The organism is Rhodoferax sp. MLSD5-FHT05B10 (genome assembly GCF_058793415.1).
Window position 1 is genome coordinate 1 of sequence record NZ_JBXAFT010000010.1, and the last position, 56,211, is coordinate 56,211.

The following is a 56,211-nucleotide window of genomic DNA, read 5'->3' on the forward strand; positions in this document are numbered from 1 at the left end:
CCGCCGACGACGACAACGTCGTATTCCATCGCTTCACGGGGGCCGTACTGGGCCAGAATTTCCTCGTTGGTCATGGTGTGTCTCGCTTGATAATGGGAGCCGGGTGAATGGGACCGGTTGTATTTGCACTGGCCGGATTTGATGCAGATTTTATGCGCTGAAAAAGCTTAAATAGCACGATCGTTCTATTTTTTCGTGGAGGCCCTCTAAATGGCGTACACCATTGATCTTTCTGGCCGTGTGGCCTTCATCACCGGGGCTTCCAGTGGCCTGGGTGCGCAGTTTGCCCGAACTCTAGCATCCGCCGGCGCGGCGGTGGTGCTGGCGAGTCGCCGAATCGACAGGCTCAAGGAGCTGCGAGCCACCATCGAAGGGGCGGGCGGGAACGCCCATGTGATCCGGCTGGACGTGAATGACTACGACTCGATCAAGTCCGCCGTGGCCCACGCCGAAACCGAAGTGGGCTCCATCGACATCCTGGTCAACAACTCCGGGGTGAGCACCACGCAGCGCCTGCAGGACGTATCGCCCGATGACTACGACTACCTGTTCGACACCAACGTCAAAGGGGCGTTCTTTGTGGCGCAGGAGGTCGGCAAACGCATGCTGGCGCGTGCCCAGGGGGCAGCGCCGGGCAGTTACACCGGGGGGCGCATTGTCAACGTGGCGTCGATGGCGGGGCTGCGGGTGTTGCCCCAGATCGGGGTGTATGCCATGAGCAAGGCGGCCGTCATCCAGATGACCAAGGCCATGGCACTGGAGTGGGGCCGGTTCGGTATCAACGTGAACGCCATCTGCCCGGGCTATATCGACACTGAAATCAACCACCACCATTGGCAGACCGAGGGTGGGCAAAAGCTGGTGCAAATGCTGCCGCGCAAGCGGGTGGGGCATCCGCAGGATCTGGATGCCCTGCTGGTGACCCTGTGCTCGGACCAGAGCCACTTCATCAACGGGGCTGTGATTGCAGCGGACGATGGCTTTGGCGTGTAGGCCGAACCTTGCCGCATATCACTCTCTAAGGGTCTGTCCTGATACCGCGTCGGCCACTGCATGGCTAAGCTGACCTCAAATACTTCACCGGGATTGAAATCCAGTCCCTACTTTGTTGGAGAGTCATTTGTCAGTGGAGTTCATTCTCGAAACCCAGGGGTTGACCAAGGAATTCAAGGGATTCGTTGCCGTCAATGCCGTTGATCTCAAGGTCCAGCGTGGACACATTCATGCACTGATCGGACCCAATGGCGCAGGCAAGACCACTTTTTTCAACCTGCTGACGAAGTTCCTGACGCCCACCCGCGGCACCATTCTCTACAACGGCAACAACATCACGTATGAAAAGCCCGCGCAAACTGCGCGCAGCGGCATCGTGCGGTCGTTCCAGATCTCGGCCGTTTTCCCGCACATGACCGTGCTGGAAAACGTGCGCGCGGCGCTGCAGCGCAATCTGGGTACGTCCTTTCACTTCTGGAAGGCAGAAAGCACGCTGTACCCGCTGCATGAACGCGCCCATGCGTTGCTGGATGCGGTGGACCTGGCGCAATTTGCCGATGAGCTGACTGTCAATCTGCCTTATGGCCGCAAGCGTGCACTCGAGCTGGCCACCACGCTGGCGCTGGAGCCCGAGCTGATGCTGTTGGACGAACCCACCCAGGGCATGGGGCACGAGGACGTGGACCGCGTGACACAGCTCATCAAGAAAGTCTCGGCGGGCCGCACCATCCTGATGGTGGAGCACAACATGAACGTGGTGTCGTCCATTGCCGACCGCATCACCGTGTTGCAGCGCGGCGCCATCATTGCCGATGGTCCGTATGCCGAGGTATCGAAAAACCCGCAGGTGATTGAAGCCTACATGGGTACGGCTGACGCCGCATTGCAAGGAGCGCACTGAATGACGCGAGAGTTGCTCCGCATTGAAGACCTGCACGCCTGGTACGGTGAGTCGCACATCCTGCATGGCGTGAACCTCACGGTGAACGAAGGCGAGGTAGTGACCCTGCTGGGCCGCAATGGCGCCGGGCGAACCACCACGCTGCGCGCCATTGTGGGCATGACGGGGGCCCGCAAAGGCTCCATCCGAATCAACGGCGAGGAAGTCCTCAGGCTGGCACCGCACAAGGTTGCCCGGCTGGGCGTGGGCTATTGCCCGGAAGAGCGCGGCATATTTGCCACGCTGTCCGCCGAGGAAAACCTGATGCTGCCCCCCACCATTGGCCCGGGGGGCATGAGTGTGGCCGAGATCTACACCATGTTTCCCAACCTGCAGGAGCGCGCCAAGAGTCCGGGCACCCGCCTGTCGGGAGGGGAGCAGCAGATGCTGGCCGTGGCGCGCATCCTGCGCACGGGCGCGCGGCTTTTGCTGCTGGACGAAATTTCCGAAGGACTGGCTCCGGTCATCGTGCAGAAACTGGCGGAAATGATCCAAACCCTCAAGGCCAAGGGCTACACCATTGTGCTGGTGGAGCAGAACTTCCGCTTTGCGGCACCGCTGGCCGACCGTTTCTACGTGATGGAGCACGGACAGATCGTCAAACAGTTCGCACAGTCTGAGCTTGCCCAGAACATGGGCATGCTGCAGGAGTACCTGGGGGTCTAAACCGTTGACGCGGCCAGCCCTCTTTTGTTTTTTTGCGCTTACCACTTCAACGAGGAGACCACCATGAAACTGAAAACACTTGTCGCACTGATGTCCATCGGCTTCGGCGCCACGGCTTTTGCCCAGGGCACTGGCCCGGTCAAGATCGGCATGATCACCGACATGTCGAGCCTGTACGCCGACATTGATGGCCCTGCGGGCGCTGAAATGGTCCGCTGGGCGGTGCAGGACTTCGGTGGCAAGGTGCTGAATCGCCCCATTGAAGTGGTGTCGGCCGACCACCAGAACAAGCCGGACATTGCCAGCTCCAAGGCCCGTGAATGGATAGACAAGGATGGTTTGTCCATGCTGATTGGCGGCACCAACTCGGGCACTTCGCTGGCCATGGCCAAGGTTGCTGCCGAGAAGAAGCGGCCCTTCATTTCCATCGGCGCGGGCTCGGCCCGTCTGACCAACGAAGACTGCACGCCGTACACCGTGCACTATGCCTACGACACAGTGGCACTGGCCAAGGTGGCGGGGGCAGCCCTGGTCAAGGCGGGCAACAAGAGCTGGTATTTCCTGACGGCCGATTACGCCTTTGGCCATTCCCTGGAGAACGATGCGGCCAACGTGGTGAAGGCCAATGGCGGAACGGTGGCTGGTACCGTGCGCCATCCGCTCAATGCCTCTGACTTCTCTTCCTTCCTGCTGCAGGCACAGTCTTCCAAGGCACAGATTCTGGCGCTGGCCAATGCAGGGGGCGATTTCACCAACGCCATGAAGGCTGCCAAGGAGTTTGGCATCACCAAGACCATGAAAGTGGCGGGCTTGCTGGTGTTCATCAATGACGTACACAGCCTGGGTCTGTCCAATACGGAAGGCCTGCAACTGGCTGACAGCTGGTACTGGAACCAGGACGATGCGTCGCGCAAATTTGCCAAGCGTTTCTTTGAGAAATACAAGCGCATGCCATCCAGCCTGCAGGCAGCCGATTACTCGGCTACCACCAATTACCTGAAGGCCGTGCAAACGGCCGGTACCACCGATGCCGACAAGGTGATGAGTACGCTGAAGTCCATGAAGTTTGACGACTTCTACAGCAAGGGCCAGATCCGTGCCGATGGCCGCATGATCCACGACATGTATCTCTTCCAGGTCAAGAGCGCAAAAGAGTCGACGACACCCTGGGACTACTACAAGACGGTTGCCAAGGTTCCAGGTGAGCAGGCATTCACCACCGTGGCCGAGTCCAAGTGCGCGTTGAACAAGAAATAGGCGGACATCGGGAGTGGCCGTCCGCAGGGGCGGGCGGCCACTTTGTGTACTTTCAAGGCGTGAACTGACGGGGTTTCATGGAAATTTTTGGCATTCCTCTGCAGGCTTTTCTGGGCCAGTTGTTGCTCGGGCTGGTCAATGGCGCCTTCTACGCGCTGTTGAGTCTCGGGCTGGCGGTGATTTTTGGCCTGCTGGGCATCGTGAACTTCGCGCACGGCGCGTTGTACATGCTGGGTGCGTTCGCTGGCTGGATCATGCTGGACAAGTTTGGCCTCAATTACTGGTACGCGCTGGTGCTGGCACCGCTCATGGTGGGGGTGCTGGGCATGGTGATCGAGCGCCTGTTCCTCAAGCACCTGTACAAGCTGGACCCTTTGTATGGCCTGTTGCTGACCTTCGGGTTGGCACTGATTGCGGAAGGTGTCTTCCGCGAGCTGTATGGCGTATCTGGCCAGAACTACGACGTGCCCGAATTGTTGTCAGGCGCCACCAACCTGGGCTTCATGGTGTTGCCCAATTACCGGGCCTGGGTGGTGCTGGTTTCGCTGGTGATTTGTCTGGGGACTTGGTTCCTGATTGAACGCACCCGCCTGGGCGCCTATCTGCGTGCAGGAACGGAGAACGCGCAGCTGGTGCAGACCTTTGGCGTCAACGTGCCCATGATGGTGATGTGCACCTATGGTGCCGGGGCGGCCTTGGCGGCGCTGGCGGGGGTGCTGGCGGCACCCATCATCCAGGTCAACCCCCTGATGGGTTCGAACCTCATCATTGTGGTCTTCGCGGTGGTGGTGATCGGTGGCATGGGTTCCATTCTGGGGTCCGTGATCAGCGGTCTGGGGTTGGGCCTGGTCGAGGGGCTGACCCGCGTCTTTTATCCGGAGGCGTCCAACATTGTGGTGTTTGTCATCATGGTTCTGGTGCTGATGGTTCGTCCGGCCGGCCTGTTTGGCAAGGAGGCCTGAGCCATGAATAAAGTGATTTCTCAACCAACGATGACATCTGCCGCCAAATTGACCCGCATGACGTATTGGGCCCTGCTGGCTCTGGTGCTGCTGGCACCCGCGCTGGGGCTGTACCCGGTGTTTGTCATGAAGCTGCTGTGCTTTGCACTGTTTGCCTGCGCCTTCAATCTGCTGCTGGGTTTTACCGGCTTGCTGTCGTTTGGCCACGCGGCTTTTTTTGGCTCGGCGGCTTACATCACCGGCTGGTTCATCAAGGCACAAGGCTGGACCCCGGAGCTGGGCATTCTGGCGGGCACGGTGGGCGCGGGCCTGATTGGTCTGGTGGTGGGTGTGGTGGCCATCCGGCGCCAGGGTATTTACTTTGCCATGATCACGCTGGCCATTGCACAGATGGTGTTCTTTGTCTGCCTGCAAGCGCCCTTTACGGGCGGCGAAGACGGCCTGCAAGGCGTTCCGCGTGGCAACTTGCTGGGGGTCTTGTCGCTGGAGTCCGACACCGCGCTGTATTACTTCGTCGTTGCGGTATTTGTGCTGTGCTTCCTGTTTATTTCGCGCATCGTGCATTCGCCGTTTGGGCAGGTGCTCAAGATGATTCGTGAAAACGAGCCGCGCGCCATATCACTGGGCTACCAAGTGGATCGCTACAAGTTGCTGGCCTTTGTCTTGTCGGCCTCTCTGGCAGGTCTGGCGGGTGCGCTGAAGACGCTGGTCATGGGTTTTGCCACGTTGTCGGACGTGCACTGGTCCATGTCGGGGGAAGTCATCCTGATGACGCTCCTGGGCGGCGTTGGAACGTTCTTTGGTCCGGTTTTGGGTTCGGGCGTCGTAATTGCGTTGCAAAACCTGCTGGCCGACAAGGTGGGTTCCTGGGTCACCGTCATCATCGGAGCAATTTTTGTGGTGTGCGTGCTGGCCTTCCGCAAGGGAATTGTGGGCGAACTGCAAGCCTTTCGGGAGCGTCGCCGCGTGGCCGTCACCAAGGCGGCCGCCCCGCGCACCTGAGTAACGCTACAGGTCGCAGGTTTTTTTCTGCTTTTTTGACAGCAGGCTGCGCTCCTTCGTAGGGAGCGCAGCCTGTTTTTGCTTAGCGTGGGGCCAGACGGATGGCGCCATCCAGGCGAATCACTTCGCCATTGAGCATGTCGTTTTCAAAAATGTGCTGCGCCAGCTTGGCATAGTCCTGTGGCGTACCCAGGCGGGAAGGGAAGGGCACGGCCGCTGCCAGCGAATCCTGCACTTCCTTGGGCATGCCAAACATCATGGGGGTGCCAAAGATGCCCGGTGCAATGGTCATGTTGCGGATGCCGTTGCGTGCCAGGTCGCGTGCGATGGGCAAGGTCATGCCCACAATGCCGCCCTTGGATGCGCTGTAGGCCGCTTGGCCAATTTGCCCGTCGTACGCAGCGACTGAGGCGGTGGAGATCATCACGCCGCGCTCACCCGTGGACTCGGGTTCGTTCTTGCACATGGCATCGGCTGCCAAGCGAATCATGTTGAAGCTGCCCACCAGGTTGACGGTGATGCACTTTGTGAAGGTGGCCAGGGCGTGCGCGCCGGTCTTGCCAACGGTCTTCTCGCCGGGAGCAATGCCGGCACAGTTCACCAAGCCCATGAGCTTGCCCATGGACACGGCCTTGGCGACCACGGCCTGGCCATCGGCCTCATTGCTCACATCGCATTTGACGAAAGCACCGCCGATTTCCTTGGCGATGGCTTCGCCTTTTTCGGCCTGCATGTCGGCAATGACAACCTTGCCGCCCTTGGCAGCCAGCATGCGTGCGGTGCCTTCGCCCAAGCCGGATGCGCCACCGGTCACGATAAATACCTTGCCTGCAATTTCCATGGATAACTCCTCTTGATGAATGGGATTGTTGACGTTTACGTTAACGTCAATTATGACCCAAGCGGAGGGAATCTTTTGAATCGGCGGTGCGGGGGCAGATTGCTGTTATACTCTGCTCTCTCGAATACTGTAGGCGCGTAGCTCAGCTGGTTAGAGCACCACCTTGACATGGTGGGGGTCGTTGGTTCGAGTCCAATCGCGCCTACCAAATTGCAAGCCCTGGTTTCCATTGCGGATGCCGGGGCTTTTTGGTTTTTGGTCACGCCTAGGGTAATCCCAGGGCAACACGGCTGGAGCACTCCCTAGAATGTGTTGCGCTGCAATACATTTTTGGCCTACAGGGGGCCGTCGCCAATCGCCATGGAAAACAAATCAACTAAAAGCCCAAAGCCCCGCCAGCGCGTCATCAAAAAGTATCCCAATCGCCGCTTGTACGATACGGATACGTCGAGCTACATCACATTGGCCGAGATCAAGCAGTTGGTAATGGACAACGAGCCCTGCACGGTAGTAGATGCCAAGACCGGGGAAGACCTGACGCGCAGCATCCTGCTGCAGATCATCCTGGAGGAAGAGGCCAACGGGACCCCCATGTTTACGGCGCCGGTGCTGGCCCATATCATCCGTTTTTACGGCCACGCCATGCAGGGTCTGATGGGCGGGTATCTGGAAAAGAACATGCAGGCGCTGATGGAGATGCAAGCTCCGCTGGTCCAGGGAGCAATGGGCAACAACCTGTTTCAGCAAATGCAGGAGCAGATGCAGAAACAGACGGAGCAGTTTCTGGGTTCCTTTGGCCTGAAACGGTAGTGCGCGCAGGAGCGCTGCATTGGTGGGACAATTGGCGCCTATGAGCGACGCAATTTTCCCGAATAAAACCACCCCCACCATTGGCTTTGTCAGCTTGGGCTGTCCCAAGGCGCTGACTGATTCCGAGTTGATCCTGACCCAGCTCAGCGCCGAGGGTTACCAGACTTCGAAGACCTTCCAGGGGGCCGACCTGGTGATTGTCAACACCTGTGGTTTCATCGACGACGCCATCAAGGAGAGTCTGGACACCATCGGGGAGGCGCTGACAGAAAACGGTCGTGTGATTGTGACGGGCTGTCTGGGTGCCAAGGCATCGGATGATGGCGGCAACCTGGTGCGCCAGATGCATCCCAAAGTGCTGGCGGTGACCGGGCCGCACGCCACGCAGGAGGTCATGGATGCCGTGCACACCAATTTGCCGAAGCCGCATGATCCTTTCGTGGATCTTGTGCCCAATGCCTTTGGCGTGGCCGGTATCAAGCTCACACCGCGGCACTATGCCTATTTGAAGATCAGCGAGGGGTGCAACCATCGCTGCACGTTCTGCATCATTCCGTCCATGCGGGGCGACCTGGTTTCGCGCCCCATCGGGGATGTACTGGGTGAAGCCCGGGCCCTGTTTGAGGGGGGCGTGAAAGAGTTGCTGGTGATCAGCCAGGACACCTCTGCCTACGGTGTGGATGTGAAATACCGCACCGGATTCTGGGACGGCAAGCCGGTGAAGACCCGTATGCTGGAGTTGGTGCAGACACTGGGCGAAATTGCCGAGCCTTATGGCGCCTGGGTCCGTTTGCATTACGTGTACCCGTACCCGAGTGTGGACGACATCATTCCGTTGATGGCTGCCGGCAAGGTCTTGCCGTACCTGGATGTGCCCTTGCAGCACAGCCATCCCGATGTGCTGCGCCGCATGAAGCGGCCGGCCAGCGGAGAGCGCAATCTGGAACGCCTGCAGCAGTGGCGGCAGGCCTGTCCGGAAATCGTGATCCGCAGCACGTTCATTGCCGGATTCCCGGGGGAGACGGAAGAGGAGTTTGCGCATTTGCTGGACTTTGTCCGTGAGGCGCAGATTGACCGGGCGGGTTGTTTTGCCTACAGCCCGGTGAAAGGCGCGGCAGCCAACGACTTGCCTGGCATGTTGCCGCTTGAAGTTCGGGAGGAGCGCCGGGCGCGTTTCATGGAGGTGGCCGAAGCCGTTTCGGCGGCGAAACTGCAGCGCCGTGTCGGCTCGACCATGCAGGTGTTGGTGGATTCGGCTCCCGGTATGGGGAAGAAAGGCGGCCTGGGCCGAAGCTACGCCGATGCGCCGGAGATTGATGGTGTCGTGCGCTTGCTGCCACCCGAGAAAATCAGCAAGACACTGAAGGTGGGGGAGTTCACCAAGGCTCGCATCGTGAGCGCGCAGGGGCACGATCTCGTGGCCCTGCCCATCTAGTTTTTGAGCGACTGACCGATGCATGGCAAGGTCAGTGGCTTGAATCAAACAGGCGAAAAAAAAGCCGCTGAATTCACAGCGGCTTTTCATTATCTACATTACCATTGTTGGTGCCCAGAAGAGGACTCGAACCTCCACGATGTTACTCGCTAGTACCTGAAACTAGTGCGTCTACCAATTCCGCCATCTGGGCATCTCAGGAAAGAGAGAAGTATATCAAAGTTTTTAGCCAAACCAACGGAATGTTGGATGAAATTGAAGGAATTGTTCAGGGCCATCGTGATGGCCATGGATTTGTGTCGCGCGACGATGGTGCGCCCGACGTTTATTTGCCACCTAATGAAATGCGGGCGGTGTTGCACAAGGACCGCGTCAAGGTGCGTATCGTGCGCAGCGACCGCAAGGGTCGCCCGGAGGGGCGGGTTGTAGAAATTATTGAGCGATCCAGCCAGCCCATCATCGGTCGCCTGCTCCAGGAGAGCGGAGTCTGGCTTGTGGCGCCGGAAGACAAGCGGTATGGCCAAGACGTGCTGATCCCCAAGGGAGCTACCAGCGTGGCCAAGGTGGGCCAGGTGGTGGTGGTTGAACTGGTCGAGCCGCCGGCGCTCTTTGGGCAGCCGGTGGGGCGCATCAAGGAAGTGCTGGGGGAGGTGGACGACGCGGGCATGGAGATTGAGATCGCCGTCCGCAAGTACAGCGTGCCCCATGAGTTTTCCGAGGCCTGCGTTGCCTTGGCCCGCACGCTGCCGGACAAGGTGCGGCCCCAGGATTGTGAAAATCGCATCGATCTGACGGATGTGCCTCTGGTCACGATTGACGGGGAAGACGCGCGCGACTTTGACGACGCGGTGTATTGCGAGCCGGCTTCCAAAGGCCGGGGCAAGTCAGCAGTCAAGGGGTGGCGCTTGTTGGTGGCCATTGCCGATGTCAGCCACTATGTGCAAACCGGGTCAGCCATTGACGTGGACGCGTATGACCGCGCAACCAGTGTCTATTTCCCGCGCCGGGTGATTCCCATGCTGCCCGAGAAGCTGTCCAACGGCTTGTGCTCGCTGAACCCGGAGGTGGAGCGCCTGTGCATGGTGTGCGACATGTTCGTCACCTCGGAAGGTGAAGTGGATGCCTACCAGTTTTATCCGGCTGTGATGTGGAGCCATGCACGCTTCACGTACACGGAAGTGGCGGCGATTCTGGGCAATACCCGGGGGCCGGAAGCCGCCAAGCGCAAGGACCGTGTCGACGATTTGCTCAATTTGCATGGGGTTTACCAGGCGTTGCTCAAATCGCGGCTGAAACGGGGGGCAGTGGATTTTGACACCACGGAAACGCAAATCGTCTGTGACGAGAATGGGCGTATCGAAAAAATCGTGCCGCGCACCCGCAATGTGGCGCACCGTTTGATTGAGGAAGCCATGCTGGCGGCCAACGTCTGCAGCGCCGATTTCATTGCCCAGAGCAAGCATCCTGGACTGTTCCGCGTGCATGAGGGACCCACGCCGGAGAAGCAGGAGATCTTGCGCAATTACCTCAAGGCGACCGGCATTGGCATGACCATCAGCGACGATCCGTCTCCAGGAGAGTTTCAGGCAATTGCCGAGGCGACCAAAGATCGGCCCGATGCCCAGCAGATCCATTCCATGTTGCTGCGTTCCATGCAGCAGGCGATCTATACCCCCGCCAACAGTGGACATTTTGGGTTGGCCTATGGGGCCTACACCCATTTCACCAGTCCCATTCGGCGTTACCCGGATTTGCTGGTTCACCGGGTCATCAAATCCATACTCGGCAAAACCCGGTACCAGCTGCCTGCGTTGCCCACTCCTGGCGAAGCGCATGCCAAATTGTCGCGCAGGCTCGAGAAGGGACTGGCAGCTCGGGTGGGAGAACCCGGGCAGAAACCGAAAAAGGTCAGCGCAGAAGGCATGGCGTGGCAGGCTGCCGGATTGCATTGCAGCGCCAACGAACGTCGGGCTGATGAAGCCAGCAGGGATGTTGAGGCCTGGCTGAAATGCAAATACATGAAGGAACATTTGGGCGAGGAATACAGCGGTGTGGTGACGGCTGCGACCAGTTTTGGTGTGTTTGTTACGCTGGATGCCCTGTATGTGGAAGGGTTGGTGCACATCACCGAGCTGGGGGGTGAGTATTTCCGCTTTGACGAAGCCCGGCAGGAGTTGCGGGGCGAAAGAACGGGCGCGCGCTACGCCATCGGGACCCGCGTGCGCATTCAGGTGAGCCGGGTTGATCTGGATGGTCGCAGGATCGACTTCCGGCTGGTACAGGAGGGGGAAGGACTGATCAGCCGGGTCATGGTGGAAAAAGGCGCGCAGCGGGAATCGAAAGCCCGTGCCGCGCCGGGCGTGCGGGGCGACGCCCCCATCGATGCCCGGTCGGCGTCTTTCAAGGCCGAATCCCGCAAGCGTGTCGCCAACAAGCCGGGTCGAACGTCCAAGGCACAAGACAAATCGTCGGCTTCACCGAAGAAGGCCGCGCGAAAACGGCGCTGAGAAACCGGTTCAAGCGGGCGCATGGATGCTGCCCGCCGCCACCGGCCGCTTAGCGTCGGTTCACAGAGCCTGTGCCAGGCGTTGTGCGGTGAGGGTGGTGGCGGCGTTCCAGCGGTTAGCAACCTGGCCGTGCCGGAAAACGGCTGTGCAGGCGGCCTGAAAGGCGCCGCCGTCAGCGGCGAGACCGGCGCCAATGAGTCCGGCCAGCACGTCGCCGGTGCCCGCGGTTGCCAGACGGGCGTTGCCGGTTGGGTTGATGCGAGGGCATGTGTTGGGAGCGGCGATTACTGTGCCCGAGCCCTTGAGCACGACCGTGCAGGCAAATTGATCCGCCAGAGACTGTGCCGCCTTGAGGCGGTTGGCTTGCACGTCTGCACTCGACAACCCCATCAGGCGAGCGGCCTCCAGCGGGTGGGGGGTTAATATCGTGGGTCTTTCTTTGCGCAACACGAGTCGGTTCTGGAGTGACGCGTCTTCGGCAATGATGTTGAGTGCATCGGCATCCAGTACCAATCGGGCCGAGCGATCCAGGATATCGGGCAGATATGCGCGGATGGATTGACCACCACCACACCCCGCAACGACCGACATGGATTCGTAAGCCAACGCGGTTGGCGCGCGGAACATGAGTTCAGGTTGACAGGGATCCAGTTGAAGGTGCTCAGGATCCAACAACCCGACGTAGATGCGGCCCGCTCCGCCATGCAGCGCAGCCTTGGCTGCCAGCAGTGCGGCGCCGGGCATGCCGCAGGCGCCGCCGACAATGCCGACATCGCCGTAGCTTCCCTTGTGCGTGTTGTGCGCGCGTGTCGCGGGAATGGGGAGCGTGTTCAATTGTGCGCATGCAGTGGCAGGCTCCGGGATGTCCAGGGAGTTGAACCAGATTTCGCCGCAAGCATCGCGCCCGGCTGCCGTGAACAGGCCTGGTTTCAGCGTCAGCAAGCTCAGGGTGAAGTCGGCCTTGACGTGCAAGGCACTTGCTGTGCCGGTCTCGGCATCCAGTCCAGAGGGGACATCGACCGCGATGACCGGTGCTTGCTTGGAATTGATGCGGTCAATCCAGGTTGCGTAGGGTTCCTCGAAGTTACGGAGGGAGCATATGCCAAACAGGGCGTCAATGCACAGATCGTAGGCGTCGGGCACACGATCCGCAAAAGCAACGCCCGCATTCACCGCCCCCTGACGGGCTGCAGCGGCATCTGCGGGGAGTGGTGTCGTACTGACAAGACTGGTCACGATGGGGTGCTTGCCCCATTGTTTCAGGTGTTTTGCAGCCTCGTATCCATCGCCACCGTTGTTTCCGGGGCCACAGGGAATCCAGATGATCTGGGCGTGGGGGGTCGTCGCCAGTGCAAAGCGGGCCAGTGCCAGTCCAGCCCGTTGCATCAGTGCATGCGGAGGAAGACTTTCGGCCGCGGAACCCTCCAGCACCCGTGTCTCACGGTTGCTGAGGAGCAGTTTAGCGGTGACCGGGACGATGCCGTCAGCACCAAGAATACGCTCAGAATTCGTAGACGTCTCCTTCGCGCGCCAGGCGGATGTCCATCCCGTTGGCAAGTGGTGCGTTGCTTTCTAGCGCCGCATGAAAGGCATCTTCCAGGGCGTCGTCGCTGCGGGTGGGTTCATGGTGCGTGCAAAACAGGACCTTGGCATCCGCTGCGCGGGCGAGCGCAATGCTGGAGCTGAAGGTGCCGTGCCCCCAACCTTTTTTCGAAGGGTATTCCGTGTCAGTATAGGAACTGTCAGCGATGAATACATCCACGCCACGCACGGCATCCTGGATGGCTTTGATTTTGTCGTCGACAAATACCTGGTATTCGTCGTAACCCTCATCTCCGGGTTCGTAGATGTTGTACGGCGGCTCATGGTCGCCGGTAAAAAACACCGATTTCCCGTTGCATTCAATGCGATAGCCCAAGTCGATCACCGGGTGGTTCAGGAGGTAAGGGGTGACGGTTGCCGACCCGATCTGAATGGTCTGCTCAGGTGTCAATGTGACGTATTCAATGCGCGCTTTCATTTCCGCTTCACGGACTGGAAAGTAGCTGTATTGCAGTTGAACGGACATAACTTGTTCAATGCCTTTTCCCGAAACAGGATCAAATCCCCCGTGCAGCCGTAACGTGTTGCCCGGGATGAAATTGGGAATGAAGAACGGCAGGCCCTGGATGTGATCCCAATGGGAGTGGGTGATCAGCACGTTGGCGGAAACGGGTAGTTCAGCCAGCAGGGTTTGGGAGAGGGGGAAAATCCCGGTTCCTGCATCCAGAATGATGAGTTCGTTATTGTCGGTGCGGATTTCTATGCAGGTCGTGTTGCCACCGTACCGCACCGTATTGGGTCCCGGAGAAGGTATGGAACCGCGTACTCCCCAAAACCTGACCTTCATGGTGTTTCTTTCCGTCGCGTACAAAAAATGCCACAAAGCTGCAATCTAGCATTTCTGGGGCAGGGTTTGGGGAACTTGGACGAATAAGTTCGTCGCAGGCGTATTGTGTCAATACATACGCCAATAGAAAAGTCCTGCGTCAGCCCGGGCGGCGGTCTGCGCGCAAGTGCGCTGTGTCGACGGTAGGGGTTTTTTTTATGATCAGATCGGCTAAAACCCGGGCGGCTCCGCTAGACAGGCCCCAGCCATGTGAGCCGTGTCCCAAATTCAGCCATACACCGGGGATTTCGCTGGCGCCAATCACGGGCAGACCGTCAAAGGTAATGTTTCTGGAGCCTTTCCAGATCTGCGTTCCAGAAGGGTAATGCGCTGCACCGGGGAAATGGTTCTGCAAGGCCTTGTACAGGCTCTGCACCGCTTTGGGGTCCTGGATTGCCGGATTGCCACCCAGCTCAGCACCGCCGGAAACCCGAATTCGGTTACCCAGACGGGTGATCACGATTCCGGAGTTCATATCCGTTACAGCGCTTCTCGGGGCATTCAGGGGTTCGCGAATAGCCGCACTCAGGGTGTAACCGGATACAGAAGCGATTGGAAGCCGAATTTTGAGTGGCGCCAGTGCAGGATGCGATGGTCCACCCGTGCAAATTACAACGTTGTCATAGGTGCGTGCTACCGGATCCCCGTGGATTGCGACGGCCAGATTGGGTGTGACTTCAATATGGGAAACGGTTGTGTTGAACGCGAACCGGACCCCCATTTTCTGAGCTGCGTTCTTGAGCAGCAGTGCGTATTGACGGCAGTTGCCTACCTCGTCGTTTGGAAAGTGGATTGCGGAATGCAGCGTTTCCGTTCCCTGCAGGGCGGGTTCAATTTTTTTGGCATCTGCCGGCTGAATTTCCAGGAACGCAACACCCGCCTCCTTGAGTGCCGCCAGGCGGGGCTGGAGGGTTTTGTGCGCTGCCTCGGAGTGAATCAGATGCAGCTGCCCCATGCTGCGTTCATATTCCAGTTGTGCCGCGGCAGCAATTTGGTGCATCCGGTCCTGGCTGTACGCATACAAATGCTGAAGGCAGTCGCGGCTGGCCAAAAAGGTATCGGACTGGCCCGCGTGACTCCATTGCCAGAGCCAGCGCAATTCCGGGCTTGAGATTTTGCGCTTCCAGGCCACCTGGCCCAATGAACGGAAGAAATGCAGTGCAGAAGTGGCGGGCCATGCGGGCATGGACAGGGGAAGCATCCCGCTTGGGGCCACCAACCCCGCGTTGGCGAAGCTTGCGCTTTCGGCGGCGGCGCCTGTTTTTTCAAGCACGGTCACTTCGTGTCCGTCGCAAGCCAGTTCATAGGCCGTAGTAATGCCGATAATCCCGGCGCCAATGACGGCGATCTTCATGGAAACCTTAAATTCTGGGGAGCTGTAGCCGAAGCGGGCATTATAGGGAGCAAGAGCGGTGTTTTCCCCCGTCGTGCTATACTCTCAAGGCTTTGCATGGAGTGCTTTTGGCGCCTGCAATTCAATCGCAAACCGATCCCGCCAAGGTGTTGTCCGGTCGAGAAGAAAGTTCTTTTTCGACTGGGCAAAAAGCGGACCGGATTTTAGACCTAACCTTTGGAGTAATTTATGGCAGTAACAATGCGCGAAATGCTGGAAGCTGGCGTCCATTTCGGACACCAAACCCGCTTCTGGAACCCCAAGATGGCCCCGTTCATTTTTGGCCATCGCAACAAAATTCACATCATCAACCTGGAAAAATCGCTCCCGATGTTCCAGGAAGCGGCCAAGTTTGTCCGCCAGTTGTCTGCCAAGCGTGGAACCATCCTGATGGTGGGGACCAAGCGCCAAGCGCGCGAAACGGTAGCGGCTGAGGCGCAACGCGCCGGCGTGCCTTTTGTGGACCAGCGTTGGTTGGGCGGTATGCTGACCAACTTCAAAACCGTCAAGACGTCGATCAAGCGTTTGAAGGAAATGAAGGTTCAGCAAGAAGCTGGCTTGGACAGCATGAGCAAGAAGGAGCAACTGATGTTTGCTCGCGAACTGGCGAAGCTGGAAAAGGACATTGGCGGCATCCAGGATATGGCCGCTTTGCCGGACGCAATTTTTGTTATCGACGTTGGCTACCACAAGATTGCCATCGCTGAAGCGCGCAAGCTGGGTATTCCCCTGATTGGCGTGGTTGACTCCAACCACTCCCCGGAAGGCATTGACTACGTGATTCCGGGTAACGACGATTCTGCCAAGGCTGTGACCTTGTATGCCCGTGGCATTGCAGACGCAATCCTGGAAGGTCGTGCAAATGCTGTGGATGATGTCGTCAAGGCAGTTGCCGCCGAGAGCGAAGATGAGTTCGTTGAGGTGAACGAAGCCTCTGCTTGAGGTTTTTTCGCCCGAAAAAGGGGGCTTCGTGGCCCCTTTTTTTTAGCCTTTATTAAACTATTGAACTGATGACGGAGAAATAAGATGGCTGCAATTACCGCAAGCATGGTTGCTGAACTGCGTGGAAAAACCGACGCACCGATGATGGAGTGCAAAAAGGCACTGACTGAAGCCGATGGCGACATGGCCAAAGCAGAAGAGTTGCTGCGTGTGAAGCTGGGTAGCAAGGCTGGCAAGGCCGCTGCGCGCATCACCGCTGAAGGCGTGGTGGCGACTTCCATGGACGGTACGGTGGGCTCCATGATTGAAGTCAACTGCGAAACCGATTTTGTAACCAAGAACGACAGCTTCCTGGCGTTGGCCAATGCGGCGGCTGCTTTGGTTGCCAAGCACAATCCGGCGGATGTGGCCGCACTGAGCGCACTCGAGTATTCCCAGGATGGATTTGGTCCCACGCTGGAAGATGTTCGCAAAGGACTGATCGGAAAAATCGGTGAGAACATGACTTTCCGCCGCTTCAAGCGTTTCGCATCGGGCGCCAAACTGGCGTCTTATCTGCACGGCACTCGTATTGGCGTGGTCGTGGAGTTCGAAGGTGATGATGTCGCTGCCAAGGATGTGGCGATGCACGTCGCCGCCATGAAGCCGGTAGCCCTGTCCAGCAACGATGTTCCTGCTGAATTGGTGGAGCGCGAGCGTTCGGTTGCTGCCGCAAAGGCCGCTGAGGATGCGGCGGTTGCTACGGCCGCGGGCAAGCCCGTGCAGTCCGCCGACATTGTTGCCAAGCGTATTGAAGGTGGCGTGCAGAAGTACCTGAAGGAGGTCTCGCTCTTTAACCAGCCTTTTGTCAAGAATGACAAGCAAACGGTTGAGCAGATGCTCAAGGCTGTTGGTACCACCGTCAAGGGTTTCACCCTCTATGTGGTGGGTGAAGGCATCGAGAAGAAGGTTGACGATTTCGCTGCAGAAGTCGCAGCCCAGGTTGCTGCTGCAAAGCAGGCGGCTTGATTACGGGCCAACCAGAAAGATCCACATCCACCTATGAACCATCGGGAGTCATCCATGCACCAAGATAAACCCGCATACAAGCGAATTTTGCTGAAGCTGTCGGGCGAAGCTTTGATGGGTGATGACCAATTCGGCATCAATCGCGACACGATTGTGCGCATGGTGGACGAAATTGCCGAGGTGACCCGTCTGGGTGTGGAGGTTGCGGTGGTCATCGGTGGCGGGAATATTTTCCGTGGCGTTGCTGGCGGCTCTGTCGGCATGGACCGGGCCACCGCTGATTACATGGGCATGCTGGCTACGGTCATGAATGCGCTGGCTTTGGGTGACACCATGAACAAGGCGGGACTGACCGCGCGCGTCATGTCGGCCATTGGAATTGAGCAGGTTGTCGAGCCGTACGTGCGTCCCAAGGCCTTGCAATACCTGGAAGAAGGCAAGGTTGTAATTTTTGCCGCCGGGACCGGCAACCCGTTTTTCACTACGGATACGGCAGCTGCGCTGCGTGGTGCTGAAATCGGTGCCGAAATAGTGCTCAAGGCAACGAAGGTGGATGGCGTTTACACGGCCGATCCCAAAAAAGACTCCGCCGCCATTCGCTACGCAAAAATCACGTTTGATGATGCAATGTCGCAAAACCTGGGAATCATGGACGCCGCCGCTTTTGCGCTGTGCCGGGACCAGAAGCTTCCAATCAAGGTGTTTTCCATCTTCAAGCATGGCGCACTCAAGCGTGTGATCATGGGCGAGGACGAGGGCACGTTGGTACACGTGTGAAGCTTGCCTGCAATGGTGCCAGCTTTGACGACTCGAGGATGAACTATGGCGATCAATGAAATTAAAGCGACCCTGGAAGGCAAGATGGACCAGTCCATCGCAGCCCTCAAGCACAATCTGACAAAAATCCGCACCGGGCGAGCCAATCCCGCTTTGCTGGACACCGTACAGGTGGATTACTACGGCTCTCTCGTTCCAATCAGCCAGGTGGCCAATTTGTCCCTGCTGGATGCCCGGACCATTAGCGTGCAGCCGTGGGAAAAGGGAATGGGTGCCAAGATCGAGAAAGCCATTCGGGACAGCGACTTGGGTTTGAACCCTTCCAGCATGGGTGATTTGATTCGTGTGCCTTTGCCAGCCATGACCGAGGAGCGCCGGCGCGAGCTGACCAAAGTGGTGCGTGGCGAGGGGGAAAGTTCCAAGATCGCCATTCGTAACCTGCGGCGGGACGCCAACGAAGCGGTGAAGAAGCTGGTTAAGGAAAAACTTACCTCCGAGGACGATCAGAAGCGTTCGGAGGCCGACATCCAAAAACTGACGGATCGGCACATCACCGAAGTGGACCGCTTGGTGGCATCCAAAGAGCAAGAGATCATGGCGGTTTGACGTCGGTTTTACCGCGTTTGAATTGAACCGATAGATATGGCCGAACAGGTTGCCGTACCGCGCCATATCGCCATCGTCATGGATGGAAATGGGCGCTGGGCTTCACGCCGGTTTTTGCCGCGCATTGCCGGTCATAAGCAGGGTGTCGATGCCCTCAAGCGCATTGTCAAGGCCTGTGCGAGCAGGCATGTTCCCGTGCTGACAGTGTTCGCCTTTTCATCGGAAAACTGGAACCGTCCGGCCGAGGAAGTGTCGGGCCTGATGGACATCCTGGCTCTGGCCCTAGCCCGAGAGGTGTCCCAGTTGCAGCGCGACGGTGTTCAATTGCATTTTGTGGGGGACCGCGAGGCGTTGTCTGCGCGGGTCAGAAAGGGCCTGGAAGATGCGGAGGCTGCAACGGCTGGCAATTCCCTGTTGACGCTGAACGTCTGTTTCAATTACGGTGGGCGCTGGGACATTGCATCGGCCGCTGCGCGTCTCGCTGCGGCAGGAACACCCATTACGGAAGAAAGCCTGTCTGGCGCGCTCGCCCTGGCCCACTGTGTGGACCCAGATCTGGTGATCCGGACCGGCGGCGAGAAGAGGCTCAGTAATTTCCTGCTGTGGCAGGCGGCCTACTCGGAGCTGTGTTTCAGTGACGTTTTGTGGCCGGACTTTGATGAGGCCGCTCTGGATGCCGCCTTGCAGGAATACGCGTCGCGTGAACGCCGATTCGGGCAGACTTCGCAGCAGATTGCCGAGAGCACGGAAACCCGGCGTTAACCAAGGACCTTTCATGTTGAAGCAAAGAATTATTACGGCACTGCTGATGCTGGTCATTTTGCTTCCGGCCGTCTTTTATCCGGCGCCTGAGGCTTTCGGGGCTGTGGCTGTGGTCTTGATTTCTGCCGGAGCCTGGGAATGGGCCAAATTGAACCAATACAGTCAGGTGCAGGCGTTGCTGACGGCCGTCTTCTGTGCCGCCCTGTGTGCGGCCTCCTGGTATGGTGGGTTGGTGTATGCCGCGCTGAAGGTGCTTTGGATTGGTGCCGGCAGCGCCTGGGTGGTATTGGGGGCCTGGCTTTTGCACGGCGGGGTCAGGGTGTGGGCGAGCGTTCCTCGGGTGCTGCGTTTGGCCGGAGGCATTCTGGCCTTGTGGGTGGCCTGGCTTGCGGTGACGCAGGCGCGCATCATCGGCATCAATTTCCTTTTTTCCGTCCTGGTTCTAGTGTGGGTTGCAGACATCTTTGCGTACTTTGCCGGGCGGGCGCTGGGAGGGCGGTTTTTCACCCGCAAATTGGCACCCTCCATCAGCCCCGGAAAGACCTGGGAAGGCGCCTTTGGCGGCATGGTTGGTGTTGTGGTGTGTTCTCTCATCTGGCGCAGCCTGGACGTTCTGGCAACGCCCGAACAGGCGGGCATTTACAGTCGCTTAGGTGCAGCAGGTGTCCCCTTCATGGTTCTCGCCGTGCTGTTCCTGGCGACCATGAGTGTGGTGGGGGACTTGGTGGAGTCGCTCTTCAAACGCAGCGCAGGTGTCAAAGACAGCAGTGGCCTGCTGCCCGGCCACGGAGGCGTGTTGGACCGTGTGGATGCCTTGCTTCCGATCCTTCCCCTGGCGATGATGCTTACCTCTTTATGAACAGTGAAAAACTACGTGTCGTGATCTTGGGGTCTACGGGCTCCATTGGTATCAATACCCTGGACGTCATTGATCGCCACCGGGATCGGTTTGACGTGTTTGCCCTGACCGCATCCACCAGCGTTGAGGCGATGGCCGTGCAGTGTGGGAAATACAAGCCCGTCTATGCGGTGATGGCCAGCGAAGCCCACGGACGTCAGTTGCATGCTCTGTGCGAGTCCTCCGGGTTGCGCACCAAGGTCCTGTGGGGTGTGCAAGCTCTGACCATGGTGGCTGGGCATGAGCAGGCGGACACCGTAATGGCAGCCATTGTGGGTGCCGCCGGATTGGCGCCCTGTCTGGCGGCTGCGCGCGCAGGCAAACGCCTCCTGTTGGCCAACAAGGAGGCGCTCGTGGTGGGTGGTCAGCTGTTCATGGACGCGGTGGCCGCGGGCGGCGCAACCCTGCTGCCGATTGACAGTGAACACTCTGCAGTCTTCCAGTCTTTGCCGCAAAATCCGCAGGATTGGGCTGCGCGGGTGGACAAAATCATATTGACGGCCTCAGGTGGTCCGTTCCGAACCCGGGATCCCCGAACCCTGCGGAACGTGACCCCGGAGGAGGCCTGTGCGCATCCGAACTGGATCATGGGACGCAAGATATCCGTGGACTCGGCGACGATGATGAACAAGGCGCTGGAAGTGATTGAAGCCCGTTTCCTGTTTGGCATGACCCCGGAAAAAATCGAGGTGGTCATACACCCGCAAAGCGTGATTCATTCGATGGTGCAGTACGTGGACCATTCCGTCGTGGCCCAGTTGGGGACACCGGATATGCGCGGCCCCATTGCGTATGGCCTGTCCTGGCCTCACCGGGTGAGTTCGGGCGCCTCGGCGCTGGATTTTTCTTCCATGGCCAGCCTCACGTTTGAAACGGTGGATACCGATGCGCATCGGCAGCGGTTCCCCGGCCTGGCCCTGGCATGGGCTGTTTTGAACGCTCCGCAAGGTACTCCCGCGGTGCTGAACGCCGCCAATGAGGTTGCGGTGGCGGCGTTCCTGGCGCGTCGTATTCGGTACGACCAGATTCACCAGGTCAATTCTGAGACCCTGGACGCGGTTGCTTTCGAGAGTCCGGCGTCGCTGGACGACTTGCTGGACCTGGACCAGCGTTCTCGCCGTGCTGCCGAAGAGGCTGTTGTGCGGTTTGCTTCCTAGCGGTTGACATGTTGACGATTGCTGCCTTTGTCTTTGCCATTGCCATTCTTGTGGCGGTGCATGAGTGGGGGCATTACCGCATGGCGCGCGCCTGCGGTGTGAAGGTGTTGCGGTTTTCCATAGGTTTGGGGCCCCGGGTGTGGGGATGGACGTCCCGCCGATCCGGAACAGAGTTTGTGCTGGGGCTGCTACCGCTGGGTGGGTATGTGAAGATGCTGGACGAACGTGAAGGTCCCGTCGCCCAGGCCGAGCGGCATCGGGCCTTTAATACGCAACCGCTGCGTAGCCGTGCGCTCATCGTTGCAGCCGGCCCGTTGGCCAATCTGCTGCTGGCGGTTGCACTGTATTCCTGGGTCAACTGGACAGGTATTGAGCAACCGCGGGCGGTATTGGCCAGACCCTTGCAAGGCTCGGTGGTCGCCCAGGCCGGATTCGTGGGAGGGGAGCAGGTTCACCGGGCGGGATTGGAGGGGGATGATCTGGAGGACGTGGTGTCGTTCGAGGATTTCCGCTGGTGGCTGACGCGGGCGGCACTCAGCCACCACAATCTGCAGGTCGAATTTTCAGACGCGCAGGCGAGCCGGAGCAAATTGGTGATCCTGCCGCTCAGCGGCGTGGATGCGCGCAATGCCGATACCCGTCTATTCAGGGAGATTGGTATCCTCGGCCCGTTTTCCCAGGCCCGTTTGGGCGCGCTGTCGGCGGATGGCGCAGCGCAACTGGCAGGTTTGGCTCCGGAGGATGTGGTGCTGCAGGTGGATGGTGCAGCCATGGTCGATGCGGAGCAATTGCGTGAGTTGATACGCAAGTCCGGTTCAAGCGGAACGGCCGCGCAACAGAGCTGGCTGGTCCAGCGCGGTGCATCCCGGCTGATGGTCGCGGTGACACCCAAGGTCGAAAAATCAGGTGACGGATTCGTGGGGCGGATCGGCGCATTTGTCGGCGCGCCCCCGGTTGTCGGCACCGTTCGCTATGGGCCGCTGGAGGGTCTGGCCCGTGCCCTGAGCCGCACGAGAGAGGTGTCGATGCTCACCCTGCGGATGATGGGGCAAATTGCAATAGGGGATGCGTCCCTGAAGAACCTCAGCGGCCCCATCACGATTGCGGATTACGCAGGAAAATCCGCGGCCATGGGCTTAACCCAGTTCCTGGTCTTTCTGGCCTTGATCAGTATAAGCTTGGGGGTTCTGAATCTGCTGCCGGTGCCGGTGCTGGATGGCGGGCACCTGATGTATTATCTTTGGGAGTCGCTTACAGGCCAGCCGGTGTCCCAGTTGTGGATGGACCGGTTACAACGGGCGGGTCTGGTGATTTTGCTGATGATGATGTCCATCGCCGTGTTCAATGACGTGACGCGCGTGCTGGGTTGACTGTCCGGGATTTTCTGGAATTTTCAGCGCACTTAAATTGAAAAACAATGCAATTCAATCGTAATTTTCTGCGTCGCGTCAGCTGTGCTGCAGTGTCTTTTGTCGTCATGCACAGTGCGTGGGCTTTGGAGCCATTCGCAGTGCGGGACATTCGGGTTGAAGGATTGCAACGGGTTGAAGCGGGGACTGTCTTTGCCTCGCTGCCAGTTCGTGTAGGCGATACCTACAGCGATGAAAAGGCCGCGGCGTCCATCAAGGCGCTTTTCGGGTTGGGACTGTTCAAGGATGTTCGCATCGAGGCCAGCGATGGCGTGCTGGTGGTCATTGTCGAAGAACGCCCGTCCGTAGCCGACGTGGATTTCTCCGGGACCAAGGAATTCGACAAGGACACGCTGAAGAAGGCGTTGCGGGATATCGGGTTAATGGACGGGCGTCCCTTTGACAAGGCACTGGTTGATCGGGCCGAACAGGAACTCAAGCGGCAATACATCAACCGCAGCATGTATGCAACGGAAGTGGTGACCACCGTGACGCCGATTGAGCGCAACCGCGTGAATTTGAGTTTCGCGGTTGTTGAAGGGGAGGTCGCCAAGATCAAGGACATCCGTATCGTCGGGGCCAAGGTTTTTTCCGAATCCACCTTGCGGGGACTGTTTGATCTGGATACCGGCGGATGGCTGAGCTGGTACACCAAGTCGAATCGTTACTCCCGCGCCAAGTTGAATGCCGATATTGAAACCCTGCGTTCCTACTATTTGACGCGGGGTTACCTGGAGTTCAAGGTGGATTCCACGCAGGTGGCAATATCCCCTGACAAGCAGGATATCAGCATCACCGTCAACGTGAGCGAGGGCGAGCGGTTTGTGGTTTCCAAGATCAAGATGGAAGGCAACTTCCTCGGCAAGGACGAGGAATTCCGCTCGCTTATCGCCATTCGTGCTGGGGAGGCCTACAACGCAGACCAGGTCGCCCAGACCACCAAGGCATTCACCGATTACTTTGGCAATTTCGGATTTGCATTTGCCCGAGCCGAGGCACGCACGGACATTGATCGCGCAACCAACCGCGTGGAAATCACCTTGCAGGCAGATCCCTCCCGCCGGGCCTATGTGCGCCGGATCAATATTGCCGGCAATGACCGCACGCGTGACGAAGTGATCCGGCGTGAGTTCCGGCAGTTGGAAGCCGCCTGGTATGACGGAGAGAAGATCCGCCAGTCCCGCAACCGTGTGGACCGCCTGGGGTACTTCAAGGAAGTATCCCTGGAAACCCAGGAGGTGCCTGGGTCACCGGACCAGGTGGACCTGTTGCTCACTGTGGCAGAGAAACCCACGGGCAGCGTGAGTCTGGGGGCGGGTTTGTCCAGTGGCGAAGGACTTGGTTTCACATTTGGCTTCAAGCAGGACAATGCCTTTGGTTCTGGCAGCTCCCTGGGCGTGGAGTTGAATACCAGCAAGTACAACCGAACGGCGGTCTTCAGTACCACCAATCCCTATATCACTGAAGACGGCGTGTCCCGAACCATCGACATACACCAGAGAACGTCCAAACCCTATACAGATGTGGACAGTTACTCGATTGAGACGACTGGTGCAAGCCTGCGCTTTGGCGTTCCTTTCTCGGATTCCGATACGGTGTACCTCGGCGGTGGTTTCGATCGAACCACGATTGCGCCTGGTACCTACCTTCCCGCGGCGTACCAGAATTTTGCCAACGAATTTGGTTACACCACCTATGCCGTGCCCCTGACGATTGGGTGGGCGCGGGATACGCGTGACAGCGCCATGGTGCCCAGTGTCGGCAAGGTCATCCGGACAACGGGTGAGTGGAGTGTCGGTGGGGATATGCGCTATGTGCGCGGCACGGTCCAGTACCAGCAATTCTTCCCGGTTTCCCGGAAGGTGACAGCAGCACTGAATACCGAACTGTCCCTGGGGCAGGGCACTTCCGGGCTGTCGTATCCTGTTTTCAAGAACTATTATTCGGGCGGCCTGGGGTCGGTGCGGGGCTTTGAGCAAGGGAGTCTGACGACGGGTTCGCAACGCCTGCCCGGGTCGGACGGCATTGCAATCGGTGGCGCCAAGAAATTCACCATCAATGCGGAATTGCTGTCGCCCCTGCCAGGTGGCGGCAATGACCGGACCCTGCGCATGTTCGGGTTTTTTGATGCGGGCGGCATCTATGATGCCAACGAGTCCATTATGCTGGGTGACATGCGGACGTCGATCGGGGTGGGGATCAGCTGGATTTCCCCGGTGGGGCCCCTGCGCCTGGCTTTTGCGCGCCCCATCAACAAGTTTGAAAACGATAAACTTCAATACATGCAATTTCAGATCGGAACTACTTTCTAATGAAAACACTCAAGACAAGCTGGGTTGCAGCCCTGTTGCTGGCTGCAGTCGCCTCTGGCGCGATGGCCCAGGACTCCAAGATTGCCTATATCAGCAACCAGCGCATCATCACGGAATCTGGCCCGGCGAAGTTGGCCCAGACCAAGCTGGAGCAGGAGTTCTCCCGGCGCCAGAAGGAACTCTCCGACCAGCAGCTTTCCCTGAAGGCATTCAGCGAGAAATTTGAACGGGATGCCCCCACGCTGACCGATAGCCAGCGCGCGAGCCGCCAGAAGGAGTTCGCAGAGCAGAGCCGGGATTTCCAGCGCAAGCAACGCGAGTTCCAGGAAGACCTGAATGGCCGCCGCAACGAAGAGTTGCAACAGGTGCTGGAAAAGGCCAACAAGGCCATGAAGCAGGTGGCCGAAGCGGAGAAGTACGACATGGTGCTGTCCGAGGGCGTGGTGTACAGCAACAACAAGCACGACATCACCGACAAGGTTCTCAAGATCCTCAACGCCGGTAGCAAGTAAGCGGTGGGTTCGGGGCGCGGCGGTATGGAGCTGGATCTGGCTTCTGTGGTGGAAGCCTTGGGTGGCAAGCTCCACGGTGATGCGTCCCTGCGGGTGTCCGGGCTGGCGTCGCTGGAAACGGCCACTGCGAGTGACCTAAGCTTCCTGAGCAACCCCCGCTACCAACAACAGCTGCTGACTTCGCGTGCAGCGTGCGTCATTGTCGGTCCGCAGATGGAAGCCGCTGCGGTGACCCGCGGTGCCTGCATCGTGACCGATCAGCCCTATCTGTATTTTGCCCGGCTGACCCAGCTGTGGAAGCGGGGGCGCAGTGCCGCCGCAGTGCCCCAGGTACATCCCAGTGCGGTCGTTGATTCCACTGCAGTGGTTCACCCGTCTGCATCCATAGGCCCGTTGTGCGTGGTCGAGCGCGGTGCGCGCATTGGTGCTGCCACGGTCTTGAAATCCCGGGTGACGGTGGGTGAGGATTGCGTGGTGGGCGAGCGTTGCATCCTGCATCCCGGGGTCGTGATCGGTGCGGATGGCTTTGGTTTTGCGCCCAACGACGATGCCTGGGAAAAAATCGAGCAACTCGGTGCCGTGCAAATCGGTAACGATGTGGAGATTGGCGCCAACACCTGCATTGACCGGGGTGCCCTGCAGGACACCGTGATTGAAGACGGCGTCAAGCTCGATAATCTGATCCAGATCGGGCACAACGTGCACGTGGGGCGCAATACGGCCATGGCCGGATGTGTGGGCGTGGCGGGCAGTGCCACCATCGGCCCCAACTGCACGATTGGCGGTGGCGCCATTGTGCTGGGACATCTCACCATCGGAGCCCATGTGAATATTTCTGCTGCGACGGTCGTCAGCAAATCGATACTGAAGCCTGGTCATTACACCGGCATGTTCCCGATTGACGAGAATGCGTCGTGGGAACGCAACGCCGCAACGCTGAAGCAACTGCACAGCCTGCGCGACCGAATCAAAACTATTGAAAAAGAACTCAAACCATGATGGACATCCATAAAATTCTCAAGCAGTTGCCGCACCGTTACCCCTTTCTCCTTGTGGACCGCGTGCTGGAACTGGACAAGGGCAAGACGATCAAGGCGCTGAAGAACGTCACCATCAATGAGCCCTTTTTTGAAGGCCATTTTCCCCACCGACCAGTGATGCCGGGCGTGCTGATGCTGGAGGCCCTGGCCCAGGCCGCGGCCCTGCTGGCCTTTGATGCGCTGGACAGCGCACCCAACGACCAGATGGTGTACTACTTTGCCGGCATCGATGGTGCCCGCTTCAAGCGCCCGGTGGAGCCAGGTGATCAGCTGATTCTTGAAGTGGAGCTGCTGCGCATGAAGGCCGGAATTTTCAAGTTCAAGGGCAAGGCATCGGTTGCCGGCGAGACCGCCGTCGAGGCCGAACTGACCTGCGCCATGCGTGCCATTCCGCAGGATGCCTGACGTGTCGTTGATCCACGCCACCGCCATTGTTGACCCCGCTGCCGAGCTGGACAGTTCGGTGACTGTTGGCCCGTATACGGTCATCGGGCCCCACGTCAAGGTCGGTGCCGGCACCACGATCGGCCCGCACTGCGTCATCGAAGGCCATACCACCATTGGCCAGCACAACCGCATTTTCCAATTCAACTCCCTGGGCGCCATTCCGCAAGACAAAAAGTATGCCGGCGAGCCCTGCGAGTTGCACATCGGCGACCGCAACACCATCCGTGAGTTCTGCACCTTCAACATCGGATCTCCCGGTGATGCCGGCGTGACCAAGGTCGGCAACGACAACTGGATCATGGCCTACGTGCACCTGGCGCACGACTGCCAGGTGGGTAACCACACCATCTTTGCCAACAATTCCCAGCTGGCCGGCCACGTGCATGTGGACGATTGGGTCATCCTCGGGGGCTTCACTGTGGTGCACCAGTTTGTGCGCCTGGGGGCTCACAGCATGACGGCCATGTGCTCGTTGCTGTTTGCGGATCTGCCGCCGTTTGTCATGTGCCAGGGCCAGCCGGCAGCTGCCCGTTCCATGAACTTCGAAGGCTTGCGCCGCCGTGGCTGGAGTCCGGAGCGCATCAGCGGTGTCAAAGCCATGCACAAGGCGCTGTACCGCGATGACCTCACGCTGGAACAGGCGCGCGCGCGTATCGCCGAGCTCGGTCGCAGTCAGCCCGAGACGGCAGTGGATGTGGCCATGATGCAGTCGTTCCTGGACCACACCTCCACACAGCGCGGCATCGTCCGCTGACACCGGGCCATGCCAGCTGCGCTGCCCGACCCCGTGGCCCCAGCGCCGCACGCTGACCCGTTCGTAGCGCTGGTCGCCGGGGAGGCGTCCGGCGACCTGCTGGCCGGCCTGTTGCTGGAGGGGCTGCGCAGACGCTGGCCTGCGCTGGCGTCGGCCGGCATTGGCGGCCCGCAGATGCAGCGTCACGGGTTCATCGCCTGGTGGCCGCACCACAAGCTGTCCGTGCATGGTTACGGCTGGGAAGTGTTGCGCCGGTACCGGGAAATCGTGGGCATCCGTCGCCAGCTGCAAGAGCGCTTGCTGGCCCAGCGCCCGGACATATTCATCGGCGTGGATGCGCCCGATTTCAACCTGGACCTGGAGCGCAATTTGCGGGAGCAGGGCGTCAAGACCGTGCATTTTGTCTGCCCGTCCATCTGGGCGTGGCGGGCCGAGCGGGTGGAAAAAATCCGCCGCAGCGCCGACCACGTCCTGTGCGTATTTCCATTCGAGCCCGCATTGCTGGAGCGCCACGGCATTGCTGCCACCTATGTCGGCCACCCGCTGGCGAACGTGATTCCCCTGGAGCCCGACAAGGCTGCGGCCCGTGCGGCGCTGGGTTTGCAGGCGCACGACGAGGTACTTGCGCTGCTGCCGGGTAGCCGCGCCTCCGAGGTGAAACATCTGACCGGGCCTTTTTTTGCCGCCGCTCGGCAGATTCTCCAGGTTCGGCCGGACATCAAGTTGGTGCTGCCGGCCGTGCCGGCCCTGCGGGCAACCATTGAACAGGCTGCCGCGCAGGCGGGCTTGCTGGAGCAGGTGCAGATCGTCAACGGCCAATCGCACACGGTGCTGGCTGCCTGCGACGTGACGCTGATTGCCAGTGGCACCGCCACGCTGGAGGCTGCGCTGTTCAAGCGCCCCATGGTCATTGCCTACCGCATGGGCTGGCTGTCGTGGCAGATCATGCGGCGCAAGCAGCTGCAGCCTTGGGTGGGTCTGCCCAATATCCTGTGCGAGGAGTTCATCGTGCCCGAGCTGCTGCAGGAGCGTGCCACGCCCGCGGCGCTGGCGGACGCCGTGCTGCAGTGGTTTGACGACCTGGACCACCAACCTGCGGAAATGGCGGCTCTGCAACAACGGTTTTTGGCGCTGCACCACAGCCTGCGGCGTGACACTTCTTCTCTGGCTACCGATGCGATCGAAAAAATTCTTGCACGCTGAACAGGCAGCGCTCTCGTGGGACACGCCAGGTCTGATTGCGGGTGTGGATGAGGCCGGGCGCGGGCCGCTGGCCGGACCCGTGGTGGCCGCCGCCGTGATTCTGGATGCGCGCAATCCGATTGAAGGGCTGGCCGACTCCAAGGTGCTCACCGCGCGCCGGCGTGAGCAACTGTTTGACGAGATACGCGCCAAGGCCTTGTGCTGCTCCATTGCCCAGGCCAGCGTGGAAGAGATCGACCAGATCAACATCCTGCAAGCCACCCTGCTGGCCATGCGCCGTGCCGTGGAGGGCTTGCGGCTCAAGCCGACCAAGGTGCTGGTGGACGGCAACCGCCTGCCCGTGCTGGATGTGTTGGCCGAAGCCATCGTCAAAGGGGACAGCAAGGTGCCGGCCATCTCTGCCGCGTCCATTCTGGCCAAGGTCACCCGCGACCGCTGGTGCGCCGAGCTGGATGCGCAATACCCGCAGTACGGATTTGCCGGCCACAAGGGTTACGGCACGGCGGAGCACCTGGCCGCCCTGCAGCAGCACGGTGCCTGCCCGCAGCACCGCAAGACGTTCAGCCCCGTGACCAAGGTGCTCACATGAGCCAGCCGGTGCCCATCACCTCGCGCGACAACCCGCTGCTCAAGGAGTTGCGCAAGGTTGCGCAGGACAATACCGCCTACCGCAAGGCCGGCCGCTTCTGGGTGGAGGGTGATCACCTGTGCAGCGCCGCCCTGGTACGCGGGCTGAAACCGGCCGTGGCCGTATTTTCAGAGCGTTTTTGGCCTCAAGCCCCCGCAGAATATGCGCAGGCAGCTATCAAAAGCATAGTGATTCCGGACGCCTTGTTCCGAGAACTCAGCGGCCTGGAGTCGCCTGTCCAGGTGGGTTTTGTGCTGGATGTGCCCACCGGCGTGGCGCTGCAGCCGCAGGCTTCTACGGTCATCCTGGACCGCGTACAGGACGCCGGCAACGTAGGCTCCATCCTGCGCAGCGCCGGAGCTTTCGGCTTCAGGCAGGTGCTGGCACTTAAAGGCACGGCGGCGCTGTGGAGCCCCAAGGTGCTGCGGGCCGGCATGGGTGCGCACTTCGGCCTGTCGCTGCTGGAGGGGGTGTCGCTGGACGACCTGCAGGCCTTGCAGGTGCCCATCGTCGTCACCAGCTCGCACCAGGGAGACCTGATCCAGCGCCTCACGCTGCCACAGCCGTGTGCCTGGGCCATGGGCCATGAGGGGCAGGGCGTGTGCGCGGAGCTGATGGCGCGTGCCAGCGTGCATGTGCGCATCGGGCAACCGGGCGGAGAAGAATCCCTCAATGTGGCGGCGGCGGCGGCCATCTGCCTGCATGCCAGCAGCCTGGCAGCCTGAACATGCCCGTGCTCCACAATCCCTTCACCTTGCGCGTTTATTGGGAAGACACCGATGCCGGTGGCGTGGTGTTCTATGCCAACTACCTCAAGTTTTTCGAGCGCGCCCGCACCGAGTGGCTGCGTTCCCGTGGCGTGGAGCAGGCCGCCCTGCAGGCGCAAACCGGTGCCATTTTCGTGGTGGCTGATGTCCAGGTGCGTTACCGGGCCTCTGCCAGGCTGGATGACTTGGTGGTGGTGACCGTGCGGGTGGTCGAGAAGGGCCAGGCCTCGCTGTTGCTGGAGCAACAGGCCTGGCGGGGCGACACTTTGTTGGCCGACGGCCGTGTGCGCGTGGGCTGTGTGGACGCAGCAAGCCTGCGCCCGCGGCGCATGCCCCGGCAGGTGCTGGAGGTTCTGGGCTAGAAATAGCCCGTGGTTCTGCCAGAGCGCAAGCCCTCCGCTATAATGGGAGGCTACTCAGAAAACAGCCGTCCCAAGCGCATTTCTAGCACCTTTCCCTACCAACAACAGCAGCCAGGACTCGTTCTTGAGCGCGCTTGGGCGTACCCGTAACCCACTCGGAGAACCCAGTGCTCTTGTCTCTTCAGGGAACCACCCCCCCCGCCATCCTGGCGCTCGCAGACGGCACGGTCTATATTGGCAATTCCATTGGAGCCCCCGGTTCCACGGTCGGCGAGGTCGTGTTCAACACGTCCATGACCGGCTACCAGGAGATCCTGACTGATCCCAGCTATTGCCAACAGATCGTCACCCTCACGTACCCCCACATCGGCAACTACGGCACCAACCCCGAGGACATCGAGTCCGACAAGGTGCATGCCGCGGGCCTGATCATCCGTGATCTGCCCATGGTGGCCTCGAATTTTCGCAGCACGGCCTCCTTGAGTGAGTACCTTGTGCGCGCCGGTACCGTGGCCATAGCCAACATTGACACCCGCCAGCTGACCCGCCAATTGCGGACCCAGGGCGCGCAGAACGGTTGCATCCTGGCGCTGGCCGCCGGCGAGGCGGTGACCTCCGCAACTGTGGAGAAGGCCGTTGCGTTGGCCAAGGCGGTTCCGTCCATGTCCGGGCTGGACCTGGCCAAGGTGGTTTCCAGCACCCGCAGCTACGGCTGGACCGAGAGCGAATGGACGCTGGGTGCGGGTTACGGCCAGCAGACCGCGCCGCGCTTCCATGTGGTGGCCTATGACTTTGGCGTCAAGAAGAACATCCTGCGCATGCTGGCCCAGCGCGGCTGCAAGGTCACCGTGGTGCCGGCGCAGACGCCAGCGGCCGAGGTGCTCAAGCACCAGCCGGATGGCATTTTCCTCTCCAACGGCCCGGGTGACCCGGAACCTTGCGATTACGCCATCACGGCCGCCAAGACCCTGATCGAATCGGGCATCCCGACCTTCGGCATCTGCCTGGGGCACCAGATCATGGCACTGGCCTCTGGCGCCAAGACCTTCAAGATGAAGTTCGGCCACCACGGTGCCAACCACCCGGTGAAAGACCTGGACAGTGGCCGCGTCAGCATCACCAGCCAGAACCATGGTTTTGCGGTGGACGAGAAGACCTTGCCCGCCAACCTGCGTCCCACCCACATCAGCCTGTTTGACAACACGCTGCAGGGGCTGGAGCGCACCGACAAGCCGGCGTTCTGCTTCCAGGGTCACCCCGAAGCATCTCCCGGCCCGCACGACATTGGTTACCTGTTCGAGCGCTTCATTGCGTTGATGGAAAAACACAGCACGGCAGTGGAGAAGAAGAATGCCTAAGCGCACCGACATAAACAGCATCCTCATCATTGGCGCTGGCCCCATCATCATTGGCCAGGCCTGTGAGTTCGACTATTCCGGCGTGCAGGCCTGCAAGGCCCTGCGTGAAGAGGGTTACAAGGTCATTCTGATCAACAGCAACCCCGCCACGATCATGACCGACCCGGCCACGGCCGACGTCACCTACATCGAGCCCATCACCTGGCAGACGGTCGAGAAGATCATCGCCAAGGAGCGCCCCGATGCCATTCTGCCCACCATGGGCGGCCAGACTGCGCTGAACTGCGCCCTGGACCTGTGGCACAACGGCGTGCTGGAGAAGTACAAGGTCGAACTGATCGGTGCCACGCCCGAAGCCATCGACAAGGCCGAAGACCGCCTGAAGTTCAAGGACGCCATGACCAAGATCGGTCTGGGCTCGGCGCGCTCGGGCATTGCCCACAGCATGGACGAGGCCTGGGGCGTGCAGAAGCAGGTTGGCTTTCCGACCGTGATCCGTCCCAGCTTCACGCTCGGCGGCACCGGCGGCGGCATTGCCTACAACGCCGAAGAGTTCGAGATCATCTGCAAGCGGGGCCTGGAAGCGTCCCCCACCAACGAGCTGCTGATCGAGGAATCGCTGCTGGGCTGGAAAGAGTACGAGATGGAAGTGGTGCGCGACAAGGCGGACAACTGCATCATCGTCTGCTCCATCGAGAACCTGGACCCCATGGGCGTGCACACCGGCGACTCCATCACCGTGGCACCCGCGCAGACCCTGACCGACAAGGAATACCAGATCCTGCGCAACGCATCCCTGGCGGTGTTGCGCGAAATCGGTGTCGACACCGGTGGCTCCAACGTGCAGTTCTCCATCAATCCGGTCGATGGCCGCATGGTGGTGATCGAGATGAATCCGCGCGTGTCGCGTTCTTCCGCATTGGCCTCCAAGGCCACGGGTTTCCCCATTGCGAAAATCGCGGCCAAGCTGGCCGTGGGCTTCACGCTGGACGAACTGCGCAACGACATCACCGGCGGTGCAACCCCCGCGTCGTTCGAGCCCAGCATCGACTACGTAGTCACCAAGATTCCGCGTTTTGCCTTCGAAAAATTCCCCGCCGCCGACAGCCGCCTGACCACGCAGATGAAGAGTGTGGGCGAGGTCATGGCCATGGGCCGTACCTTCCAGGAATCCTTCCAGAAAGCCCTGCGCGGTCTGGAGGTGGGCGTGGACGGCATGAACGAGAAGACCCAGGACCGCGAAGTGCTGGAAAAAGAGCTGGGCGAGCCCGGCCCCGAGCGCATCTGGTACGTGGGCGACGCTTTTGCCCAGGGCATGAGCGTGGACGAGGTGTTTGCGCTGACCAAGATCGACCGCTGGTTCCTGGTGCAGATCGAGCAGATCGTCAAGATCGAGCTGGAAATCGAGCGTCTGCCCCAACCCGACAGCGGCTCGGCACTGGACCGCATCGACGCGACCACGCTGCGCCGTCTCAAGCAGAAGGGGTTCTCCGACCGCCGCTTGGCGCGCCAGTTCAAGACCACCGACAAGGCCGTGCGTGAGAAGCGCCGTGCCTTGGGCGTGCGCCCGGTGTACAAGCGGGTGGACACCTGTGCCGCCGAGTTTGGCACCAATACCGCCTACCTGTACTCCACGTACGAGTCCGAAGGCGCCGAGTGCGAGGCCGCACCCACCAACAACAAGAAGATCATGGTGCTCGGCGGTGGCCCCAACCGCATCGGCCAGGGTATCGAGTTCGATTACTGCTGCGTGCACGCCGCGCTGGCCATGCGCGAGGACGGCTACGAGACCATCATGGTCAACTGCAACCCCGAGACCGTGTCCACCGACTACGACACGTCCGACCGCCTGTACTTCGAGCCGCTGACGCTGGAAGACGTGCTGGAAATCGTGGACAAGGAAAAGCCCGCTGGCGTGATCGTGCAGTACGGCGGTCAGACGCCCCTGAAGCTGGCGCTGGACCTGGAAGCCAATGGCGTGCCCATCATCGGCACCACACCCGACATGATCGACGCCGCCGAAGACCGTGAGCGCTTCCAGAAGCTGCTGCACGAGTTGAAGCTGCGCCAGCCGCCTAACGCCACGGCCCGCACTGAGCCCGAAGCGCTGGAAAAGGCCGCTGCCCTGGGCTATCCGCTGGTGGTGCGCCCCAGCTACGTGCTGGGCGGACGCGCCATGGAAATCGTGCACGAGCAGCGCGACCTGGAGCGCTACATGCGCGAGGCCGTCAAAGTCAGCCACGATTCCCCGGTGTTGCTGGACCGCTTCCTCAACGACGCCATCGAGTGCGACGTCGACTGCATCCGTGATGGCCAGGGCGTCACCTTCATCGGCGGCGTGATGGAGCACATCGAGCAAGCCGGCGTGCACAGCGGCGACTCGGCCTGCTCCCTGCCACCCTACAGCCTGGGCGCGGAGACGGTGACCGAAATCAAGCGCCAGACCGCCGCCATGGCCCAGGCCCTGAACGTGGTGGGGCTGATGAACGTGCAGTTCGCCATCCAGAACATTGACGGCAAGGACGTGATCTACGTGCTGGAGGTCAACCCCCGCGCTTCGCGTACCGTCCCGTTTGTCAGCAAGGCCACCGGCATCCAGCTGGCCAAGGTGGCGGCGCGTTGCATGGCGGGCCAGACCCTGGCCAGCCAGGGCATCACCAAGGAAGTGACGCCCCCGTATTTCAGCGTCAAGGAAGCCGTGTTCCCCTTCGTCAAGTTCCCCGGTGTGGACACCATTCTCGGCCCCGAGATGAAGTCCACCGGCGAGGTGATGGGCGTGGGCACGACCTTTGGCGAAGCCTTCGTGAAGTCGCAACTGGGCGCCGGCGCCAAGCTGCCGCGCTCGGGCAAGGCCTTCATTTCGGTCAAGCAGAGCGATAAGCCGCGTGCCGTGGAAGTGGCGCGCAAGCTGGTTGAGCTGGGCTTCACCCTGGTGGCCACCAAGGGCACGGCGGCAGCCATCAATGCTGCCGGCGTGGCCTGCGGTGTGGTCAACAAGGTGGCGGAAGGTCGCCCCCACATTGTGGACATCATCAAGAACGAAGAGATCGCCATGGTGGTCAACACGGTGGAAGAACGCCGCAATGCGATTGCCGACTCACGCCAGATCCGTACCTCGGCCCTGCTGGCGCGGGTGACGACCTACACCACCATCGCGGGCGCGGAAGCCGCGGTGGAAGGCATGAAATACCTGGACCAGCTCGGCGTGGTTTCGGTGCAGGAAATGCATGCGCAGCTGATGGCCTGAGTGTTGGCATAATCCAGCCTAGCTTGCAAAGGACAGTGCGGCGTGCAAACGCTGCGCTGTCCTTGTTATTTTTGACGACAGCTTTTTAACCCCTGTTTCTTATGGCAACCATTCCAATTACCAAACGCGGCGCTGAAATCCTCAAGGCTGAGCTGCACAAGCTCAAGACCGTGGAACGTCCTTCGGTGATCAGCGCGATTTCGGAAGCCCGTGCCCAGGGCGACCTGAGCGAAAACGCCGAATACGAAGCGGCCAAAGACCGCCAGGGTTTCATTGAAGGCCGTATCCAGGAAGTGGAAGGCAAGCTGTCGGCGGCGCAGATCATCGACCCGTCCGAACTCGACGCCGGCGGCAAGGTGGTGTTTGGCGCCACCGTGGAGTTGGAAGAAGAGGAAACCGGGGAACGGGTGACGTACCAGATCGTGGGCGAAGACGAGGCCGACCTGAAGTTTGGCCGGGTCAACATCAGCTCTCCCATTGCCCGCGCCCTGATCGGCAAGGAAGCGGGCGATACCGCCGAGGTGCAGGCACCGGGCGGCATCAAGGCTTACGAAATCGTCGCGGTGCGCTACATCTGATGCGGATGCCGGCCTTGCATGCGCTGCCGCTGTGGGTGGCGGCGGCCTGGTGGGGCAGCCTTACCACGCTGGGGTTCTTCGTGGTCCCGATGCTGTTCGTGCACCTGCCCAGCCCGGCGCTGGCCGGCGCCATGGCGGGCAAGCTCTTTTCTGCCCAGACCGGCATCTCGGTGGTGTGTGGGTTGGCCCTGCTGTTGATTTTTCGCTCAAAACAGCCGATAGCGCCCGTGGATACTGCGCAGAGTGCTACTCTTTTTGTAGTGACCGGTGTTCTGCTGGCGCTGCTGGTGGAGTTCGGCGTGTCGCCCCACATTCTGGCGCGCGACAACCTGGCGCTGTGGCACCGGGTCGGAACGGCGATGTATGTGGGGCAGTGGCTGTGCGCTTGCGTTGTTTTTGGCAAGCTTGCCCGGCCCTCCTGGCGAAATCAGGTCTGACTGCGTTTCTTGACGCTGACTTGGGGCTTGGGTTTGGCGCGCTTCACATTGCCGCCGGCGGTCAGGCGCTGGTTGCCCAGCACGCGCAGGGTCTTGACTTCGGGGCGCTGACCGGCGCGCTTGCTGTATTTCAGCACCTTGAAGTCGCGGGGGCCGGCCATGCGGTCTTCATCGACGGCGCGTTCCTTCTCGACCTTGGGTCGCCACAGCACCAGCAGCTTGCCGATGTGCTGGATGGGGGCGGCGTTGAGCTCGTCGGCCAGGGTCTGGAACATGGCTTCGCGCGCGACGCGGTCGTCCGAGAAAACGCGGACCTTGATGAGGCCATGGGCGTTCAGGGCGGCGTTGATTTCTTTTTTGACGGCCTCGGTCAGGCCGTCTCCGCCAACCATCACGACGGGGTCGAGGTGGTGGGCTTCGGCCCGGTGTTCTTTACGCTGGGCGGGTGTCAATTGAATTAGAGGCATGGCGCTATTATCGGTCGATTGGACGGCCCGCGGTAGGGCCGCTTCCTCAGAAAGCCAGAATGAAAACTCCCAGCAAGGGCAAAAAGGTCAACAAGGCCTGGTTGCACGACCATATCAACGACCCCTACGTCAAGTTGGCGAACCGGGAGGGGTACCGCGCGCGCGCGGCCTACAAGCTCAAGGAAATTGACGAGGCGCTGGGGCTGATCAAGCCCGGCCAGCTGGTGGTGGACCTGGGCTGCACCCCGGGTGCCTGGAGCCAGTATGTGCGTCGGCGCCTGTCGCCCTCGGGGGCGGCGGTCGGTGAACTCGACGGCACCATCATCGGCCTGGACCTGCTGCCCATGGAGGCGATCGAGGGCGTGACCTTCATCCAGGGCGATTTCCGCGAGGCCGAGGTGCTGGAGCAGCTGACCCAGGCGCTGCAGGGGCGCCAGGCGGACGTGGTGGTGTCGGATATGGCGCCCAATCTGTCGGGCATCGCGTCGGCAGATGCCGCCCGCATTGAGTACCTGGTCGAACTGGCCATCGAATTCGCCCAAAACCACATGAAACCCAGCGGTGCACTGGTGGCCAAGGTATTCCATGGCGGCAGCTACAACGCGGTGGTGCAGCGTTTCAAGGACGCTTTTGAGGTGGTCAAACCGTTCAAGCCCAAGGCCTCGCGGGACCGTTCCTCTGAGACCTTCCTGGTGGGCCTGGGGCTCCGGCACGCGCAGGACCGGGGTTAGTCCTGCAGGTTGGGCGGCGGCTAATAGCGGGGCTAAATCCATCCTGTTCATGGGGCCGGAAACGCGAAAAAACCGCGCCAATTGCCTTGAAACGCCTAAAATGGGACCCAGATATGCACGGTATTTCTACTTGTGCCCCTATTGGAGCTTCGCTTGAATAATCAGTGGTTTTCGAAAATTGCGGTGTGGTTGGTGGTAGGGCTTGTGCTCTTCACCGTGTTCAAGCAATTTGACTCGCGCGGCGTGGCCGGTGCGAGCGTGCTCGGGTACTCCGATTTCCTGGAAGAAGTGCGCAACAAGCACATCAAGAGTGCCGTGATCCAGGAGAGCCAGGGCGGCTCCGAAATCCTGGCCATCACTACCGATGACCGCAAGGTCCGCACCACGGCCACCTACCTAGACCGCGGCCTGGTCGGCGACTTGATCGCCAACGGCGTCAAGTTCGACGTCAAACCCCGCGAAGAAAGCTCGCTCCTGATGACGCTGCTGGTCAGCTGGGGGCCCATGCTGCTGCTCGTCGGGGTGTGGATCTACTTCATGCGCCAGATGCAGGGCGGCGGTAAGGGCGGGGCGTTCAGCTTCGGCAAGAGCAAGGCCCGCCTGCTGGACGAAAACACCAACCAGGTGACCTTTGCCGATGTGGCGGGTTGCGACGAGGCCAAGGAAGAGGTCAAGGAAGTCGTGGACTTCCTCAAGGACCCGAGCAAGTTCCAGAAGCTGGGTGGCCGCATTCCCCGTGGCCTGCTGCTGGTGGGTCCTCCGGGAACCGGCAAGACCCTGTTGGCCAAGTCCATTGCCGGCGAAGCCAAGGTTCCGTTCTTCAGCATTTCGGGCTCCGACTTCGTGGAAATGTTCGTCGGCGTGGGCGCGTCCCGCGTGCGCGACATGTTCGACAACGCCAAGAAGAACGCCCCGTGCATCATCTTCATCGACGAAATTGATGCTGTGGGTCGCCAGCGTGGCGCCGGTCTGGGTGGCGGCAACGACGAGCGCGAACAAACCCTCAACCAGATGCTGGTCGAGATGGACGGCTTCGAGACCAATGTGGGTGTCATCGTGGTTGCGGCCACCAACCGTCCGGACATCCTGGATGCGGCTTTGCTGCGCCCGGGTCGTTTCGACCGCCAGGTGTACGTCACGCTGCCCGATATCCGGGGCCGCGAGCAGATTCTCAACGTGCACATGCGCAAGGTGCCTTTGGGGCAGGACGTGAGCGCTGGTGTCATCGCCCGCGGCACGCCGGGTATGTCGGGTGCCGATCTGGCCAACCTGTGCAACGAAGCGGCCCTGATGGCCGCACGCCGGGGCGCCCGGGTCGTGGAGATGCAGGATTTCGAGAAGGCCAAGGACAAGATCCTGATGGGCCCCGAGCGCAAGAGCATGGTCATGCCCGAGGAAGAGCGCCGCAACACGGCCTACCACGAGTCCGGCCACGCCCTGATCGGCAAGATCCTGCCCAAGTGCGATCCGGTGCACAAGGTCACCATCATTCCCCGCGGTCGTGCCCTGGGCGTGACCATGAGCCTGCCGGCGCAGGACCGCTACAGCTACGACAGCGAATACATGCTCAACCAGATCAGCATGCTGTTTGGTGGCCGCATCGCCGAAGAAGTGTTCATGAACCAGATGACCACCGGCGCCAGCAACGACTTCGAGCGTGCCACGCATATCGCCCGCGACATGGTGACGCGCTATGGCATGACCGATGCGCTGGGCCCCATGGTGTACGCCGAGAACGAGGGTGAAGTGTTCCTGGGCCGCTCGGTGACCAAGACCACCACCATGAGCGAGCAGACCATGCAGAAGGTGGATTCGGAGGTGCGTCGCATCATCGACCAGCAGTACTCTCTGGCGCGCAAGCTCATCGAGGACAACAAGGACAAGATGCACACCATGGCCAAGGCCCTGCTGGAGTGGGAAACCATCGACAGCGACCAGCTCGACGACATCATGGCGGGCAAGGAGCCGCGTCCTCCCAAGGACTGGACACCGCGCACGCCCAATTCGGGCGGCGGTGACAGTGGTGGCGCTCCGGCCGTGACGGCCGATCCCGCTCCCACCGTGGCCTGAGCGGTCATCCGACAACCAGACGGGGCCTTGTGCCCCGTTTTGCTTTTCCAAGGAACTCCATGCATTGGCAAACCAGCCGTTTTCTGATTGACCTGGCGCGCCCGCAGGTGATGGGCATCGTCAATGCCACCCCCGATTCCTTTTCTGATGGCGGCTTGCATGCCGCGCGCGGCGGGGCGCTGGCGCACTGCGAGCAGTTGCTGAAGGAGGGCGCCGATATCCTGGACATTGGCGGCGAGTCCACGCGCCCCGGCGCGCCGGCGGTGTTGCTGGAGGAGGAGTTGGCCCGGGTGCTGCCGGTCGTGCGCCACGCCGTGACCCTGGGCGTGCCGGTATCGGTGGACACCTACAAGCCGCAGGTGATGCAGGCGGTGCTGGACCTGGGGGCGGACATCATCAACGACATCTGGGCCCTGCGCTGGCAGGCACAGCCCGGCGGGCTGACGGGCCGCCAGGTGGTGGCCGCCCACGCACGGTGCGGCGTGTGCCTGATGCACATGCACCGCGAGCCGCAGACCATGCAGGTGGCGCCCATGGAGGGCGATGTGGTGCCCCAGGTGCTATTGTTTTTGCAGCAAGCTGCGCAGGAACTGCGGGCACTGGACGTCGATTCGGCACGTATTTGCATAGACCCGGGAATCGGGTTCGGCAAGACGGTGGAGCAGAATTTTGCCCTGCTGGCGCGCCAGGCCGAGCTGCTGCCGCTGGGTTATCCGCTGCTGGCGGGCTGGTCGCGCAAATCCTCGCTGGCGGGCATGGCCCGGCAGACGCCGGGCGCGCCGGCCACATTGGACGTGCGCGAGCGCCTGGTGCCTAGCGTGGCCGCTGCACTCCTGGCGGTGCACAATGGCGCCCACGTGGTGCGCGTGCACGACGTCAAGGAAACGGTGCAGGCGCTGCGGGTGCTGGAAACCATGCGGGAACAACAGATCAAGGTGAGGACATGACAAGAAAATATTTCGGGACCGACGGCATCCGTGGCACGGTTGGCCAGGCCCCCATTACCCCCGACTTCGTGCTGCGCCTGGCGCACGCCGTCGGCCGCGTGCTGAAGAAGACCGAACCGCGCCCCACCGTGCTGATCGGCAAGGACACCCGCATCTCCGGCTACATGCTGGAGAGCGCGCTGGAAAGCGGCTTCAACTCCGCCGGCGTGGACGTGGTGCTGCTGGGGCCGCTGCCCACCCCGGGCGTGGCCTACCTCACGCGCGCGCAGCGCGCCTCGCTGGGCGTGGTCATCAGCGCTAGCCACAACGCCTACCCCGACAACGGCATCAAGTTCTTCAGCGCCCAGGGCACCAAGCTGACCGACGCCTGGGAGCAGGCGGTGGAAGCCGCGCTGGACGAGCCGCCCGTGTGGGCCGACTCCGCTTCGCTGGGCAAGACCCGCCGCCTGGACGATGCCGCGGGCCGTTACATCGAATTCTGCAAAAGCACGTTTGCCAACGACCTCACGCTCAAGGGCATGAAGATCGTGGTGGACGCGGCCCATGGCGCGGCGTACCACATCGCCCCCAAGGTGTTCCACGAACTTGGCGCCGAGGTCATTGCCATTGGCTGCGCGCCGGACGGCTTGAACATCAACCACGAGGTGGGTGCCACCCACACCGACGCGCTGGTGGCTGCGGTCAAGGCGAACCATGCCGACTACGGCGTGGCACTCGACGGCGATGCCGACCGCCTGATGATGGTCGACGCTTCGGGCCGGCTGTTCAACGGCGACGAGCTGCTGTACCTGATGGCAGACGAGCGCATTGGGCGCGACGAGAACGTGCCCGGCGTGGTCGGCACACTCATGACCAACATGGCCGTGGAAGTGGCGTTCAAGAAACGCGGCGTGCAGTTTGTGCGCGCCAAGGTGGGCGACCGTTATGTGCTGGAAGAGCTGCACAAGCACAAGTGGCTGCTCGGCGGCGAAGGCTCGGGCCACCTGCTGGCGCTGGACAAGCAGACCACTGGCGACGGCCTGGTTTCGGCGTTGCAGGTGCTGCAGACCTGCGTGCGCAGCGAGCGCAGCATGGCGCAGCTGCTGGCCGACGTGACGCTGTTCCCGCAGACCCTGATCAACGTGCGCCTGCAGCCCGGCCAGGACTGGAAGGCCAATACGCGACTGGCATCGGAGACCAAGGCGGTGGAAGTCGAACTGGGCGACCACGGCCGCGTGCTGATCCGCGCTAGCGGTACCGAACCGCTGGTGCGGGTGATGGTGGAGGCGCGTGATGCGACGCAGGCGCAGGCGTGTGCCGAACGGTTGGCGGCGACGCTTAGGGTTTGATGGCGACCGGTTGGTTTTGACGGCTGTCGGCCATAACCCGCCGCTCAAGAATTCCCATAAAGCAGGCATTCATCACCTATTTGAGGGATAGACGACTCGTGGCGCGACGGCTACGATGCTGCAGTATTTGTTGCTATTATTAAAAGAGCAAACTATTGATACGGGATAAGCGTCAACGCCAATTTTTACGTTCAAGATTGCCACGTTATACCTCAGCACTTCGCGGTCTACATTACGTTGGCCTCATGAAGAGGAACGCTATGGAAATTGATCTTTACCGCGATTGGGTGGCACACCTAAAGAACGAACTAGCCGCATTCGGATACGACACCTCGCAGATGCAATCTCCGGAAGCTGTGGTTCATACGTTTCTAAATCTCACTAAGCGCTTGGTAAGGCCGATTTCGAGAACGATCCTAAAGGCTCAAACATTTTCTTGTCCTACCGAGCTTACGGTGGGCCTAGCTGAGGTCGAGAGAAAGATAGCCGCCGGCGAAGACTTATCGCCTCACTTGAGTCGGCAGCTTCGGAGTCCATCGTTTAATGATGCACTTCTGAACGACTGGGGAATTCATCACGTTCATCTCGGAACGACTGTTGATTCAGATGGCTTCGTCGCCCGCACGGGACCAGTGCTCTTTGCCCGCTTCGACAATACAAATGCATACTTAATCGACGTACTTCCTCATGGCTCGTGGTCCTTACAGAGGTTAGTGAAGGATTTGCATGACAACTGGCCCGCTTCGATCAAGCACTTTCGAGTCAACGGTGTACTTGGTCTCGCCACCACTGTCTCAGATAAAGACGTTGCCACCCTTCGAAAGGGTAACGTGAATGCCATGGTGGGCTTAGGCGGAGGTGTCGTCTACGCGCCCATTGGCGGCGGCTATTCAGCTTCTGGGCTGAGTACCGAGGTAGTTATTCACTCGGATAGGTGCGCCATGCGTCTCCGTCAGATGCAACAAGCCGTCATTCAAAACATCGACGCTATTGCACAGGAAGCGAAGGCGCAAGGCGCTTCCTTTCCGGACTGTCCGCGCTTCGAACTCCAGATCGATAGTGGCGATCTGTACGCTGTTGAAGTGAACTGCATGGTGGTTGTTCCTCTCGGGGAGCTATAGCGATATGAGGCCCAACCCCGCGGTCAACCGGACCTTGCGCATAAAGCTGCGCAAGGCCGGTTACCTTGAACGTTCAACGTCCGCTTCGTCGGATGACGACTAGCTGCAGTGGGTCGAAAACAGAAGCCTGAAGAGCTGGCTTCTGCTGCTTGTCCGAATTTAAATCCGCCGTCCCTGCGCATCTACCACCGCTTCCCCATCCTCCTTGCTGAACGCCCCTTGCTGCGGCTGCGGCAGGATGTCCAGCACCAGTTCTGACGGCCGGCACAGGCGGGTGCCCAGCGGTGTCACCACCAGCGGGCGGTTGATCAGGACCGGGTGGGCCAGCATGGCATCCACCAGTTCCTCGTCGCTGCACGCCGGATCATGCAACCCAAGTTCGGCGCAGATGGCTTCCTTGCTGCGCAGGACTTCGCGCACGGAAAGGCCGCTGGCGGCAATCAGTGCCAGCAGTTGCTCGCGCGTCGGCGGCGTCTTCAGGTATTCGATGACGGTGGGCTCGACGCCGCTGTTGCGGATCATGGCCAGGGTGTTGCGCGAGGTGCCGCACTTGGGGTTGTGGTAGATCGTGATGGTGCTCATGGGGTGGTTCTCTTGTAGAGGGTCAGTGGCGTTCGTACCAGGCTTTGGAGTGGTTGACGAGGCGCACCACCAACAGCATGGCGGGCACTTCGATCAGCACGCCTACCACCGTGGCCAGCGCCGCGCCGGAGTGGAAGCCGAACAGGCTGATGGCCGCGGCCACCGCCAGTTCGAAGAAGTTGGAGGCTCCAATCAGCGCAGATGGACAGGCGATATTGTGCTTCTCACCGACCGCGCGGTTGAGCCAGTAGGCCAGTGCCGAGTTGAAAAAGACCTGGATCAGGATGGGCACGGCCAGCAGCGCTATCACCAGCGGCTGGCGCAGGATGGCCTCGCCCTGAAACGCGAACAGCAGCACCAGCGTGGCCAGCAGCGCCGCGACGGACCACGGTCCAATAGCCTGGATGGCTGCCTCCAGTGCCGCCGCTCCGCGGGCCAGCAGGGCCTTGCGCCACAACTGGGCCAGGATGACCGGAAGAATGATGTAGAGCACCACGGAGGCCAGCAGCGTGTCCCAGGGAACCGTGATGGCGGACAGACCCAGCAGAAACGCCACCAGTGGTGCGAAGGCCACGATCATGATGCCGTCGTTGAGCGCGACCTGCGACAGGGTGAACAGCGGGTCACCCCCGGTGAGACGGCTCCAGACGAAGACCATGGCGGTGCAGGGCGCCGCCGCCAGCAGGATCAGGCCGGCGATGTAGCTGTCGAGCTGGTCGGGCGGGAGCAGGGGGGCAAACACGTGGCGAATGAACAGCCAGCCCAGGAACGCCATGGAAAAGGGCTTGACCAGCCAGTTCACGACCAGCGTGACGCCAATGCCGCGCAGGTGCTGGCGCACTTCGTGCAGGGCGCTGAAGTCGACTTTCACCAGCATGGGAATGATCATCACCCAGATCAGCAGCCCGACCGGGAGGTTGACATGGGCCACTTCCATGTGGCCAATGGCCTGGAAAACGCCCGGAAACCATTGACCCAGCGCGACGCCGACCACGATGCACAGGAACACCCAGACGGTGAGGTAGCGTTCAAACGTGTTCATGGGTGCGAGGGCTCGGGGGCGATAGGGTTGCAGCCGGTGGGGCAGGCAGCACCACCACCGGCGAGAAGCCGCCGCCGGTGGTGCGGAAATTGGTGGTCTGGCCGGTGTAGGTGCGTGCGGCCAGCAGCTGCACATGGGCCCGGTAGGTGTAGGCGCGTACGTCCAGCTTCAGCCGGGTCGGCACACCGTTCACGTCCACCAGGCGCTCGCTGGGCGGCACCAGTGCCTGCGCCACAAAGTCGCCCGCCACGATCTCGTTCCAGACGCGCCGCGTCAGCTTGTCGCCGCGGTAGGCGGCCTTGGCCCCGTAGCCGGCCACGGGCTTGAAGAACAGGTGGCGCCGGTCGGCCCACAGGGCGTCGGCTACGTCGGGCGTGACCTGCACGGTGCGGGGCACCACGGCACGCAGCAACTGGCGGTCTTGCGGTGACACCCCCCATGCGGCCAGCAGGGCGTCGTTGCCCAGGGTGATCAGGTTGCGCTTGTCGGCATGCAGCGCATGGGCGTGGGGGTGCGGCGTCACGACAGTGGCGCCGGCAACATAGGCGTCGCGTAGCGCGGTGTGGGTTGGGGCGGACAGGTCAAAATCGGTCAACCGGTTGTAGACCAGATCCACCGGTAACCCCGGTGGCAGTGCCGGGTGCCACAGCGCGCCATCGCGCCACTGCAGCTCGCTGGCATCAGCCACCACGGCGGCAATGCCCTGGTGCTGAAACAGAAGCCGCGTCAGCGCAAACTCGGGGGCAAGGTACTGGTCCTGCGGTGCGTCGTCCACGATCAGCACGGAGCGCAAGGCCTGTGCGCCGCGCTGCGCTCGCCATTCGGACACAAACATGGCCATGAAAACCTGGTCCAGCTGCGCCAGATCGGTCGATGCGTCAAACAGCCCTTCCATGCTTTCGCAGCAGGCCCGGTGTGCCCGTGCCAGCGCGGCATTGAGCAGGGCGCCACCGGCGTTGGTGTTGATTTCGATCAGGCGGGGGCCGTCCGTTCCCAGGTGAAAGTCGTAGCCCATGAAGACGCCCGCGGGGCCAAAGGCATGCCGGGCGATGGGTGGCGCCTGCGCCAGGGTGTGCTGCTGGTACGCGGGCAGCGCAATGACCCGTTCGATGGCCGCGATGGCCTGTTCCAGCGTGGTGCGGACTGCAGGGTCCAGGAATACGGCGGAGTCCGAAAACAGGTTGGGGTGGGTCGTCGTCAGCTGGCTGCTCAGGCCTTCAAGGCTGGGGTCGGTTTCCAGTTGTTCGCGCAACCGGGCGGCGTCCAGGGTGCGGCACATGCAGCCCAGGTTCAGGGCGTCGGCCAGGCTCGCGGGGGATTCTGTTGAATGGGACATGGGCATCAGCACGCGGTGCAGGCGTCGGCGGCCGCGCAGGCCTCGCCCTGGCAACACTGCTCGGTCAGGTAGGCGAGCAGCGTGTTCATGTGCGAAAAGTCTGCGCGGTAAATCAGGTTGCGGCCGCGCGGTTCGCTGCTGACCAGGCCCGCGTGCGCCAGTTCCTTTAGATGAAACGACAGCGCGCTGGACGCGATGCCCAGGTGCTCGGCCATGGCGCCCGGGGTCAGTCCGTCGGCACCGGCCACCACCAGGGCCCGGAAGGCGCGCAGGCGCTGCGTTTGGGCCAGCGCAGCCAGCGCCTTGACGGCAAAGGCCTCGTCCTGCGGGGTTGCAGTCGGACGGGGTGGGGTCAGTGTTTTTTCCATATTTCAATTATATTTGAAATATGAAATGCTTCGAGTCACATCAGGACCGGGTTCGCTTTGCAGCCAGCCCTCGCACAAAGCCCATCAGTTCGCGGTCCACGTCCAGCGCGGCCACCACGACGGTGGCTTGCTGGCGGTCGCGGGCGGCGCCGATGCGGGTTTGCAGCTTCACCGCCTGCCGGTACCAGCGGCGGGCTGCGGTTGGGGGGAGCAGGGGGCGCAGGGTTTCGATACCGTAGCGCAGACGCTTGGCGAGCAGGCGAACGCGGTGCGCGCTGTCGGGCTGGCCGGAATCTGCAAGTGCCTGCTGCAACTGGTCGTGCAAGCGCTGCATGCGGCGTCGGGCCCAGTGCTGCAGGTGTTTCTTTCGCCTATTTCCCGCCGCATCCGGCGCGTCCAGCGCGGCGGAACCATCCAGCCACTGTGTGATCGCCAGCAGGGTGGCGCCCACCGAGGGCTTTTCCAGCGCGTAGCGCAGCGCTTTGCGCTGGAGCTGGGCCGCCTGCAGCAGGGCCTGCTCCAGGGACTGCCATTGTGCTGCCAGCCGAGGGTCTCCGGCGGTGTAGGCCTGCTGCCAGGGCGGCAGCGTTTCCATGCGGGCGACATCCAGATCGCGCAATTCGCCCATGAACGTCAACAGGGGGTGCAGCGCGTGCCAAGCTGGCAGGGCCGTGCCCGCGTGAACAGACTTGAACAGCCAGGTGGCGGTTCGCAAGCGCCGCCACCCGATCCGGGCTTGGTGCAGGACCTCGGGGTCCTCCGACCCGTACAGGGTGTTCAGGTTGCTGGTGAACTGGCCAACCGCCTCGCGCAGCACCCGTTGTGCGGCCTGCTGTACCGACAGGCGGGGGCCCAGTGCGGGGGGCTGGGCCAGGGTGGGGGCGTGTGCCCGGTTCTGGACCAAGGCGTAGCCGCGTTCGGCCTTGCTGGTGCCCAGTGGCAGGGTGGCGACATGGCTGGCGATCTGCTGCGCCACGTCAAACAGGGCCTGGGGCTGGCCGGCAATCAGCTCCAGCTCCAGTTCGCAAATGGGTGCGCTGGTGTTCGCGTAGGCAATCTTCCCCATGTCCAGCGACACTTCTACCTGGCTGCCGTCGCGTTTGCGAACCAGCCAGCTGGTGCGGTCGAAAACCGTGACAAAAACGGGCGCCAGGGCCTGGAATACGTGGCCATCCGGGTCGATGGCCGACCACGGCGTGTCTTGCAACGCGGCCTGCGACAAGCCGGTTCCGGCCACCGTGGATTCCCACTCGCCGCGGCGGCTCAAGGCCGAATTACCGGCGCCGCCGGTCTTGAGGGTCTGTACCCACCGGGGCCGGGCTTCGCCGGTCACATGCCGCATGCGCAGGGCGATGCGCTGGCGGTGCAGGGTCTGCTCCGGCGTGTCGTAGTAGACGTTGTGCAGATGCTGGTGGGTGGTCTTGCGGCGTGCCAGCACCGGAATGCGGGCCAGCCGCTTTTCCAGGAGCGAGGGGCTGCCGGTGTGCAACACGGCGAGCTTGAGTTCGATTTCTTCCGGACGGCGCAGGGGGGCAACAGGCTTCATGGCTTGGGGAGGTTACCGCAACGGCCGCAAAAAGTCTGCCTTTCTCCATATACGGAGACGGGCACGCACAGGGCGGCCCCTGTCACAGAACTGCCACCAAACTGACGTGAACGCGTCATGGCCAGCTTCCAGAATCGCTGCATGACTTGCACGATGGAGTATGTGATGGAAATGAATGTCAACCTCAGCCGGGATTCTGGAAACGGCGCAGGCCCCTTGGCTGGCAACACCTTGCACGACTTTGAAATGCAATGCCTGCGCGTCCTGCGCTGCACGGCTCAGGCGTTTGCCACCAGCCCCGGAGGGCTGCGCTTCAAGGCTGGCACCCGGCCCTGGCTCGACGCCCTGTCGGACCGCCGTCCCGACATTTCACCTGCCTGCTAAGCCCCGTCGTCGGGGCTTTTTTTTGGTCCCGCGCACTACACAAACATTCAAGGAGTACACACCATGGAAGAAACAACCCAGACGAGCCTGATACAGACCACGCCCCACTCGCATGCCACCGCCACGCCTGCCATCCGCACGGAGCCGAAGGAGGCCCGTGGCGGCATTGTGGTGTCCTGGGCCCGGCATCAGGACGAAGTGCGCGCCGCGCAGCGGCTGCGCTACGACGTGTTCGCCGGTGAGATGGGCGCGCGCCTGAACACACAGATACCCGGCCACGACATGGATCTGTTTGACAACTATTGCGAGCACCTGCTGGTGCGCGACGAATGCAGCCAGCAAGTCATCGGAACCTACCGGGTCCTGACACCGGTGCAGGCCAAACGCGTCGGCAGCACCTATAGCGACACGGAGTTCGACCTCACCCGCCTGCGCAGCCTGCGTGAGCGCATGGTGGAACTGGGCCGCAGCTGTGTGCACCCGGAGCACCGCCATGGCGGCGTCATCATGGCCCTATGGGGTGCGCTGGGGGAGTTCATGGTGCGCAACCAGCTTGACACCATGATTGGCTGCGCCAGCATCCCAATGCTGCACAACGGCGTGGTCAGTGGTGACCTGGCGGCCAGCATCTGGCGCAAAGTGCAGGCTACCCACCTGGCGCCCATCGAATACCACGTGCGTCCGCGCCTGCCGCTGCCGGTAGAGCAGCTCGATGGTTCGCTGGAAGTGGAGCCACCGGCGCTGATCAAGGGCTACCTGCGGCTGGGCGCCAAGGTACTGGGTGCGCCGGCCTGGGACCCGGATTTCAATTCCGCCGATCTGCCGATGCTGATGCGCATTGCCGATCTGCCCGCGCGCTACCGCAAGCACTTCCTGGGGACATGATGCGAGCCGCTCCGGACGCCTTCGCACCGCTCTGGCAACGCCTGTCCGAGAGCGCCGCCACGGACCCCGACGTGCAGGGCCGGGGTGCGCGCTACCGGGCCATCTTCATTTCGGACATCCACCTGGGTACGGCGGGCTGTCAGGCCCGCGCCCTGCTGGACTTCATGAAGAACCACCCCAGCGAGTACCTCTACCTGGTGGGGGACATCGTCGACGGCTGGCAGTTGCGCCGGCGCTGGTTCTGGCCCCAGTCCCACAACGACGTGGTGCAAAAGCTGCTGCGCAGCGCGCGCAAGGGCTGCAAGGTGGTGTTCATACCGGGCAACCACGACGAGTTTGCCCGGGGCTTCCTGGGGCATCAGTTTGGCGGCATCGAGGTCTGCGAGGATGCGGTGCATACCACGGCCGATGGCCGCACGCTGTGGGTTACCCACGGCGACTACTTTGATGGTGTCATCCAGTGCGCCAAGTGGCTGGCCTATGTGGGCGACAACCTGTACGAGTTCACGCTCAAGCTCAACCGGTATCTGAACGGGCTGCGGGCGCGCCTGGGCCTGCCGTACTGGTCGCTTTCGGCTTATCTGAAGCACCGGGTCAAGTCAGCCCTCAACTACGTTACCGACTTCGAGGTGGCGGTGGCCAGCGAGGCGCGGTCGCGTGGACATGATGGGGTGGTGTGTGGACACATCCACCGCGCCGAAATGCGCGACATCAACGGCACCCTGTACTGCAACGATGGGGACTGGGTGGAAAGCCGCAGCGCCTTGGTGGAGCATCTGGATGGGCGACTGGAGCTGCTGTACTGGACGGATACGGATAGCCGGACCCCGCAGGCGGCTGCCTTGCAGGAGACAGCGGCATGAAGCTGGCGCTGGTGACCGATGCCTGGCTGCCGCAGGTCAATGGCGTGGTGACCACGCTGGTGGAACTGGTGCGTGAAATGGAAGGGCAGGGGCATGTGGTGACGGTGATCCACCCCGGCTTGTTCTCTACCCGGCCCTGCCCCGGTTACGCCGGCATCGACCTGGCTGTGCGCCCGGGACCGACCTTGGCGCGCCAACTCGACGCCCTTGAACCCGACGCCATCCATCTGGCCACTGAAGGCCCTCTGGGGTGGGCGGCGCGGCGGTATTGTCTGAAGCGCGGCCTGGCATTCACCACCACCTTCCACACCCGCTTTCCGGAAATACTGAAGGCGGCCCTGAGGATTCCGCTCTGGATGGGCTATGCCCTGTTTCGTCATTTCCACAGACCTTCCCGGGGCGTTCTGGTGCCGACCCCGAGTGTTCTGCGCATGTTGGAGGCACGCGGGTTCCGGAACCTGCGCAGCTGGACGCATGGCGTAGACACGACGCTGTTTGCGTACCAGGAGTTGCCCCGCGTCTACGCCCCGCTGGGGAGCATGGCTCGTCCGGTCTCGCTGTTTGTTGGCCGCGTGTCTTACGAGAAGAACATCGAGGCTTTTCTGCAGCTGGACGTGCCAGGTACCAAGGTGGTCTGCGGCGTGGGGCCCATGGAGCAGGCGTTGCGGGAGCGCTTTCCACAGGTGCGCTGGCTGGGCGTGCTGCCCCGGGACGTACTGGCGCAGGTGTATGCCGCCGCGGATGTGTTTGTCATGCCCAGCCGATCTGAGACCTTCGGTCTTGTGATGCTGGAGGCCATGGCCACGGGGACGCCCGTGGCGGCCTTTCCGGTGGAGGGGCCGCTGGAGGTGGTGGGCAACCCGCCCAGCGGTGGCGCGCTGCACCCCGATCTGGCCAGTGCCTGGTACAGCGCACTGGCCGTTCCCCGCCACGAGGCGCGCAAGCGCGCGCAGGCCTTCAGCTGGAAACGCGCCGCGCAGTTGTTTCTGGATTACCTGGCGCCGGCCCGGCAGGGCGAACCCTTGGCGTGTGCGGGCACGCTTCATGACTCTGTCACGCAAATGTCACCGAAATCGTAAACAATTGTTCACCGTTGTGTCATAGTCTGAACCGTATCCATGTCGACCCTTCCTCGCCGTTCTCCGCCGTCGCAGGCTTCCAAGGCGCCAGATCTGCTGGATCGCGATCACAGCTTGCTGGCCTTCAATGAGCGCGTGCTGGATTGGGCGGTCCGTGACGACGTTCCCCTGATCGAGCGCCTGCGCTACCTCTGCATCGTGTCCTCCAACCTCGACGAGTTCTTTGAGGTGCGGGCGGAGCCGCATTTGCTGGCCAACCAGGCCAACGACCGCAAGGGGATCTACACCGTTGGTTCGTTTGAACGGCTGGCGGCGGCGCTGCACAGCATCGTGGACCGCCAGTACGCCGTGTACAACGAGAAGCTGATGCCGGCGTTCGAGAAGCAGGGCATCAAGATCATGTCGCACGGAGACCGCAATCCGGCGCAGCGCCATTGGGTCAAACAGTACTTTGAGCGCGAAGTGCGGCCACTGCTGATTCCCGTGGGGCTGGACCCCTCCCATCCGTTTCCCCAGGTAGCCAACAAGTCGCTCAATTTCATTGTGCGCCTGAGCGGTCGGGACGCCTTCGGGCGGGAAAACGAAATCGCCATCGTGAAGGTGCCGCGTGTGCTGCCGCGCCTGATCCGCATGCCCGACAAGGTATCGGGTTCGCGCACGCTGTTTGTTTCCTTGTCCAGCGTGATCCGCGCCCATCTGGGAGAGCTGTTTCCTGGTCGCGCGGTGGGTCAGTTTTCGCAGTTCCGGGTGACGCGGCATTCCGATCTGGCGGTGGATGAGGACGACGTCAAGAACCTGCGCATGGCCTTGCGCCAGGGGCTGGTGCACCGCAATTACGGGCAGGCAGTCCGGCTGGAAGTGTCGGCGGGCTGTTCCGAGCATCTGTGCGACTTCCTGTTGCACCAGTTTGACTTGCCGCCGAAGGCCCTGTTCCGCGTCCACGGACCAGTGAACCTGGTTCGCCTGACGCAGCTGATTGACCTGGTGGATCGACCGGACCTGTGCTTTCCCCCCTACAAGGCGTCGTACCCGGTGCAAATGGGCACCACGCAATCCATTTTTGAACAGCTCAAGCAGGGCGACATCCTGATCCACCAGCCGTTTGAGAGTTTCGATGGCGTGGTGGACTTTCTGCGCCAGGCGGTGAACGACCCGCAGGTGCTGGCCATCAAACAGACCATTTACCGTGCCGGCACCGATTCCGAGGTGATGGACCTGCTGCGTGAGGCCGTGCGTCGCGGCAAGGAAGTCACCGTGGTGGTGGAACTCAAGGCCCGTTTTGACGAAGAAGCCAATATCAACTGGGCGGAGATGCTGGAGTCCATCGGGGCGCAGGTCGTATACGGCGTGGTGGGCCTCAAGACCCATGCCAAGATGATGCTGGTCACGCGGCGGGAAGGCAAGGCACTCAAGCGCTATGGCCATCTGTCGACCGGCAACTACAACCCGCGTACGGCGCGCCTGTACACCGACGTGAGCCACATCACGGCAGACCCGGTGCTGACCGCAGAAATGGAACATGTGTTCGTGCATCTGGCCAGCCAGAGCCGGCTGCCCGTACTGCGCAAGCTCTGGTTGGCGCCGTTTTATCTGCAGCGCAATCTGATTGCCAAGATTGACCGGCTGGGCCAGGCGGCCGGCCAGGGCAAGGCGGCCCGCATCGTGGCCAAGATGAATTCCCTGACCGATGAGGCCCTGATTCACAGCCTCCTGCGGGCCGGCCGGCAGGGCGTGAAAATCGACCTGATCGTGCGTGGCGCCTGCACCCTGCCGGCGCAGGTGGCGGGGCATACCGACAACATCCGGGTGCGGTCGGTCATCGGCCGTTTCCTGGAGCATTCACGGGTGTTCTATTTCCGGGAAGGCGAAGTCGAGGAGCTGTACCTGTCCAGCGCCGACTGGATGAACCGCAACATGGTCCGCCGCGTGGAGTTGGCGTGGCCGGTCACCGACCCGGTGCAGCGCCAGCGGCTGGTGGACGAGTGCCTGGTGGCGTACCTGCACGACGGCGTGGACGCCTGGGACATGGGCCCTGACGGCACATACGCCCGCTGCCGGAGCGACGGCACGGTTGCTGTACATGGTGCGCAGGCGGCGCTCATGGCGCGCTATACCAGCAACGGTAACGGGCATCACGGAGGTTAGAACCATGGATCTGATCCTGTGGCGGCATGCCGAAGCAGTAGAAGACCTGGTGAGTGGTGATGACATGGCCCGGCGGTTGACGCCCCGTGGCGAGAAACAGGCCGCCCGCATGGCCGCCTGGCTGGACCGGCAACTTCCGGATGGCGTTCGGGTCTGGGTCAGTCCGGCGCAGCGCACGCAGCAAACCGCGCAAGCCTTGGGGCACAAGTTCAAGACCAGCCCCCTGCTGGGGCCGCAGGGCACGCCGGAGCAGTTGCTGGAGCTGGTTCAATGGCCGCACGCCAAAGGCTGTGTGCTGGTGGTGGGGCACCAGCCGACCCTGGGACAGACCGTGGCAACCCTGCTGGGTTTGAAGGTGAGCGAATGCACCGTCAAGAAAGGGGCGGTGTGGTGGTTGCGACACCGGGAACGCGAGCTGTCGGCCCAGACGGTGGTGGTGACCGTGCAGTCACCCGAGTTGCTGTAGCCCAGCCCAGCCCAGCGCGTTCGCGTCTTGGTGCTGACACATTTTCTTCACACCCGCGTCATCTTTCTTGTCAAAAATCGGAAGCTAATAATATTCATAGGGCTATAAATGCCACGTTGGTTTCGCAATTTCTCCAGAGGTATTGGCGGGTGCGAGTTCGGGCCACAGTTCGGCCTGATATGCACCCTTTGCAGTCCATTTGACAGTGGGGAGCGGACATGAATGCGGCACCGCTGGCAAGCGCACGGCCCGTCATGACCGGGTGGCAGCGTGGGGCACGGTTGGCCCAGGTGACCGGCGGTCAGGGACCGTTGGAAAAAGTGCTGCAGGAAAGCCGTCTCTACCCCGTTTTTCAGCCCATCATCAATCTGGCGGATGGATCCATCCATGCCCACGAAGCACTGATTCGCGGTCCCCAGGGCACGGCATTGCATACGCCGGATGCGCTGTTGCGCGCCGCGGCGCAGGAACACCTGAGTTCCGAGTTCGAGCGCAAGTGCGTGGTGGCCGCGTTGAAGACCTGGGGGCAACTCCAGGCGCCCGGGCGTTTGTTCGTCAATGCCAGCGCCACGGTGCTGACGCAGCTGTTTGCCTTGCGCGGGCGGGAAGCCATGCTCACGCTCATCAACAGCTTTGGCGTGCTGCCGCGCATGCTGGTGCTGGAAATCACCGAGCACGAGCGTGTGGACGATATGGACCTGCTGGCCGAGGTGGTGCAGGAGTTCCATGCGGCCGGTGTCTCGCTGGCGCTGGACGATTTTGGCGATGGGCGCTCCAGCCTGCGCCTGTGGTCCCAGCTGAAGCCCGAAGTGGTGAAGATCGACAAATACTTCACCAAGAACATCAGCCAGCACGGCGACAAGCTGAAGACGATCCAGGCGCTGTTGCAGATTGCCGATATTTTCGGTACTGCTTTGGTGGCCGAGGGCATAGAGACCCCGGAAGACCTGCGCGTGCTGCGGGACCTGGGCATTACCTTCGGGCAGGGGTACTTCCTGGGCCGCCCGGACCCGACGCCGATCCGGTACCTAGGTAACGATGCCCAGCGGATTCTGGATGAACGCCAGATCGTGGTGTTTCCGGAATGGAGCCGCGCCCAGTCGGGCGGGCATTTGCGCCACCTGTCGCTCGCGCATCCGCCGACCGTGACTGCCGACACTACGAACGATGAACTCGCAGCTATCTTTTCTGCGGCGCCCGATCTACCCTCCGTTGCCGTACTGGAGGGGGAACGACCGGTGGCCATCATCAACCGCGTGCAGTTCATGAACGAGTACAGCAAGCTGTATTACCGGGAGGTGTGGGGTCGCAAGTCGTGCACCGTGCATGCCAACCCCGAGCCACGCCTGGTGGAGCGCGACCACAGTGTGGATGAACTCGTGGGCATCCTGACCTCGGAAGACCAGCGCTATCTGGCGGACGGATTCATCGTGACCGACAACGGTCGCTACGTGGGCATGGGCACCGGCGACCAGCTGGTGCGCTCGGTCACGGAGACACGCATCGAGGCCGCGCGCCACGCCAACCCCCTGACGTTCCTGCCGGGCAACATTCCCATCAGCCAGCACATGGAGCGCCTGCTCAAGAAAGATGTGCGGTTCGTGGTGTGCTACGCGGATCTCAACAACTTCAAACCCTTCAACGACTACTACGGCTATTGGCGGGGCGACGAGATGATCCGCCTGCTGGCGCGGATATCCATGGAGCAATGCGATTCCCAGCGCGATTTCCTGGGGCATGTCGGTGGTGACGATTTCATCCTGTTGTTTCAAAGCGCCGACTGGCGGGAACGTTGCGAGCGCCTGGTGCAGGAATTCAACACCCAGGCGTTGGGCATGTACGACGATGCGGTGCGCCAGGCCGGTGGCATTCATGGGGACGACCGCCACGGCGTGCCCCGCTTCTTTCCGTGCACGACGGTTTCGATTGGCGCCGTTGCCATTGATGGCAGCCGCTTCTCCCGGGCCGAGGATGTGGCCAATCTGGCAGCCCTCGCCAAACAGGGCGCCAAGCAGGCGGGCGTGGGCGTGCTGGAGCGCGCGGCTTAGCCTTGCCTTGAGGTCAGGGGCAAATTTCAAACTGGGCGTCGCCCAGGTAGCGGTTGGGTCCCCAGGTGGCAACCACTGCAGCCGACTCGGCGGCCTGCCACTGGGTGAAAATTTCGAGTTCGTGGGGCGACAGGGCATCGGGGTCGGGCGCCTCGCCATAGGTCATCACGATGCGCTGGTAGGCGGCATGCACCGGAGCTACCAGGTCTGCATCGCCCAGCGTGGTTTCCAGCGCAGTCCGAAAGCGCTGCTCGGCCGCCCGCAGTTCCGCCGCCGAAACGTCCTCCATGGCATAGAGCTTGAGCGTGTAGCTCATGGCGCCGCTGCCCCGGTGTCGGGTATTCGCGGGGTGCTGCCCAGGGTCA

Annotated in this window: 54 protein-coding genes and 2 tRNA genes (1 of these 56 only partly in view); 43 read left to right on the forward strand and 13 right to left on the reverse strand. The window is 61.5% G+C overall.

Annotation, left to right across the window (positions count from 1 at the left end; genetic code table 11):
• Window positions 1–210 precede the first annotated feature (210 nt).
• The 6 genes from AC1Q5W_RS14480 (at window position 211) to AC1Q5W_RS14505 (ending at window position 5,820) form a co-directional block, all read left to right on the forward strand.
• The gene (locus AC1Q5W_RS14480; RefSeq protein WP_492645603.1) at window positions 211–993 is read left to right on the forward strand and encodes an SDR family oxidoreductase; all 783 of its coding nucleotides are present in this window, start codon (window positions 211–213) and stop codon (window positions 991–993) included.
• Between the two features lie 127 nt (window positions 994–1,120).
• Window positions 1,121–1,894, forward strand: a complete 774-nt coding sequence (locus AC1Q5W_RS14485; RefSeq protein WP_492645604.1) for an ABC transporter ATP-binding protein — start codon at window positions 1,121–1,123, stop codon at window positions 1,892–1,894.
• Window positions 1,895–2,599 carry an ABC transporter ATP-binding protein gene (locus AC1Q5W_RS14490; protein ID WP_492645605.1) on the forward strand — a complete coding sequence of 235 codons (705 nt, stop codon included), beginning with the start codon at window positions 1,895–1,897 and terminating at the stop codon, window positions 2,597–2,599.
• 63 nt (window positions 2,600–2,662) lie between these two features.
• Window positions 2,663–3,856 carry an ABC transporter substrate-binding protein gene (locus AC1Q5W_RS14495; RefSeq protein WP_492645606.1) on the forward strand — a complete coding sequence of 398 codons (1,194 nt, stop codon included), beginning with the start codon at window positions 2,663–2,665 and terminating at the stop codon, window positions 3,854–3,856.
• Between the two features lie 77 nt (window positions 3,857–3,933).
• Entirely contained in the window at window positions 3,934–4,818 is an 885-nt protein-coding gene (locus AC1Q5W_RS14500; RefSeq protein WP_492645607.1) for a branched-chain amino acid ABC transporter permease, read from the forward strand.
• A 30-nt stretch (window positions 4,819–4,848) separates the two neighbouring features.
• Complete coding sequence (locus AC1Q5W_RS14505) at window positions 4,849–5,820, forward strand: branched-chain amino acid ABC transporter permease (RefSeq protein WP_492645608.1); 972 nt, start codon at window positions 4,849–4,851, stop codon at window positions 5,818–5,820.
• 82 nt (window positions 5,821–5,902) lie between these two features.
• Here the strand turns inward: AC1Q5W_RS14505 and AC1Q5W_RS14510 are convergent, their stop codons facing one another.
• Entirely contained in the window at window positions 5,903–6,661 is a 759-nt protein-coding gene (locus AC1Q5W_RS14510) for a 3-hydroxyacyl-CoA dehydrogenase (RefSeq protein ID WP_492645609.1), read from the reverse strand.
• Window positions 6,662–6,792: 131 nt separating this feature from the next.
• On the opposite strand from AC1Q5W_RS14510, the gene AC1Q5W_RS14515 reads away from it, so the two are divergent.
• From AC1Q5W_RS14515 to rimO, 3 genes are all read left to right on the forward strand, one after another.
• A tRNA-Val gene (locus tag AC1Q5W_RS14515) sits at window positions 6,793–6,869 on the forward strand.
• A 152-nt stretch (window positions 6,870–7,021) separates the two neighbouring features.
• Window positions 7,022–7,471, forward strand: a complete 450-nt coding sequence (phaR, locus tag AC1Q5W_RS14520; protein WP_492645610.1) for a polyhydroxyalkanoate synthesis repressor PhaR — start codon at window positions 7,022–7,024, stop codon at window positions 7,469–7,471.
• 40 nt (window positions 7,472–7,511) lie between these two features.
• Window positions 7,512–8,906: a 30S ribosomal protein S12 methylthiotransferase RimO gene (gene rimO, locus AC1Q5W_RS14525; protein ID WP_492645611.1), complete on the forward strand. Its 1,395-nt coding sequence runs from the start codon at window positions 7,512–7,514 to the stop codon at window positions 8,904–8,906.
• Between the two features lie 108 nt (window positions 8,907–9,014).
• Here rimO and AC1Q5W_RS14530 read toward each other — a convergent pair.
• Window positions 9,015–9,099: transfer RNA gene (locus AC1Q5W_RS14530), tRNA-Leu, on the reverse strand.
• 49 nt (window positions 9,100–9,148) lie between these two features.
• Between AC1Q5W_RS14530 and rnr the strand changes: the two genes are divergently transcribed.
• A complete protein-coding gene (rnr, locus tag AC1Q5W_RS14535) occupies window positions 9,149–11,413 on the forward strand; it encodes a ribonuclease R (protein WP_492645612.1) in 2,265 nt (754 codons plus the stop codon).
• 60 nt (window positions 11,414–11,473) lie between these two features.
• Here rnr and AC1Q5W_RS14540 read toward each other — a convergent pair whose 3' ends face one another.
• The 3 genes from AC1Q5W_RS14540 to AC1Q5W_RS14550 all read right to left on the reverse strand — a co-directional run bounded on the left by AC1Q5W_RS14540 (window position 11,474) and on the right by AC1Q5W_RS14550 (window position 15,195).
• The gene (locus AC1Q5W_RS14540) at window positions 11,474–12,844 is read right to left on the reverse strand and encodes an NAD(P)H-hydrate dehydratase (RefSeq protein ID WP_492646175.1); all 1,371 of its coding nucleotides are present in this window, start codon (window positions 12,842–12,844) and stop codon (window positions 11,474–11,476) included.
• Between the two features lie 70 nt (window positions 12,845–12,914).
• Entirely contained in the window at window positions 12,915–13,802 is an 888-nt protein-coding gene (locus tag AC1Q5W_RS14545) for an MBL fold metallo-hydrolase (protein WP_492645613.1), read from the reverse strand.
• Between the two features lie 139 nt (window positions 13,803–13,941).
• Window positions 13,942–15,195 (reverse strand): FAD-dependent oxidoreductase, encoded by a 1,254-nt coding sequence (locus AC1Q5W_RS14550; RefSeq protein ID WP_492645614.1) that lies wholly within the window; start codon window positions 15,193–15,195, stop codon window positions 13,942–13,944.
• A 228-nt stretch (window positions 15,196–15,423) separates the two neighbouring features.
• Between AC1Q5W_RS14550 and rpsB the strand changes: the two genes are divergently transcribed.
• From rpsB to AC1Q5W_RS14655, 21 genes are all read left to right on the forward strand, one after another.
• On the forward strand, window positions 15,424–16,176 hold the full coding sequence (gene rpsB, locus AC1Q5W_RS14555; RefSeq protein WP_492645615.1) for a 30S ribosomal protein S2: 753 nt from the start codon (window positions 15,424–15,426) through the stop codon (window positions 16,174–16,176).
• A gap of 84 nt (window positions 16,177–16,260) precedes the next feature.
• Entirely contained in the window at window positions 16,261–17,184 is a 924-nt protein-coding gene (gene tsf, locus AC1Q5W_RS14560; RefSeq protein WP_492645616.1) for a translation elongation factor Ts, read from the forward strand.
• A gap of 54 nt (window positions 17,185–17,238) precedes the next feature.
• The gene (gene pyrH, locus AC1Q5W_RS14565) at window positions 17,239–17,961 is read left to right on the forward strand and encodes a UMP kinase (protein ID WP_492646176.1); all 723 of its coding nucleotides are present in this window, start codon (window positions 17,239–17,241) and stop codon (window positions 17,959–17,961) included.
• Window positions 17,962–18,006: 45 nt separating this feature from the next.
• Window positions 18,007–18,567 carry a ribosome recycling factor gene (frr, locus tag AC1Q5W_RS14570; RefSeq protein WP_492645617.1) on the forward strand — a complete coding sequence of 187 codons (561 nt, stop codon included), beginning with the start codon at window positions 18,007–18,009 and terminating at the stop codon, window positions 18,565–18,567.
• Window positions 18,568–18,603: 36 nt separating this feature from the next.
• Window positions 18,604–19,329: a polyprenyl diphosphate synthase gene (gene uppS / locus AC1Q5W_RS14575; RefSeq protein ID WP_492645618.1), complete on the forward strand. Its 726-nt coding sequence runs from the start codon at window positions 18,604–18,606 to the stop codon at window positions 19,327–19,329.
• 13 nt (window positions 19,330–19,342) lie between these two features.
• Complete coding sequence (locus tag AC1Q5W_RS14580; RefSeq protein WP_492645619.1) at window positions 19,343–20,188, forward strand: phosphatidate cytidylyltransferase; 846 nt, start codon at window positions 19,343–19,345, stop codon at window positions 20,186–20,188.
• Window positions 20,185–21,384 carry a 1-deoxy-D-xylulose-5-phosphate reductoisomerase gene (gene ispC / locus AC1Q5W_RS14585; RefSeq protein ID WP_492645620.1) on the forward strand — a complete coding sequence of 400 codons (1,200 nt, stop codon included), beginning with the start codon at window positions 20,185–20,187 and terminating at the stop codon, window positions 21,382–21,384. Before AC1Q5W_RS14580 ends, ispC begins: the two co-directional genes overlap by 4 nt.
• Before the next feature lie 8 nt (window positions 21,385–21,392).
• Complete coding sequence (gene rseP, locus AC1Q5W_RS14590) at window positions 21,393–22,754, forward strand: RIP metalloprotease RseP (RefSeq protein ID WP_492645621.1); 1,362 nt, start codon at window positions 21,393–21,395, stop codon at window positions 22,752–22,754.
• A gap of 47 nt (window positions 22,755–22,801) precedes the next feature.
• On the forward strand, window positions 22,802–25,105 hold the full coding sequence (bamA, locus tag AC1Q5W_RS14595; RefSeq protein ID WP_492645622.1) for an outer membrane protein assembly factor BamA: 2,304 nt from the start codon (window positions 22,802–22,804) through the stop codon (window positions 25,103–25,105).
• The gene (locus AC1Q5W_RS14600) at window positions 25,105–25,617 is read left to right on the forward strand and encodes an OmpH/Skp family outer membrane protein (protein ID WP_492645623.1); all 513 of its coding nucleotides are present in this window, start codon (window positions 25,105–25,107) and stop codon (window positions 25,615–25,617) included. The genes bamA and AC1Q5W_RS14600 overlap by 1 nt, the downstream gene beginning before the upstream one ends.
• A 24-nt stretch (window positions 25,618–25,641) precedes the next feature.
• Window positions 25,642–26,616 carry a UDP-3-O-(3-hydroxymyristoyl)glucosamine N-acyltransferase gene (gene lpxD / locus AC1Q5W_RS14605; RefSeq protein ID WP_492645624.1) on the forward strand — a complete coding sequence of 325 codons (975 nt, stop codon included), beginning with the start codon at window positions 25,642–25,644 and terminating at the stop codon, window positions 26,614–26,616.
• Complete coding sequence (gene fabZ, locus AC1Q5W_RS14610) at window positions 26,613–27,062, forward strand: 3-hydroxyacyl-ACP dehydratase FabZ (protein WP_492645625.1); 450 nt, start codon at window positions 26,613–26,615, stop codon at window positions 27,060–27,062. Before lpxD ends, fabZ begins: the two co-directional genes overlap by 4 nt.
• A gap of 1 nt (window position 27,063) precedes the next feature.
• Entirely contained in the window at window positions 27,064–27,858 is a 795-nt protein-coding gene (gene lpxA, locus AC1Q5W_RS14615; RefSeq protein ID WP_492645626.1) for an acyl-ACP--UDP-N-acetylglucosamine O-acyltransferase, read from the forward strand.
• 9 nt (window positions 27,859–27,867) lie between these two features.
• A complete protein-coding gene (lpxB, locus tag AC1Q5W_RS14620) occupies window positions 27,868–29,061 on the forward strand; it encodes a lipid-A-disaccharide synthase (RefSeq protein WP_492645627.1) in 1,194 nt (397 codons plus the stop codon).
• Window positions 29,033–29,650, forward strand: a complete 618-nt coding sequence (rnhB, locus tag AC1Q5W_RS14625; RefSeq protein ID WP_492645628.1) for a ribonuclease HII — start codon at window positions 29,033–29,035, stop codon at window positions 29,648–29,650. Before lpxB ends, rnhB begins: the two co-directional genes overlap by 29 nt.
• The gene (locus tag AC1Q5W_RS14630) at window positions 29,647–30,414 is read left to right on the forward strand and encodes a TrmH family RNA methyltransferase (RefSeq protein WP_492645629.1); all 768 of its coding nucleotides are present in this window, start codon (window positions 29,647–29,649) and stop codon (window positions 30,412–30,414) included. The genes rnhB and AC1Q5W_RS14630 overlap by 4 nt, the downstream gene beginning before the upstream one ends.
• 2 nt (window positions 30,415–30,416) lie before the next feature.
• Window positions 30,417–30,818 carry a tol-pal system-associated acyl-CoA thioesterase gene (ybgC, locus tag AC1Q5W_RS14635; RefSeq protein ID WP_492645630.1) on the forward strand — a complete coding sequence of 134 codons (402 nt, stop codon included), beginning with the start codon at window positions 30,417–30,419 and terminating at the stop codon, window positions 30,816–30,818.
• Window positions 30,819–30,985: 167 nt separating this feature from the next.
• Complete coding sequence (gene carA / locus AC1Q5W_RS14640) at window positions 30,986–32,176, forward strand: glutamine-hydrolyzing carbamoyl-phosphate synthase small subunit (RefSeq protein ID WP_492645631.1); 1,191 nt, start codon at window positions 30,986–30,988, stop codon at window positions 32,174–32,176.
• Entirely contained in the window at window positions 32,169–35,423 is a 3,255-nt protein-coding gene (gene carB / locus AC1Q5W_RS14645) for a carbamoyl-phosphate synthase large subunit (RefSeq protein WP_492645632.1), read from the forward strand. Before carA ends, carB begins: the two co-directional genes overlap by 8 nt.
• Window positions 35,424–35,524: 101 nt before the next feature.
• On the forward strand, window positions 35,525–36,001 hold the full coding sequence (greA, locus tag AC1Q5W_RS14650) for a transcription elongation factor GreA (protein WP_492645633.1): 477 nt from the start codon (window positions 35,525–35,527) through the stop codon (window positions 35,999–36,001).
• A gap of 5 nt (window positions 36,002–36,006) precedes the next feature.
• The gene (locus AC1Q5W_RS14655) at window positions 36,007–36,438 is read left to right on the forward strand and encodes a DUF4149 domain-containing protein (protein ID WP_492704229.1); all 432 of its coding nucleotides are present in this window, start codon (window positions 36,007–36,009) and stop codon (window positions 36,436–36,438) included.
• Here the strand turns inward: AC1Q5W_RS14655 and AC1Q5W_RS14660 are convergent.
• Window positions 36,429–36,905 carry a YhbY family RNA-binding protein gene (locus AC1Q5W_RS14660; RefSeq protein WP_492645635.1) on the reverse strand — a complete coding sequence of 159 codons (477 nt, stop codon included), beginning with the start codon at window positions 36,903–36,905 and terminating at the stop codon, window positions 36,429–36,431. The two genes, AC1Q5W_RS14655 and AC1Q5W_RS14660, sit on opposite strands and share 10 nt — an antisense overlap.
• A gap of 59 nt (window positions 36,906–36,964) precedes the next feature.
• Here AC1Q5W_RS14660 and AC1Q5W_RS14665 point away from each other — a divergent pair, with 59 nt between their 5' ends.
• The 5 genes from AC1Q5W_RS14665 to AC1Q5W_RS14685 all read left to right on the forward strand — a co-directional run bounded on the left by AC1Q5W_RS14665 (window position 36,965) and on the right by AC1Q5W_RS14685 (window position 43,102).
• Window positions 36,965–37,636, forward strand: coding sequence for an RlmE family RNA methyltransferase (locus AC1Q5W_RS14665; RefSeq protein ID WP_492645636.1), 672 nt, complete (start codon window positions 36,965–36,967; stop codon window positions 37,634–37,636).
• 153 nt (window positions 37,637–37,789) lie between these two features.
• Window positions 37,790–39,706 (forward strand): ATP-dependent zinc metalloprotease FtsH, encoded by a 1,917-nt coding sequence (ftsH, locus tag AC1Q5W_RS14670; RefSeq protein WP_492645637.1) that lies wholly within the window; start codon window positions 37,790–37,792, stop codon window positions 39,704–39,706.
• Window positions 39,707–39,765: 59 nt separating this feature from the next.
• A complete protein-coding gene (gene folP / locus AC1Q5W_RS14675) occupies window positions 39,766–40,653 on the forward strand; it encodes a dihydropteroate synthase (RefSeq protein WP_492645638.1) in 888 nt (295 codons plus the stop codon).
• Window positions 40,650–41,981, forward strand: a complete 1,332-nt coding sequence (gene glmM, locus AC1Q5W_RS14680; protein ID WP_492645639.1) for a phosphoglucosamine mutase — start codon at window positions 40,650–40,652, stop codon at window positions 41,979–41,981. Before folP ends, glmM begins: the two co-directional genes overlap by 4 nt.
• Window positions 41,982–42,241: 260 nt before the next feature.
• Window positions 42,242–43,102, forward strand: a complete 861-nt coding sequence (locus AC1Q5W_RS14685; protein WP_492645640.1) for a hypothetical protein — start codon at window positions 42,242–42,244, stop codon at window positions 43,100–43,102.
• Between the two features lie 159 nt (window positions 43,103–43,261).
• On the opposite strand, the gene arsC is transcribed toward AC1Q5W_RS14685, so the two are convergent.
• The 5 genes from arsC to AC1Q5W_RS14710 are packed head-to-tail and all read right to left on the reverse strand — an operon-like array spanning window position 43,262 to window position 47,976.
• Complete coding sequence (gene arsC, locus AC1Q5W_RS14690; protein WP_492645641.1) at window positions 43,262–43,684, reverse strand: arsenate reductase (glutaredoxin); 423 nt, start codon at window positions 43,682–43,684, stop codon at window positions 43,262–43,264.
• Between the two features lie 22 nt (window positions 43,685–43,706).
• Complete coding sequence (gene arsB / locus AC1Q5W_RS14695) at window positions 43,707–44,726, reverse strand: ACR3 family arsenite efflux transporter (protein ID WP_492645642.1); 1,020 nt, start codon at window positions 44,724–44,726, stop codon at window positions 43,707–43,709.
• Window positions 44,713–46,062 (reverse strand): hypothetical protein, encoded by a 1,350-nt coding sequence (locus AC1Q5W_RS14700; protein WP_492645643.1) that lies wholly within the window; start codon window positions 46,060–46,062, stop codon window positions 44,713–44,715. Before AC1Q5W_RS14700 ends, arsB begins: the two co-directional genes overlap by 14 nt.
• Before the next feature lie 5 nt (window positions 46,063–46,067).
• Window positions 46,068–46,430, reverse strand: a complete 363-nt coding sequence (locus AC1Q5W_RS14705; protein WP_492645644.1) for an ArsR/SmtB family transcription factor — start codon at window positions 46,428–46,430, stop codon at window positions 46,068–46,070.
• Window positions 46,431–46,470: 40 nt separating this feature from the next.
• On the reverse strand, window positions 46,471–47,976 hold the full coding sequence (locus tag AC1Q5W_RS14710; protein ID WP_492645645.1) for a CYTH and CHAD domain-containing protein: 1,506 nt from the start codon (window positions 47,974–47,976) through the stop codon (window positions 46,471–46,473).
• 141 nt (window positions 47,977–48,117) lie between these two features.
• Here AC1Q5W_RS14710 and AC1Q5W_RS14715 point away from each other — a divergent pair, with 141 nt between their 5' ends.
• From AC1Q5W_RS14715 to AC1Q5W_RS14745, 7 genes are all read left to right on the forward strand, one after another.
• Window positions 48,118–48,360, forward strand: coding sequence for a hypothetical protein (locus AC1Q5W_RS14715; RefSeq protein WP_492645646.1), 243 nt, complete (start codon window positions 48,118–48,120; stop codon window positions 48,358–48,360).
• Between the two features lie 63 nt (window positions 48,361–48,423).
• A complete protein-coding gene (locus tag AC1Q5W_RS14720; protein WP_492645647.1) occupies window positions 48,424–49,245 on the forward strand; it encodes a GNAT family N-acetyltransferase in 822 nt (273 codons plus the stop codon).
• Window positions 49,242–50,108, forward strand: coding sequence for a UDP-2,3-diacylglucosamine diphosphatase (locus AC1Q5W_RS14725; protein ID WP_492645648.1), 867 nt, complete (start codon window positions 49,242–49,244; stop codon window positions 50,106–50,108). Before AC1Q5W_RS14720 ends, AC1Q5W_RS14725 begins: the two co-directional genes overlap by 4 nt.
• Window positions 50,105–51,187, forward strand: a complete 1,083-nt coding sequence (locus tag AC1Q5W_RS14730; protein WP_492645649.1) for a glycosyltransferase family 4 protein — start codon at window positions 50,105–50,107, stop codon at window positions 51,185–51,187. Before AC1Q5W_RS14725 ends, AC1Q5W_RS14730 begins: the two co-directional genes overlap by 4 nt.
• A 39-nt stretch (window positions 51,188–51,226) precedes the next feature.
• A complete protein-coding gene (ppk1, locus tag AC1Q5W_RS14735) occupies window positions 51,227–53,332 on the forward strand; it encodes a polyphosphate kinase 1 (protein ID WP_492645650.1) in 2,106 nt (701 codons plus the stop codon).
• A gap of 4 nt (window positions 53,333–53,336) precedes the next feature.
• Window positions 53,337–53,798, forward strand: coding sequence for a SixA phosphatase family protein (locus AC1Q5W_RS14740; protein ID WP_492645651.1), 462 nt, complete (start codon window positions 53,337–53,339; stop codon window positions 53,796–53,798).
• Between the two features lie 218 nt (window positions 53,799–54,016).
• Window positions 54,017–55,846 (forward strand): EAL domain-containing protein, encoded by a 1,830-nt coding sequence (locus AC1Q5W_RS14745; RefSeq protein WP_492645652.1) that lies wholly within the window; start codon window positions 54,017–54,019, stop codon window positions 55,844–55,846.
• Window positions 55,847–55,859: 13 nt separating this feature from the next.
• Here AC1Q5W_RS14745 and AC1Q5W_RS14750 read toward each other — a convergent pair whose 3' ends face one another.
• Both AC1Q5W_RS14750 and AC1Q5W_RS14755 read right to left on the reverse strand, forming a co-directional pair.
• A complete protein-coding gene (locus AC1Q5W_RS14750; protein WP_492645653.1) occupies window positions 55,860–56,162 on the reverse strand; it encodes a hypothetical protein in 303 nt (100 codons plus the stop codon).
• Window positions 56,159–56,211: the 3' portion of a hypothetical protein gene (locus AC1Q5W_RS14755; protein ID WP_492645654.1), read on the reverse strand. The gene runs 658 nt beyond the window's last position; the window shows 53 of its 711 coding nt (coding positions 659–711); its start codon lies beyond the right edge, outside the window; it ends in the stop codon at window positions 56,159–56,161. Before AC1Q5W_RS14755 ends, AC1Q5W_RS14750 begins: the two co-directional genes overlap by 4 nt.

Coding starts and splice junctions, on each gene's coding strand:
- AC1Q5W_RS14480 (WP_492645603.1), top strand. CDS start 211: ATGGCGTACACCATTGATCTTTCTGGCCGTGTGGCCTTCATCACCGGG.
- AC1Q5W_RS14490 (WP_492645605.1), top strand. CDS start 1,895: ATGACGCGAGAGTTGCTCCGCATTGAAGACCTGCACGCCTGGTACGGT.
- AC1Q5W_RS14495 (WP_492645606.1), top strand. CDS start 2,663: ATGAAACTGAAAACACTTGTCGCACTGATGTCCATCGGCTTCGGCGCC.
- AC1Q5W_RS14500 (WP_492645607.1), top strand. CDS start 3,934: ATGGAAATTTTTGGCATTCCTCTGCAGGCTTTTCTGGGCCAGTTGTTG.
- AC1Q5W_RS14505 (WP_492645608.1), top strand. CDS start 4,849: ATGACATCTGCCGCCAAATTGACCCGCATGACGTATTGGGCCCTGCTG.
- AC1Q5W_RS14510 (WP_492645609.1), bottom strand. CDS start 6,661: ATGGAAATTGCAGGCAAGGTATTTATCGTGACCGGTGGCGCATCCGGC.
- phaR (WP_492645610.1), top strand. CDS start 7,022: ATGGAAAACAAATCAACTAAAAGCCCAAAGCCCCGCCAGCGCGTCATC.
- rimO (WP_492645611.1), top strand. CDS start 7,512: ATGAGCGACGCAATTTTCCCGAATAAAACCACCCCCACCATTGGCTTT.
- rnr (WP_492645612.1), top strand. CDS start 9,149: ATGTTGGATGAAATTGAAGGAATTGTTCAGGGCCATCGTGATGGCCAT.
- AC1Q5W_RS14545 (WP_492645613.1), bottom strand. CDS start 13,802: ATGAAGGTCAGGTTTTGGGGAGTACGCGGTTCCATACCTTCTCCGGGA.
- AC1Q5W_RS14550 (WP_492645614.1), bottom strand. CDS start 15,195: ATGAAGATCGCCGTCATTGGCGCCGGGATTATCGGCATTACTACGGCC.
- rpsB (WP_492645615.1), top strand. CDS start 15,424: ATGGCAGTAACAATGCGCGAAATGCTGGAAGCTGGCGTCCATTTCGGA.
- tsf (WP_492645616.1), top strand. CDS start 16,261: ATGGCTGCAATTACCGCAAGCATGGTTGCTGAACTGCGTGGAAAAACC.
- pyrH (WP_492646176.1), top strand. CDS start 17,239: ATGCACCAAGATAAACCCGCATACAAGCGAATTTTGCTGAAGCTGTCG.
- frr (WP_492645617.1), top strand. CDS start 18,007: ATGGCGATCAATGAAATTAAAGCGACCCTGGAAGGCAAGATGGACCAG.
- uppS (WP_492645618.1), top strand. CDS start 18,604: ATGGCCGAACAGGTTGCCGTACCGCGCCATATCGCCATCGTCATGGAT.
- AC1Q5W_RS14580 (WP_492645619.1), top strand. CDS start 19,343: ATGTTGAAGCAAAGAATTATTACGGCACTGCTGATGCTGGTCATTTTG.
- ispC (WP_492645620.1), top strand. CDS start 20,185: ATGAACAGTGAAAAACTACGTGTCGTGATCTTGGGGTCTACGGGCTCC.
- rseP (WP_492645621.1), top strand. CDS start 21,393: ATGTTGACGATTGCTGCCTTTGTCTTTGCCATTGCCATTCTTGTGGCG.
- bamA (WP_492645622.1), top strand. CDS start 22,802: ATGCAATTCAATCGTAATTTTCTGCGTCGCGTCAGCTGTGCTGCAGTG.
- AC1Q5W_RS14600 (WP_492645623.1), top strand. CDS start 25,105: ATGAAAACACTCAAGACAAGCTGGGTTGCAGCCCTGTTGCTGGCTGCA.
- lpxD (WP_492645624.1), top strand. CDS start 25,642: ATGGAGCTGGATCTGGCTTCTGTGGTGGAAGCCTTGGGTGGCAAGCTC.
- fabZ (WP_492645625.1), top strand. CDS start 26,613: ATGATGGACATCCATAAAATTCTCAAGCAGTTGCCGCACCGTTACCCC.
- lpxB (WP_492645627.1), top strand. CDS start 27,868: ATGCCAGCTGCGCTGCCCGACCCCGTGGCCCCAGCGCCGCACGCTGAC.
- rnhB (WP_492645628.1), top strand. CDS start 29,033: ATGCGATCGAAAAAATTCTTGCACGCTGAACAGGCAGCGCTCTCGTGG.
- AC1Q5W_RS14630 (WP_492645629.1), top strand. CDS start 29,647: ATGAGCCAGCCGGTGCCCATCACCTCGCGCGACAACCCGCTGCTCAAG.
- ybgC (WP_492645630.1), top strand. CDS start 30,417: ATGCCCGTGCTCCACAATCCCTTCACCTTGCGCGTTTATTGGGAAGAC.
- carB (WP_492645632.1), top strand. CDS start 32,169: ATGCCTAAGCGCACCGACATAAACAGCATCCTCATCATTGGCGCTGGC.
- greA (WP_492645633.1), top strand. CDS start 35,525: ATGGCAACCATTCCAATTACCAAACGCGGCGCTGAAATCCTCAAGGCT.
- AC1Q5W_RS14655 (WP_492704229.1), top strand. CDS start 36,007: ATGCCGGCCTTGCATGCGCTGCCGCTGTGGGTGGCGGCGGCCTGGTGG.
- AC1Q5W_RS14660 (WP_492645635.1), bottom strand. CDS start 36,905: ATGCCTCTAATTCAATTGACACCCGCCCAGCGTAAAGAACACCGGGCC.
- AC1Q5W_RS14665 (WP_492645636.1), top strand. CDS start 36,965: ATGAAAACTCCCAGCAAGGGCAAAAAGGTCAACAAGGCCTGGTTGCAC.
- folP (WP_492645638.1), top strand. CDS start 39,766: ATGCATTGGCAAACCAGCCGTTTTCTGATTGACCTGGCGCGCCCGCAG.
- glmM (WP_492645639.1), top strand. CDS start 40,650: ATGACAAGAAAATATTTCGGGACCGACGGCATCCGTGGCACGGTTGGC.
- AC1Q5W_RS14685 (WP_492645640.1), top strand. CDS start 42,242: ATGGAAATTGATCTTTACCGCGATTGGGTGGCACACCTAAAGAACGAA.
- arsC (WP_492645641.1), bottom strand. CDS start 43,684: ATGAGCACCATCACGATCTACCACAACCCCAAGTGCGGCACCTCGCGC.
- arsB (WP_492645642.1), bottom strand. CDS start 44,726: ATGAACACGTTTGAACGCTACCTCACCGTCTGGGTGTTCCTGTGCATC.
- AC1Q5W_RS14700 (WP_492645643.1), bottom strand. CDS start 46,062: ATGTCCCATTCAACAGAATCCCCCGCGAGCCTGGCCGACGCCCTGAAC.
- AC1Q5W_RS14705 (WP_492645644.1), bottom strand. CDS start 46,430: ATGGAAAAAACACTGACCCCACCCCGTCCGACTGCAACCCCGCAGGAC.
- AC1Q5W_RS14710 (WP_492645645.1), bottom strand. CDS start 47,976: ATGAAGCCTGTTGCCCCCCTGCGCCGTCCGGAAGAAATCGAACTCAAG.
- AC1Q5W_RS14715 (WP_492645646.1), top strand. CDS start 48,118: ATGACTTGCACGATGGAGTATGTGATGGAAATGAATGTCAACCTCAGC.
- AC1Q5W_RS14720 (WP_492645647.1), top strand. CDS start 48,424: ATGGAAGAAACAACCCAGACGAGCCTGATACAGACCACGCCCCACTCG.
- AC1Q5W_RS14725 (WP_492645648.1), top strand. CDS start 49,242: ATGATGCGAGCCGCTCCGGACGCCTTCGCACCGCTCTGGCAACGCCTG.
- AC1Q5W_RS14730 (WP_492645649.1), top strand. CDS start 50,105: ATGAAGCTGGCGCTGGTGACCGATGCCTGGCTGCCGCAGGTCAATGGC.
- ppk1 (WP_492645650.1), top strand. CDS start 51,227: ATGTCGACCCTTCCTCGCCGTTCTCCGCCGTCGCAGGCTTCCAAGGCG.
- AC1Q5W_RS14740 (WP_492645651.1), top strand. CDS start 53,337: ATGGATCTGATCCTGTGGCGGCATGCCGAAGCAGTAGAAGACCTGGTG.
- AC1Q5W_RS14745 (WP_492645652.1), top strand. CDS start 54,017: ATGAATGCGGCACCGCTGGCAAGCGCACGGCCCGTCATGACCGGGTGG.
- AC1Q5W_RS14750 (WP_492645653.1), bottom strand. CDS start 56,162: ATGAGCTACACGCTCAAGCTCTATGCCATGGAGGACGTTTCGGCGGCG.